55 protein-coding genes and 1 tRNA gene (2 of these 56 running past the window's edge) are annotated in these 56,528 nt (G+C 74.6%); 40 read left to right on the top strand and 16 right to left on the bottom strand.

Annotated features, from left to right (window positions below; genetic code table 11):
* The 5 genes from M8316_RS05840 to M8316_RS05820 form a co-directional block, all read left to right on the top strand.
* Positions 1 to 257, top strand: the 3' portion of a protein-coding gene (locus M8316_RS05840; RefSeq protein ID WP_250052847.1) for a hypothetical protein. It extends 67 nt beyond the left edge of the window; the window shows 257 of its 324 coding nt (coding positions 68-324); its start codon lies beyond the left edge, outside the window; its stop codon occupies positions 255 to 257.
* A gap of 183 nt (positions 258 to 440) precedes the next feature.
* Positions 441 to 752 (top strand): WhiB family transcriptional regulator, encoded by a 312-nt coding sequence (locus M8316_RS05835; protein ID WP_272494740.1) that lies wholly within the window; start codon positions 441 to 443, stop codon positions 750 to 752.
* Between the two features lie 121 nt (positions 753 to 873).
* The gene (locus M8316_RS05830; protein WP_250052845.1) at positions 874 to 1,032 is read left to right on the top strand and encodes a hypothetical protein; all 159 of its coding nucleotides are present in this window, start codon (positions 874 to 876) and stop codon (positions 1,030 to 1,032) included.
* 46 nt (positions 1,033 to 1,078) lie between these two features.
* On the top strand, positions 1,079 to 1,399 hold the full coding sequence (locus tag M8316_RS05825) for a putative WhiB-interacting protein (protein ID WP_250052843.1): 321 nt from the start codon (positions 1,079 to 1,081) through the stop codon (positions 1,397 to 1,399).
* Positions 1,400 to 1,580: 181 nt separating this feature from the next.
* The gene (locus tag M8316_RS05820) at positions 1,581 to 1,784 is read left to right on the top strand and encodes a hypothetical protein (RefSeq protein ID WP_250052842.1); all 204 of its coding nucleotides are present in this window, start codon (positions 1,581 to 1,583) and stop codon (positions 1,782 to 1,784) included.
* Positions 1,785 to 1,810: 26 nt separating this feature from the next.
* On the opposite strand, the gene M8316_RS05815 is transcribed toward M8316_RS05820, so the two are convergent.
* Together M8316_RS05815 and M8316_RS05810 are read right to left on the bottom strand one after the other, a co-directional pair.
* The gene (locus tag M8316_RS05815; RefSeq protein WP_250052840.1) at positions 1,811 to 2,692 is read right to left on the bottom strand and encodes a hypothetical protein; all 882 of its coding nucleotides are present in this window, start codon (positions 2,690 to 2,692) and stop codon (positions 1,811 to 1,813) included.
* A 200-nt stretch (positions 2,693 to 2,892) separates the two neighbouring features.
* A complete protein-coding gene (locus M8316_RS05810) occupies positions 2,893 to 3,051 on the bottom strand; it encodes a DUF5679 domain-containing protein (RefSeq protein WP_168929624.1) in 159 nt (52 codons plus the stop codon).
* A gap of 238 nt (positions 3,052 to 3,289) precedes the next feature.
* On the opposite strand from M8316_RS05810, the gene M8316_RS05805 reads away from it, so the two are divergent.
* From M8316_RS05805 to M8316_RS05795, 3 genes are all read left to right on the top strand, one after another.
* Positions 3,290 to 4,111, top strand: a complete 822-nt coding sequence (locus tag M8316_RS05805; protein WP_250052838.1) for an enoyl-CoA hydratase/isomerase family protein — start codon at positions 3,290 to 3,292, stop codon at positions 4,109 to 4,111.
* Positions 4,112 to 4,260: 149 nt separating this feature from the next.
* Complete coding sequence (locus M8316_RS05800) at positions 4,261 to 5,322, top strand: PHP domain-containing protein (protein WP_250052836.1); 1,062 nt, start codon at positions 4,261 to 4,263, stop codon at positions 5,320 to 5,322.
* A 99-nt stretch (positions 5,323 to 5,421) separates the two neighbouring features.
* A complete protein-coding gene (locus tag M8316_RS05795; protein WP_250052833.1) occupies positions 5,422 to 5,976 on the top strand; it encodes a M48 metallopeptidase family protein in 555 nt (184 codons plus the stop codon).
* 4 nt (positions 5,977 to 5,980) lie between these two features.
* Here the strand turns inward: M8316_RS05795 and M8316_RS05790 are convergent, their stop codons facing one another.
* Both M8316_RS05790 and M8316_RS05785 read right to left on the bottom strand, forming a co-directional pair.
* Positions 5,981 to 6,541 carry an NUDIX hydrolase gene (locus tag M8316_RS05790; protein ID WP_250052831.1) on the bottom strand — a complete coding sequence of 187 codons (561 nt, stop codon included), beginning with the start codon at positions 6,539 to 6,541 and terminating at the stop codon, positions 5,981 to 5,983.
* Positions 6,538 to 7,974: a zinc-dependent metalloprotease gene (locus M8316_RS05785; RefSeq protein ID WP_250052830.1), complete on the bottom strand. Its 1,437-nt coding sequence runs from the start codon at positions 7,972 to 7,974 to the stop codon at positions 6,538 to 6,540. The genes M8316_RS05790 and M8316_RS05785 overlap by 4 nt, the downstream gene beginning before the upstream one ends.
* A gap of 135 nt (positions 7,975 to 8,109) precedes the next feature.
* Here M8316_RS05785 and M8316_RS05780 point away from each other — a divergent pair, with 135 nt between their 5' ends.
* From M8316_RS05780 to M8316_RS05755, 6 genes are all read left to right on the top strand, one after another.
* Positions 8,110 to 8,559, top strand: coding sequence for a molybdenum cofactor biosynthesis protein MoaE (locus tag M8316_RS05780; protein ID WP_308195967.1), 450 nt, complete (start codon positions 8,110 to 8,112; stop codon positions 8,557 to 8,559).
* 61 nt (positions 8,560 to 8,620) lie between these two features.
* Positions 8,621 to 8,854: a hypothetical protein gene (locus tag M8316_RS05775; RefSeq protein WP_250052829.1), complete on the top strand. Its 234-nt coding sequence runs from the start codon at positions 8,621 to 8,623 to the stop codon at positions 8,852 to 8,854.
* An 84-nt stretch (positions 8,855 to 8,938) separates the two neighbouring features.
* A complete protein-coding gene (locus M8316_RS05770; RefSeq protein WP_250052828.1) occupies positions 8,939 to 10,012 on the top strand; it encodes a YlbL family protein in 1,074 nt (357 codons plus the stop codon).
* A 27-nt stretch (positions 10,013 to 10,039) separates the two neighbouring features.
* The gene (locus M8316_RS05765) at positions 10,040 to 10,657 is read left to right on the top strand and encodes a PPA1309 family protein (RefSeq protein ID WP_250052827.1); all 618 of its coding nucleotides are present in this window, start codon (positions 10,040 to 10,042) and stop codon (positions 10,655 to 10,657) included.
* 147 nt (positions 10,658 to 10,804) lie between these two features.
* Entirely contained in the window at positions 10,805 to 13,942 is a 3,138-nt protein-coding gene (locus M8316_RS05760; RefSeq protein WP_250052826.1) for a UPF0182 family membrane protein, read from the top strand.
* Between the two features lie 103 nt (positions 13,943 to 14,045).
* Positions 14,046 to 14,122 (top strand) — tRNA-Met (locus tag M8316_RS05755).
* 69 nt (positions 14,123 to 14,191) lie between these two features.
* Here the strand turns inward: M8316_RS05755 and M8316_RS05750 are convergent.
* From M8316_RS05750 to M8316_RS05740, 3 genes are all read right to left on the bottom strand, one after another.
* On the bottom strand, positions 14,192 to 15,520 hold the full coding sequence (locus tag M8316_RS05750) for a DUF6884 domain-containing protein (protein WP_250052825.1): 1,329 nt from the start codon (positions 15,518 to 15,520) through the stop codon (positions 14,192 to 14,194).
* Between the two features lie 65 nt (positions 15,521 to 15,585).
* A complete protein-coding gene (locus M8316_RS05745; protein ID WP_250052824.1) occupies positions 15,586 to 15,843 on the bottom strand; it encodes a thioredoxin family protein in 258 nt (85 codons plus the stop codon).
* A 32-nt stretch (positions 15,844 to 15,875) separates the two neighbouring features.
* Positions 15,876 to 16,919: a permease gene (locus M8316_RS05740; protein ID WP_250052822.1), complete on the bottom strand. Its 1,044-nt coding sequence runs from the start codon at positions 16,917 to 16,919 to the stop codon at positions 15,876 to 15,878.
* 164 nt (positions 16,920 to 17,083) lie between these two features.
* Here M8316_RS05740 and M8316_RS05735 point away from each other — a divergent pair, with 164 nt between their 5' ends.
* On the top strand, positions 17,084 to 17,716 hold the full coding sequence (locus M8316_RS05735; protein ID WP_250052820.1) for a Type 1 glutamine amidotransferase-like domain-containing protein: 633 nt from the start codon (positions 17,084 to 17,086) through the stop codon (positions 17,714 to 17,716).
* A gap of 11 nt (positions 17,717 to 17,727) precedes the next feature.
* Here M8316_RS05735 and M8316_RS05730 read toward each other — a convergent pair whose 3' ends face one another.
* The gene (locus M8316_RS05730; RefSeq protein ID WP_250052818.1) at positions 17,728 to 18,132 is read right to left on the bottom strand and encodes a hypothetical protein; all 405 of its coding nucleotides are present in this window, start codon (positions 18,130 to 18,132) and stop codon (positions 17,728 to 17,730) included.
* 60 nt (positions 18,133 to 18,192) lie between these two features.
* Between M8316_RS05730 and M8316_RS05725 the strand changes: the two genes are divergently transcribed.
* Genes M8316_RS05725 through M8316_RS05715 form a run of 3 tightly spaced genes read left to right on the top strand, consistent with a single transcriptional unit; the run spans position 18,193 to position 21,689 of the window.
* Positions 18,193 to 19,548, top strand: coding sequence for a MurL-like N-terminal domain-containing (locus M8316_RS05725; protein WP_250052816.1), 1,356 nt, complete (start codon positions 18,193 to 18,195; stop codon positions 19,546 to 19,548).
* The gene (gene murD, locus M8316_RS05720) at positions 19,538 to 20,878 is read left to right on the top strand and encodes a UDP-N-acetylmuramoyl-L-alanine--D-glutamate ligase (protein WP_250052814.1); all 1,341 of its coding nucleotides are present in this window, start codon (positions 19,538 to 19,540) and stop codon (positions 20,876 to 20,878) included. Before M8316_RS05725 ends, murD begins: the two co-directional genes overlap by 11 nt.
* Positions 20,879 to 20,885: 7 nt before the next feature.
* Positions 20,886 to 21,689 carry an aminotransferase class IV gene (locus tag M8316_RS05715; protein ID WP_250052812.1) on the top strand — a complete coding sequence of 268 codons (804 nt, stop codon included), beginning with the start codon at positions 20,886 to 20,888 and terminating at the stop codon, positions 21,687 to 21,689.
* Between the two features lie 335 nt (positions 21,690 to 22,024).
* Here the strand turns inward: M8316_RS05715 and M8316_RS05710 are convergent, their stop codons facing one another.
* Genes M8316_RS05710 through M8316_RS05695 form a run of 4 tightly spaced genes read right to left on the bottom strand, consistent with a single transcriptional unit; the run spans position 22,025 to position 26,789 of the window.
* Positions 22,025 to 23,608, bottom strand: a complete 1,584-nt coding sequence (locus M8316_RS05710; protein ID WP_250052811.1) for a hypothetical protein — start codon at positions 23,606 to 23,608, stop codon at positions 22,025 to 22,027.
* Between the two features lie 9 nt (positions 23,609 to 23,617).
* On the bottom strand, positions 23,618 to 24,481 hold the full coding sequence (locus M8316_RS05705) for a PIG-L deacetylase family protein (protein ID WP_250052809.1): 864 nt from the start codon (positions 24,479 to 24,481) through the stop codon (positions 23,618 to 23,620).
* Positions 24,478 to 25,689 carry a glycosyltransferase family 4 protein gene (locus M8316_RS05700; RefSeq protein ID WP_250052807.1) on the bottom strand — a complete coding sequence of 404 codons (1,212 nt, stop codon included), beginning with the start codon at positions 25,687 to 25,689 and terminating at the stop codon, positions 24,478 to 24,480. The genes M8316_RS05705 and M8316_RS05700 overlap by 4 nt, the downstream gene beginning before the upstream one ends.
* The gene (locus M8316_RS05695) at positions 25,686 to 26,789 is read right to left on the bottom strand and encodes a lysylphosphatidylglycerol synthase domain-containing protein (protein ID WP_250052805.1); all 1,104 of its coding nucleotides are present in this window, start codon (positions 26,787 to 26,789) and stop codon (positions 25,686 to 25,688) included. Before M8316_RS05695 ends, M8316_RS05700 begins: the two co-directional genes overlap by 4 nt.
* A gap of 142 nt (positions 26,790 to 26,931) precedes the next feature.
* Here M8316_RS05695 and M8316_RS05690 point away from each other — a divergent pair, with 142 nt between their 5' ends.
* The 19 genes from M8316_RS05690 (at position 26,932) to M8316_RS05600 (ending at position 50,801) form a co-directional block, all read left to right on the top strand.
* Positions 26,932 to 27,408, top strand: a complete 477-nt coding sequence (locus tag M8316_RS05690) for a DUF2231 domain-containing protein (protein ID WP_250052802.1) — start codon at positions 26,932 to 26,934, stop codon at positions 27,406 to 27,408.
* 38 nt (positions 27,409 to 27,446) lie between these two features.
* Complete coding sequence (locus M8316_RS05685; RefSeq protein WP_250052800.1) at positions 27,447 to 28,127, top strand: response regulator transcription factor; 681 nt, start codon at positions 27,447 to 27,449, stop codon at positions 28,125 to 28,127.
* Positions 28,127 to 29,533, top strand: coding sequence for a sensor histidine kinase (locus M8316_RS05680; protein ID WP_250052798.1), 1,407 nt, complete (start codon positions 28,127 to 28,129; stop codon positions 29,531 to 29,533). Before M8316_RS05685 ends, M8316_RS05680 begins: the two co-directional genes overlap by 1 nt.
* Before the next feature lie 62 nt (positions 29,534 to 29,595).
* Positions 29,596 to 31,926, top strand: a complete 2,331-nt coding sequence (locus M8316_RS05675) for a polyprenol monophosphomannose synthase (RefSeq protein ID WP_250052796.1) — start codon at positions 29,596 to 29,598, stop codon at positions 31,924 to 31,926.
* A 97-nt stretch (positions 31,927 to 32,023) separates the two neighbouring features.
* Positions 32,024 to 32,383 (top strand): DUF5994 family protein, encoded by a 360-nt coding sequence (locus M8316_RS05670; RefSeq protein ID WP_308195966.1) that lies wholly within the window; start codon positions 32,024 to 32,026, stop codon positions 32,381 to 32,383.
* Between the two features lie 75 nt (positions 32,384 to 32,458).
* Positions 32,459 to 36,403, top strand: a complete 3,945-nt coding sequence (locus M8316_RS05665) for a Pls/PosA family non-ribosomal peptide synthetase (RefSeq protein ID WP_250052793.1) — start codon at positions 32,459 to 32,461, stop codon at positions 36,401 to 36,403.
* Between the two features lie 13 nt (positions 36,404 to 36,416).
* Positions 36,417 to 37,784 carry a M1 family metallopeptidase gene (locus M8316_RS05660; protein ID WP_250052791.1) on the top strand — a complete coding sequence of 456 codons (1,368 nt, stop codon included), beginning with the start codon at positions 36,417 to 36,419 and terminating at the stop codon, positions 37,782 to 37,784.
* A 34-nt stretch (positions 37,785 to 37,818) separates the two neighbouring features.
* Positions 37,819 to 38,319 carry a 4'-phosphopantetheinyl transferase family protein gene (locus M8316_RS05655; RefSeq protein WP_250052789.1) on the top strand — a complete coding sequence of 167 codons (501 nt, stop codon included), beginning with the start codon at positions 37,819 to 37,821 and terminating at the stop codon, positions 38,317 to 38,319.
* Between the two features lie 143 nt (positions 38,320 to 38,462).
* Positions 38,463 to 39,761, top strand: coding sequence for an NtaA/DmoA family FMN-dependent monooxygenase (locus tag M8316_RS05650; RefSeq protein WP_250052786.1), 1,299 nt, complete (start codon positions 38,463 to 38,465; stop codon positions 39,759 to 39,761).
* A gap of 225 nt (positions 39,762 to 39,986) precedes the next feature.
* Positions 39,987 to 41,270 (top strand): MFS transporter, encoded by a 1,284-nt coding sequence (locus M8316_RS05645; RefSeq protein ID WP_250052784.1) that lies wholly within the window; start codon positions 39,987 to 39,989, stop codon positions 41,268 to 41,270.
* Between the two features lie 10 nt (positions 41,271 to 41,280).
* Positions 41,281 to 42,009, top strand: coding sequence for a GyrI-like domain-containing protein (locus tag M8316_RS05640; protein WP_250052782.1), 729 nt, complete (start codon positions 41,281 to 41,283; stop codon positions 42,007 to 42,009).
* Positions 42,006 to 43,256: an MFS transporter gene (locus tag M8316_RS05635; protein ID WP_250052780.1), complete on the top strand. Its 1,251-nt coding sequence runs from the start codon at positions 42,006 to 42,008 to the stop codon at positions 43,254 to 43,256. Before M8316_RS05640 ends, M8316_RS05635 begins: the two co-directional genes overlap by 4 nt.
* A gap of 111 nt (positions 43,257 to 43,367) precedes the next feature.
* The gene (locus M8316_RS05630) at positions 43,368 to 45,068 is read left to right on the top strand and encodes a carbon starvation CstA family protein (protein ID WP_250052778.1); all 1,701 of its coding nucleotides are present in this window, start codon (positions 43,368 to 43,370) and stop codon (positions 45,066 to 45,068) included.
* Positions 45,065 to 45,343, top strand: coding sequence for a cory-CC-star protein (locus M8316_RS05625; protein ID WP_250052777.1), 279 nt, complete (start codon positions 45,065 to 45,067; stop codon positions 45,341 to 45,343). Before M8316_RS05630 ends, M8316_RS05625 begins: the two co-directional genes overlap by 4 nt.
* Entirely contained in the window at positions 45,343 to 46,398 is a 1,056-nt protein-coding gene (locus M8316_RS05620) for an ArsA family ATPase (protein ID WP_250052775.1), read from the top strand. The genes M8316_RS05625 and M8316_RS05620 overlap by 1 nt, the downstream gene beginning before the upstream one ends.
* A 119-nt stretch (positions 46,399 to 46,517) precedes the next feature.
* Positions 46,518 to 47,849 carry an Nramp family divalent metal transporter gene (locus M8316_RS05615; protein ID WP_250052773.1) on the top strand — a complete coding sequence of 444 codons (1,332 nt, stop codon included), beginning with the start codon at positions 46,518 to 46,520 and terminating at the stop codon, positions 47,847 to 47,849.
* 68 nt (positions 47,850 to 47,917) lie between these two features.
* Entirely contained in the window at positions 47,918 to 48,892 is a 975-nt protein-coding gene (locus tag M8316_RS05610) for a metal ABC transporter solute-binding protein, Zn/Mn family (RefSeq protein ID WP_250052771.1), read from the top strand.
* A gap of 161 nt (positions 48,893 to 49,053) precedes the next feature.
* Positions 49,054 to 49,944, top strand: coding sequence for a metal ABC transporter ATP-binding protein (locus M8316_RS05605; RefSeq protein ID WP_250052768.1), 891 nt, complete (start codon positions 49,054 to 49,056; stop codon positions 49,942 to 49,944).
* A gap of 2 nt (positions 49,945 to 49,946) precedes the next feature.
* A complete protein-coding gene (locus M8316_RS05600) occupies positions 49,947 to 50,801 on the top strand; it encodes a metal ABC transporter permease (protein WP_250052866.1) in 855 nt (284 codons plus the stop codon).
* Between the two features lie 144 nt (positions 50,802 to 50,945).
* Here M8316_RS05600 and M8316_RS21000 read toward each other — a convergent pair whose 3' ends face one another.
* From M8316_RS21000 to M8316_RS05580, 4 genes are all read right to left on the bottom strand, one after another.
* Entirely contained in the window at positions 50,946 to 51,719 is a 774-nt protein-coding gene (locus tag M8316_RS21000) for a CPBP family intramembrane glutamic endopeptidase (RefSeq protein ID WP_250052766.1), read from the bottom strand.
* A 37-nt stretch (positions 51,720 to 51,756) separates the two neighbouring features.
* Positions 51,757 to 52,548: a CPBP family intramembrane glutamic endopeptidase gene (locus M8316_RS05590; protein WP_250052764.1), complete on the bottom strand. Its 792-nt coding sequence runs from the start codon at positions 52,546 to 52,548 to the stop codon at positions 51,757 to 51,759.
* Positions 52,549 to 52,783: 235 nt separating this feature from the next.
* Positions 52,784 to 53,209: a Fur family transcriptional regulator gene (locus M8316_RS05585; protein ID WP_250052762.1), complete on the bottom strand. Its 426-nt coding sequence runs from the start codon at positions 53,207 to 53,209 to the stop codon at positions 52,784 to 52,786.
* Positions 53,210 to 53,250: 41 nt separating this feature from the next.
* Positions 53,251 to 54,372, bottom strand: a complete 1,122-nt coding sequence (locus M8316_RS05580) for an NAD(P)-binding domain-containing protein (RefSeq protein ID WP_250052760.1) — start codon at positions 54,370 to 54,372, stop codon at positions 53,251 to 53,253.
* A gap of 50 nt (positions 54,373 to 54,422) precedes the next feature.
* Between M8316_RS05580 and M8316_RS05575 the strand changes: the two genes are divergently transcribed.
* The 3 genes from M8316_RS05575 to M8316_RS05565 form a co-directional block, all read left to right on the top strand.
* Positions 54,423 to 55,004, top strand: coding sequence for a hypothetical protein (locus M8316_RS05575; RefSeq protein ID WP_250052758.1), 582 nt, complete (start codon positions 54,423 to 54,425; stop codon positions 55,002 to 55,004).
* A gap of 68 nt (positions 55,005 to 55,072) precedes the next feature.
* Entirely contained in the window at positions 55,073 to 55,813 is a 741-nt protein-coding gene (locus M8316_RS05570; protein ID WP_250052756.1) for an ABC transporter ATP-binding protein, read from the top strand.
* A gap of 29 nt (positions 55,814 to 55,842) precedes the next feature.
* A protein-coding gene (locus M8316_RS05565) for a multicopper oxidase family protein (protein WP_250052754.1) crosses the window boundary here: on the top strand, positions 55,843 to 56,528 show its 5' portion. 823 nt of this gene lie beyond the right edge of the window; only the first 686 of its 1,509 coding nucleotides appear in the window; its start codon is at positions 55,843 to 55,845; its stop codon lies beyond the right edge, outside the window.

The following is a 56,528-nucleotide window of genomic DNA, read 5'->3' as shown; positions in this document are numbered from 1 at the left end:
CGTCCGCCTCCCTGTGCGGCACCTCCCCGTTCGCGGGCTGGGCCGGCTGGGCCGGTTCCGAGGCCGTCCTCGGCACCGGTGCGTCCGCTGCCGTCCGTGATCGTGCCCAGGGCACCCGTGCGTCCGTCGACGCCCGAGGTCTGTCCTACCGGGGCATGACCGAGACGACCGTCGTGGACGCGCAGCAGCGCACCGTCGCCGTGAAGCCGATCTTTGCCCACACCCCGGGTACCGCCCCCTGGAGACCGCCCGCCTGAGACCTCGTCTCAGCAGCAGCCTCCAGGCCGCGGAACCCGACAGGGTCCGCGGCCTTCGTGTTTCCCGGGCCCCTGAGTACCGACCGATCCGGTGCGCAGGAGCAGCGGGAGACGCACCGGCCGTCGGGTCCGCCCTCGAAGCAGACGAACCCACCAGGTCACCGAGAGGAGGTGAGACGAGACATGACCGCCTACGTTCTGGACCCGCTGACCGAGCTGACCCTCGGGCAGCTCCACGACGTGGGGACCGCAGCGGACGAGGCGATGCCGTGCCGGGTCGAGAACCCCGAGCTCTGGTTCGCCGAGTCGCCCGCCGATGTCGAGGCTGCGAAGGCCCTCTGCCTGAGCTGCCCGGTGCGCGACCTCTGCCTCGACGGCGCCCTCGAGCGCCGCGAGCCGTGGGGCGTGTGGGGAGGCCAGCTGTTCCTGGCCGGTGTCGTGGTCCCGCGCAAGCGGCCCCGCGGCCGTCCCCGCAAGAACGAGAACGCCGCCTGAGCCTTCTCCTTCGCCCCCGTCCCACCCCCCCAACACCCGCCCATCCATCCCGGCCCACACCCGGCCCACACCCGACCCACCCCCGATCAGCACTGATCGGAAGACCTCACCAGGAGACACCGTGAACGCCGACTTCCTCGCCAGCCAGCAGATCGCCGCACGCGTGGACGACGCGGCCCGCCGCCGTCGCGACCACGACCTCAGCCGCGCGCAGCGCTTCGCCCGCCGGGCGTCCCGCGCCGCCGCCGCTGCCCGCGCCGACCTGTCCCGGGCTCTCTGAGCACCCGCGCAGAGCACACGACCGAGACCGCGAAGGAGCACGTGACGTGATCACCGTGACCGAGCAGCGCGAGCGCGCCGCCGAGACCACCGCCCTCACCCGTCCCGTCCGGGGCGACCACGCCGGCGACGCCGGCCCCCACCCGAGCCCGACCACGGGCCCGGGCACCCAGCACCAGCACCACCAGACCGGGAGCACCGACATGCACCTCATGCCAGAGGAACTGGCACGGGCCCAGAGAACCGCCCGTCTCGACGCTGCGCACGAGCAGCGGCGGGGGTACCACCTCGCCCGCGCGCAGCGCCTGTCCCGCCGCGCCGAGGCCGCCGCCCTCCGGGCACGCCTCGCGCTCGCGCGGGCGCTCTGATGAGCACCAGCACCACGCACAGCAGCAAGCACAGCACCAGCACGCACGACAGCACCAGCAGCACCACCACGGCCCGGCCGGGCCTCGCCCCGGCCGGGCCGGCCTGCGTCCGGACGCGACCTGCCTCACGATCGCGCCCGAGGAGTGGGCGGGGGACCATCGGGTCCCTACCCTGATCGACATGACCGCACGGACGACGGACGACGCCGCGGGAGCGGCCGGTGCCGTCACCTGCGACTTCTGCGGCACGGTCGAGACCGACCAGGCCCGCGCCCTGACCTGGTCGTTGTCCGTCGAGCGCGGGCAGCGCCGCACCTACTGCCCGGCGTGCAGCCGCGAGCACCTGCGCGCGATCGAGAGCAAGCTCGACTCCCGCTGGTGGTGAGCCCCGGGCGCTGACGCCCGCAGGGCTCACGCGCCCTCCCACGTGCACGGGCACTCGGGATGTCGCGTCCAGCGTCGCGACGCCGGCACCGGCCCCAGGTCGAGGGTGGCCGACCAGGTGGAGCAGGCCGCCCCGTCCACCCAGGCGACGAGGTCGTGCACGGCCCACGCGGTGCCGAGACCCAGCAGCACGGGGTCGGCCTCCGGCTCGGCGCCGGTCTGTGCGAGCAGGAGGGCGTGCTGGGGGTCCTCGTCGAGCCGGTGCTGGTCCACGCAGCGCAGGCACGCGGAACGGCCGGGCTCCACGAACGGCCCCACGCGCACCCGCCCGGCCAGCGCGGTGAGCAGCAGGTGGGGGCGGCGATCGGCCACGAGGGGGTCCAGGGCGTCGCGCTCGGGCTCGCCGGCCCCGACGACGAGGAGGACGTCGGCGTCCTGGTCGGCGACCAGCCGGGTGCCCGCGGCCTCCAGGAGCCGGCGGGCCTCGGTGGTGGCCGCGGCCAGCGTCGCCGGGCCGTGCGGCGCGCTGACCGCGACCCCGGTGCGCGTGCGCCGTGCTCGGCGACCGGGTGCGGAGCCGGCGTCCTGGTCGGTCAGCGTGCCGGGGACGGCCTCGCCGACGGGACCCACCAGCCCGGCCTCGACGAGGCAGCGCAGCGCGGCCGACTGCCGCGAGGTGGCGAGCCCGTCGGGGCGCAGGCCGCCACGCAGCACCTCGAGCAGGGCCCGGACCTCGGGGTGGTCGGGCACGACCGCCGCGGGCGAGGGCCACAGCCCGACCTGGAGGTGGTCGCGGTCGCGGCGCCGCAGGTCGGCGCCGGGAGAAAGGCGCAGGCGGACCGGGCTCGCCGAGGGGGCATCGGGTCGCCGAGAGGACGACGGGGGCGGGGTGCGTGTCGGTGGGGTCATGCACCGGGTCCTACCCGGTCCGCGGGGTCCCGCCGTGCCTGTCCACAGGCCCGCCGCGCAGCGAGGAGGGGGAGGGGGCGGGCTGAAAAGCAGGAACGGCGGCAGCCCCGCGGGATGCGGGAGCCGCCGCCGTGCGTCCGGACCTCAGGCAGCCGTCCGTGCGGACGGCCCCCGGCCGGATCGACGCGAGGTCTGAGTGCTCAGGCCTTGCCGAGGATGCGGTTGAGGTTGGTGCTGCACACCGGGCACTGGGCCTTGGCCATGCGGGTGCCCTTGTCGTTCACCTTGACCTCGCCGGTCGCCTCGCGCTTCTCCTTGCACTTGACGCAGTAGAACTCGCCGCTCCAGGTCTCAGCCATGACGGCCTCCTTGATGTCTGTGGGGGTGGTGCTCGGTCTCTGCGGAGCCCGCCGGGGCGGCCTCCGAGGCCCGCCAGAGCGCGGCGGACTGCGCCGACACTACGACACACGGCCACGCAGGGCGCAGCGGCACACCGTCCGCGTGGCGAACGTTCCCGTGCGGGCCCGCCGCGCGGGACCGGACGCACGGCCCCCGGGGTGCCCTCTCGCCGGACCGCGGGCGGGCTACCGTGCCCGCATGGCGACCCCGCTGCCGCACACCCCGGACCTGCCGCTCACGCACCTGCGTCTCGAGCGCCACGACGACGGCGTGGCCGTGCTGACGCTCGACCAGCCCGAGCGGCGCAACGCCATGTCGACCGAGATGACCGCCTCCTGGCAGGCCGCGCTCGCCCACCTCGAGGGGGACCACGGACTGCGCGCCGTGCTCGTCACCGGCGCCGGGTCCGCGTTCTGCTCCGGCGGGGACACCACCTGGCTGGCCTCCGAGCCCGACGCCTCCGTCGACGACCTGCGGACCCGGATGATGGGCTTCTACCGCGCCTGGCTGGGAGTCCGACGCCTCGAGGTGCCGGTCGTGGCGGCGATCAACGGCCCCGCCATCGGCGCCGGCCTCGCCCTCGCCCTGGCCTGCGACGTCCGCGTCGCCGCCCCCGGGGCACGGATGGGCGTGCCCTTCACCGCGCTGGGGCTGCACCCGGGCATGGGCACCACCCACCTGCTGCCCGACGTCGTGGGCCACGCCGCGGCCCGCGACCTGCTGCTCACCGGCCGCCTGGTCGCCGACGACGAGGCCCTGCGGCTGGGGCTGGTCACCCAGGTGCTGGACGACGGCGACTTCGCCGCGTCCGCCCTCGCGCTGGTGCGCGGCATCGCCGCCACCGCGCCGGTGGCCGCGCGGCTCACCAAGCTGGCCCTGGCCCGGGGCGGGCACTCGGACCTGGAGGCGGCCCTGCAGTGGGAGGGCCTGGCCCAGCCGGTCACGCTGGCCACGGCGGACCTGGCCGAGGGGCTGGCCGCCGCCCGGGAGCGCCGCCGCCCTCGGTTCACCGGCCGGTGAGACGGGCTGGTGAGACGGGCTGTGGAGAACCATGTGGAAAGGTGTGGACGAAGCGGTGGGGAACTTCTCGACGAGCGTCAGTGCAGGCACTCTGAACTGCAGGTTCAATGTTCCACCGGATGTGCACCTCGCGACGGCGGAGGCTGTGGATGAGTGAGGTGCCACGCGCCGGCGACCCGTGGGAGGGCGGGCCGGTCGCAGCCCTGCGCCGGGTCGCGTTCCTGCTCGAGCGAGCCCGGGAGGACACCTACAAGGTCAAGGCCTTCCGCAAGGCGGCGGCCACGCTGCTCCCGCTGCCGCCCGAGCAGGTCGCCGAGGCGGCCCGCGCCGGCACCCTGACGGACCTGCCCGGGGTCGGCCGCAGCTCGGCCGAGGTCGTCGCGGCCGCCGTCGACGGCGTGGTCTCGGAGCGGCTGGCACGCGTCGAGGCCGAGCACGGCGGCCCGCTGACCCAGGGCGGGCACGACCTGCGGGCGCTGCTGCGGGGCGACCTGCACTCGCACTCGGACTGGTCCGACGGCGGCTCGCCGATCGAGGAGATGGCCTTCACCGCCCTGGAGCTGGGGCACGACTACCAGGTGCTGACCGACCACAGCCCGCGGCTGAAGGTCGCCCGCGGCCTCTCGGCGGAGCGGCTGGCGCGCCAGCTGGACGTCGTGACGGCCGTCAACGAGCACCTCGCCGCCGGAGGGGGCACCTTCGCGCTGCTCTCGGGCATCGAGGTCGACATCCTCGACGACGGCTCGCTCGACCAGACCGAGGAGCTGCTCGGCCGGCTCGACGTGCGCGTGGCCAGCGTCCACTCCAAGCTCGCCATGGACGCCGAGCCGATGACGCGGCGCATGGTGGCGGCCGTGCGGAACCCGCTGACCAACGTGCTCGGCCACTGCACCGGCCGGCTCACCGGCGGGTCCCGGGGGACGCGCGGGGAGTCGCGCTTCGACGCGCGCGCCGTGTTCGAGGCCTGCGCGGAGACCGGGACGGCGGTGGAGATCAACGCCCGGCCCGAACGACGGGACCCACCGACGCGGCTGCTGGAGCTCGCCCGCGACCTCGGCTGCCTGTTCAGCATCGACTCCGACGCCCACGCGCCGGGCCAGCTCGACCTGCTCGTGCACGGCTGCGAGCGCGCCGAGGCCGCCGGCATCGACCCCGACCGGATCGTCAACACGTGGCCGCGGGAGCGCCTGCTCGCCTGGGCGAACGGTTAACCTGGACACATGCCCCCCACCCGCGAGGCACGTCGGTCGCGGGTGCGTGCTGCCCACGACCGCCCGTCACGGCCCCGCCCCGGTGGAACGGAGGAGCCCGTGGAGTCCACCACGATCGCGGCCGTGGACGCCGTCGAGGTCGAGGTGCGGCGCTCCGCGCGTCGACGCCAGACCGTCTCGGCCTACCGGGAGGGCGAGCGCGTCGTCGTCCTCGTGCCCGACGCCCTCTCGGACGAGGAGGAGCACGCCTGGGTCGAGACGATGGTGGCCCGCGTCGAGGCGGACGAGCGCAGCCGCCGTGACGACGAGGAGCTGCTCGAGCGGGCCCGGGTCCTCTCCGACACCTACCTGGGAGGCCTGGCCGCGCCGGTCTCGGTGCGCTGGGTCTCGAACCAGACCAGCCGCTGGGGCTCCTGCACGCCCGGTGACCGCACCATCCGGCTCTCCGAACGGCTCCAGGCGATGCCCTCGTGGGTGGTCGACTACGTGATCGTGCACGAGCTGGCGCACCTGCTGGAGCCCGGCCACGACGACAACTTCTGGGGCTGGGTCAACGGCTACCCGCACACCGAGCGGGCGAAGGGCTACCTGCTCGGCTGGTCGGACGCCGGCGCCGTGGCCGAGCCTCCCGGACAGGAGTCCGAGGTCGACTGAGGGCTCAGGCGCGCAGCCGGGCGCGCGCCAGGTCGACGAGCTCCACCATGTCCGGCTGCGGGTCGGGCAGCTCGTCCGCCGGCCACCAGCGCACGTCCAACGACTCGTCGCTGACCACCGCGTCGGCCTCGCCGCGGACGACGGCCAGGAACCGCACGTCCAGGTGGTGCACCGGGCGCTCACCGGGTGCCGTCGGCGTGCCGCAGAACGGCACCGCGTGCTCGGAGAGCTGGACGGGCACCGGGTCGAGCTCGAGCTCGCCCAGCCCCGACTCCTCGGTGGCCTCGCGCAGGGCCGCGGCGGCCAGGGTGGTGTCGCCCGGCTCGCAGTGCCCGCCGAGCTGGAACCACTGCCGCGCCTTGGCGTGCAGCGTCAGCAGCACGTGGCCGCCACCGGGGGAGAGCACCAGCGTGCTGGCGGTCAGGTGGTCGGGACGGCAGGACCGGTCGCAGGCGTCTGGGTGCGTGCGCAGGTGCGCGACGTAGCGCTCGCGCAGCCGCTCCTGCTCGGTGCTGGGCGCCGACCACGCCTCCAGCCGGGCCAGGGCGTCGTCGTGCAGGCTCATGCGGGGGTCGGGCCGCCCTCGTCGGGCTCGTCGCCCTGGTCGGTGGAGCCCTCGTCCACCACGTCCTCCGGGGCGGTGCCGGAGAGGCCGCCCTGGAGCAGGGCGGAGAGCTCGGCGTCGAACTCCTCGTCGCTGAGCGCGTCCGGCTGGGAGGCGTCCGCGCGGAAGGTCAGCGGGTCGTCGAGGTCCTGCGCGGTGGGCAGCAGGTCGGGGTGGGTCCAGACGCCGTCGCGACCCTCGGTGCCCTGTCGCGTGCGCAGAGAGCCCCACAGCGTGGAGGCGTCGCGCAGGCGGCGCGGGCGCATCTCGAGGCCGACGAGCGTCGCGAACGTCTCCTCGGCGGGGCCGCCGCTGGCGCGGCGACGACGCATGGTCTCGCGCAGCTTGCCGGCCGTGGGCATGCGGCCCTCGGTGGCCTGGCCGACGACCTCGTCGACCCAGCCCTCGATCAGCGCGAGCACGGTCTCGAGGCGGGCCAGGGCGGCCTCCTGCACGGGGGAGCGGGGCGGCTCGAACATGCCCTCCTCCATCAGACGCTGGAAGGAGGCGGGGTCGCTGGGGTCGACGCCGCGCAGCTGCTCCTCCATCCGCTGCTGGATGGCCTGGGTGTTGATCGAGATGCCGCGGGCGTAGTCGGTGACGGTGCCCAGCACGTGCTCGCGCAGCCACGGCACGTTGGCGAAGAGGCGCTCGTGCGCGGCCTCGCGCAGCGCGACGTAGAGGAGGACGTCGTCGTAGGAGACGTCCAGGCCCTCGGCCAGCTTCTCCACGTTGGCCACGACGATGGCGGCCTTGCCGGTCTCGGTGAGCGGGATGCCGATGTCGGAGGCACTCAGCACCTCACCGGCCAGCGTGCCGATGCCCGAGCCGGTCTGCTGGGCGAGCATGCCGCCCATCGCCTTGCTCATCATGCCGACGAAGGGGCCGGCCATGGCCTTGGCCTCCTCGGGCAGGGCGTCGCCCATCGACCCGACGGACGACTCCGCCACCGGGGTGACCAGGGTCTTCCACGTGTCGGCGGTCGCGACCACCCACTCGGCGCGGCTCCACGCCGCCGTCCCGGTGACGGCCGACGGCAGGTCGGTGGCCGAGTCGAGCCAGTGGTCGGCGAGCCGGAGGCTGTCGGCCACGGCGTCGCGCTGCTTGCCCGACGGGGACGGGTCGGGGGACTGGGCGACGGTCTTGCGGGCCACGTCCTGGGCGAGCTCCCAGTTCAGGGGGCCGTCGTAGGGCTGCATCATCTGCTGGAACTGGCCCATGAGGGCGTTCATGTCGAAGCCGCCGGCCCCGCCCGCGCCCGCCAACGGGCCGCCCGCGCCGAAGAGCTGCGACATGTCGAAGCCGCCGGCGCCGCCCTGGCCACCGAACAGGTGCTCGAACGGCGTCCCCTTGAAGGGGTTGTTGTTCTCGTCGTCGCCGGGGGTCTCGCTCATGGGTCCACGGTACCCAGGTGCCGGGCGCGGACCCCCGTCTGTTCGCGGCCCGCGAACCCGGGAACCTTCCGGGCACGAGCGCCGTGCCGGGCGGGCCGGGGGCGTCCCCGTCGGGCGGCGCACTAGCCTGGACCGGTGAGCGAGCAGCCCGGAAGCCCCGGCAGGCCCGTCGTCCGACTCGTCGACGTCCGCGACACGCCGCTGGACGTCACCGAGGTGATGGACGCCTGCGACGACGAGCACGCGGGCGGGCTGACCCTCTTCGTCGGCCGCGTGCGCGACCACGACGGCGGCAGGGGCGTCGACGGCCTCGACTACACCGGCCACCCGAGCGCACTGGCGCGGCTGGAGGACGTCTGCGCCGAGGTGGCGGGCCGTCACGGCGTGAGCGCCCTGGCCGCCGTGCACCGCGTGGGCACGCTGGCGATCGGTGACGTGGCGGTCGTGGTCGCCGCGGCCGCGGCGCACCGCGACGTCGCCTTCGCCGCCTCGCGCGACCTCATCGACACGCTCAAGCAGCAGGTGCCCATCTGGAAGCACCAGCGGTTCAGCGACGGCGGGGAGGAGTGGGTCGGCACACCCTGACCCGGGCAGCGGCCTGGCGCGCCGCCGCCGGGGTGGCCCGCCGGCGTCCTACCGTGAGCGGGTGGAGGTCCTGCTCTGGCTCGTGCCCGCGGCCGTCGTCACCGTGCTCGCCATGGGGTGGGTCGCGTGGCTGGGCCGCACCCGTCGCGAGCCCGACCGCGAGGTGCTGCTGGCCCGCCTGGAGAAGGGCCTGGGCCGCAGCACGCCGCTGCGCTACGCCGCGCCGCGCCCCGAGGCCGACCGCGGCACCGGTCTCGCCGTGCGCCGCTCGCGGCTGCCGCGACCGCCCGCCTGACCCGGTGGCCCGCACGCCGCAGCCCGGCCCCCGGGCGCAGGGCCGCGCCCCGTCCGTCTTGGGCGGCATGGGACGATCTGCCGCATGACGCAGCGCACCCTGGCCGCGGTGCTCGCGGTGCCCGTGGTGATCGCGCTGCTCGTGGCGGTGGCCTTCACCGGCCTGCCGTACGCGACCTACGCGCCCGGCCCGACCATCGACGTCCTCGGGATCTCCGGCGACGCGGTCGGCGGCAGCGGCGACGGCGAGATCATCAGCGTCGACGGGGCCAAGGCCTACTACGACGACTCCGGCCAGCTGCGGATGACGACGGTGTCGGTCTCGGCCACCGACCGGCAGATGCCGCTGCCCGAGCTGCTGTGGGCGTGGTTCGACCCCTCCGAGGCGGTCTACCCCTACGACTACGTGCACCCCGACGACACCACCGCCGAGGAGGAGGAGCAGAAGGGCGCCATCCAGATGGTGACCTCGCAGGACGTCGCGGTCGCCGTGGCCGAGGAGGCCCTCGGCTACGACGTCAGCCCGGTGCTCATGGTGGCGCTCGTGCAGGACGGCAGCCCCGCCGACGGGGTGCTGAAGGTGCGCGACCTGGTGCTGCGGATCAACGGCGAGAAGGTCACCGGCACCCAGATGCTCGTGCGCACCATCCGCCGCAGCGGGGGAGACCCCGTCACCCTCGTCCTCCAGCGCAACGGCAAGCGCCGCACGGTGACGATCACCCCGGAGAAGGGGGACGACGGCGTCTACCGCGTCGGGTTCACCCCCGGCACCGGCTACGAGTTCCCCGTGCAGGTCTCGATCGACATCGACTCCTCCATCGGCGGGCCCAGCGCCGGCCTCATGTTCTCCCTCGCCGTCTACGACACCCTCACCGAGGAGTCGGTGACCGGCGGGCACGTCATCGCCGGCACCGGCACGATGAGCGAGGACGGCGCCGTCGGGCCGATCGGCGGCATCCAGCAGAAGATCGCCGGGGCCGAGCGCGACGGCGCCGAGGTGTTCCTCGTCCCGGCCGACAACTGCGCCGAGGCCCTCGAGGTGGACGACGGCAGCCCCACCCTCCTGCGGGCGGACGACTTCGACTCCGCGCTCGCCGCGGTCCAGGACTGGGTCGCCGACCCGGACGACCCCGACCTGCCCACCTGCTCGAACCAGTGAGACGACGAACCGCGAGAGCGAGCCGCCATGCCTGACGAGAACCCCACCGACCCGACCGGGCCCACCGGCCTGCCCGAGGACCCGTTCCCGGAGACCGTCGACGCCGCCAAGCTGGACCTGGACGCCGACCCGGCGCTGGCCACCGCCGTGCTGGAGATCGAGAAGCACGTGGCCGAGGCCGGCTGGGACCAGCCCGCGCGTCTCTTCGGCCTCGTCGACACCGCGGCGCTCGTGGCCCAGGAGCCGGAGCTGGCCGCCCTGATGGGCCTGGACCAGCCGTCCGAGGACGGCTCCCTGACGCCGGTGGAGCAGGACTCGCTGAACCCGAACGTGCCGCTGGAGCAGGTGCTCCCCGGCATCTCGTGGCCCGGCTCGGTGGCCGGCTGCGCGGCCGTCGTGGAGCGGATCGTGCTGCCGCCGGAGGTGCACGAGGACATCCCCGAGGACGACGACGAGGCGACCGAGTTCGCCGCGAACCACCCGCTGCGCCAGGAGATGCGCCTGGTTGCGGGGACGACCCGGACCGGTTCCACGTACTGTGCGATGCGCTTCCGCAGCCACGACGAGGAGTCCCTCGTGGTGGGCGGCACGGACCTCGTGCCCTCGCTGCTGGAGCTGCTGTCCGCGACCCTGGTCGAGGACTGATCGGCGGCACTCCCGGGGCCTCCCGGTCGTTGGAGCACCTGAGAGACCCCGCAGAGGCCCCTGAGCAGCACCCCTGAGCAAGCACCTGCACCACCAGCAGCACCCTGGATGCCCGGCCCCCGCGCCCGGTGACGAGACGAGGAGAGCGTGAGCGACACCTTCGAGCAGCCCAGCACCCCCGAGCAGCAGCCCGAACGTGCCTCGGCACGCACGCGCGCGCTGATCGCGACCGCCGTCGTCCTGGTGGTGTTCTTCTTCGGGCTCACCAGCTTCGCCGGCGTCTACACCGACCGGGCGTGGTACTCGGCCGGTGGCTTCGTGAGCGTGTGGAACACGCTGCTGGGCACCCGCGTCGTCCTGTTCGTGGTCTTCGGCCTGGTCATGGGCCTGGTGGCCGCCGTGAACATGGTGATCGCCTACCGGTTCCGGCCCCTGTTCGTGGGCATGCCGGACGCCGGGGGCGTGCGCCGCTACCGGGACGCGGTGACGCCGATCCGCCGCTGGGTGCTCCTGGCGACCGCCGGCGTCCTGTTCGTCTTCGGCGGCACCTCGGCCTCGGCGAGCTGGCGCGACTACCTGCTGTGGCGCAACGGTGGCGACTTCGGGCAGACCGACGCCTACTTCGACCGGGACATCGGGTTCTTCATCTTCGACCTGCCCTGGTACCACTACCTGACCGACTTCGTGATGGCGACGCTGGTCGTGGCCGCGCTGGTGACGGCGCTGACGCACTACCTCTACGGCGGCATCTCGCTCCAGACACCGGGGGACAGGCTCTCCGGCCCGGCCCAGGCGCAGCTCTCGCTGCTGGTGGGCCTGCTGGTGCTGGCGAAGGCCGTCGACTACTGGCTGGACCGCTTCGACCTGGCCAGCCAGTCCGGCTCGCTGATCACCGGCATCACCTACACCGACGACAACGCGGTGCTGCCGGCCAAGAACATCCTGCTCGGCATCGCCGTGATCTGCGCGGTCCTGTTCTTCGTCAACGTCTGGCGCCGCACGTGGATGCTGCCGAGCGTGGGCGTGGCGCTGCTGGCGCTCTCCGCCGTCATCCTGGGCCTGATCTGGCCGGGCGTGGTGCAGCAGTTCCAGGTCCGCCCGTCCGAGCCGGTGCGCGAGAACGAGTACATCGCCAAGAACATCGACGCCACGCGGGACGCCTACGACCTGACGAACGTCGAGATCACCGACTTCAGCCCGGAGAACACCCTCGGCGTCTCGCTGGCCTCCCTGGACGGGGAGACCAAGTCGATCCCGCTGGTCGACCCGCAGCTGGTCTCCGACGCGTTCGAGCAGGACCAGCAGGTCCGCGACTACTACACGACCGCCGACGTGCTCGACGTCGACCGCTACGACGTCGACGGCACCGACCGGGCCCTCGTGCTGGGCGTGCGCGAGCTCAACTCCGCGGGCATCCCCGAGCAGAACTGGGCCAACCTGCACACGGTCTACACCCACGGCAACGGCGTCATCGCCGCCTACGCCAACCAGCGCGACCGGGTCGACGGGGCCGAGCTGGAGGTCGACGACAGCTCGTCCTCCACGTCCGGAAGCGACACCACCGCGGGCCTGGAGTGGGCGCAGGGCACCGCCGCCAACGAGAACGACCTCCAGGACGTGACCGGCGGCTACGAGGACCGGATCTACTACGGCGAGGACTCCAGCGAGTACTCGATCGTCGGCAAGGCCAGCGAGGACGCCGCCGACATCGAACTCGACCTGCAGGGCGACAGCACCGGCACCACGACCTTCACCGGCGCCGGTGACGGCGACGTGGGCAACGCCTTCCAGGAGCTGATGTACGCGATCCGGTTCGGCGACCCGAACTTCCTGCTCTCGGGCCGGGTGAACAGCAACTCCAAGGTGCTCTACGACCGGACCCCGCTCGAGCGGGTGCAGAAGGTCGCCCCGTGGCTGACGCTGGACTCCGACCCGTACCCGGCGGTCGTGGACGGCAAGATCGTCTGGATCGTCGACGGCTACACCACCTCCGACGCCTACCCGGGCGCGGAGAAGGAGTCGTACTCGGAGATGATCGACGACTCCCGCGCGGAGGACACCGGTCTCCAGACCATCCCCACCGACCAGGTGAACTACATGCGAGACGCGGTCAAGGCGACCGTGGACGCCTACTCGGGCGAGGTGACCCTCTACCAGTGGGACACCGAGGACCCGATGCTCTCCGCGTGGATGAGCGCCTTCCCGGGGACCGTGGAGTCGCGCGACGACATCCCTGAGGAGCTCCTCGAGCACCTGCGCTACCCCGAGGACCTGTTCAAGGTGCAGCGCTACCAGCTCGCCCGGTACCACGTGACCGACGCCGACGACTGGTACCAGGGCAACGACCGCTGGGAGGTCCCGGCCGACCCGACCACCTCGGGCACGTCCTACCAGCCGCCGTACCGGCTCTTCGTCGGTGAGGACTACGTGGGCCCGTCCGCGGACGAGGACACCACGGACGACTCCGGCACCGACTCCGGCACCGACTCCGGCTCGGGCACCGACTCCGGCTCCGGGTCGAGCACGGACGCGGCGTCGGGCCAGACCTGGTCGCTGACGTCGGTGTTCGTGCCGATCGGCCGCGCGGTGCTGGCCTCGTACATGTCGGTGGACTCCGACGCGACGAGCGACAGCTACGGCACCATCCGGGTGCTCCAGCTGCCGACCGAGCAGACGCCGGGCCCCGAGCAGGTGGCCAACACGTTCTCCTCCGACGAGGACATCGCCGACGCCCTGGCCCAGTTCAACCGGACCGACGGCGTCGTCGAGCGCGGCAACCTGCTGACGGTGCCGCTGGACGACGGGTTCCTCTACGTCCAGCCGGTCTACATCCGCCGGCAGGCCTCCGAGGCGTCGTACCCGGTGCTGCGGTTCGTCACGACCGCCTACGGCAACAACATCGGGATCGGGTCCACGCTGCGGGAGTCGCTGCGTGACCTGCTCTCGAACGTGGGTGGCACGCCGACCGACTCCGGCGGCGACACCGGGTCGGACTCCGGCTCGGGCTCCGGCTCGGGCTCGAACGACACCCCGCTCTCCGGCACCACGCAGCAGCAGATCAACCAGCTGCTCCAGCGGGCCGAGAACGCGTTCGACGCGGCCGACCAGGCCTACACGGACGGTGACCTGGGCGAGTACCAGACCCAGGTCGAGCGGGCGCAGGACGCGATCAGCCAGGCGCTCTCGCTGGCCTCGGACGCCGGCTCCGGCTCGGACGCCTCGGCGTCCCCGTCCGCGGACGCCTCCGACTCCGCGTCCTCGGACAGCACCGGCTCCGACGGCTGACCGTCGCACCCGACCGCGGCCCCTGCCTCCTTGGGCGGGGGCCGCGGCTCGACGTGGCCCGATTTGGCTCAGCCCCCGGTCTCTGAGAGTGTGGAGACACCGACGCGGGGTGGAGCAGCTCGGTAGCTCGCTGGGCTCATAACCCAGAGGTCACAGGTTCAAATCCTGTCCCCGCTACCAATCAGAAGGCCCGCCAGGCACCAGCCTGGCGGGCCTTCTGCTTTGCTGCTGGCGCACCCGGTCCGAGGGCTAGCGGAGCCCGGGGTCGACCGCGGTGCGCAGCTGTGTGAGCCGGATGCGTGCCGCTGACTCGCCGACGTGCTCCAGGTTCAGCGGTGGGTCGAGCCGCAGGACCACCTGCCGTTCCAGGTCGCCGAGCGTGTCCGCGTCCTGCACGCGCACCGGGTGCACCCGGAGGTGGTCGTTCATCCACGCCGAGAGGGCGTCGCGTGGCACCTCACCACCGCTGGCTCGGTCGAGGATCGCTCCCACCGTGCGTCGCAGCGTGGAGCTGCTGCGGCGGCCTCCCAGGTGCTGACTGCCGATCCTTTGCCAGAGCGTGCTGCCGCTGGGCGTGCCGGACGGCCAGCGGGTCGCACCCGTCTGACCGACGTAGACCAGCCCCGCTTCGACTCGGGTACCGAGACCCTCGGAGAGATCCGCTGCGCCGGCCTCGTCCACGAACCATGCGTAGAGACCTGGCCCCGCCAGTGCATTGCGATCCGTGACACCCAGGTCGCGCGGGCTCATTGCGAGCGCTGCATCGGCCAGTGCTACGACGAAGACGGTGACATCGCCGGTGAAGGCCCCGTGTGAGGCGCCGGCACCGGACTCCGAGGCACGCTGGTCGTACCAGCCCTGCCACCGGGCGCTGGTCAGGCCCCGGAGTGGACGTTCGATCACTGCGCCGCGCTGATGCAGGGGAGCGGTCAGCGGTTGGACGTACGCCTCGCCCGCGTGAATCTCCACGCTCGTCCCACGCAGTGGCCCCGCCAGCAGCTCCAAGCGGGCCGCGACCCAGGCCCCCCAGGCGGCGCGATACGCGGCAGGGGTGTCGGGCAGGTACCGCTCGTAGGGCGCCAGCCACTCCTGCGGTCCGACCAGTCCGTGCTCGGCGGACAGGATGAACCAGGGCACGTCAGCGGCCTCGGCGTAGGCCCGAGCCTTGCGGAAGCGGGGTGAGACGTAGAGGTCACGGGCGGCCGACGGCGACTCGGCCTTGGTCTTCGCGCAGGAGACGAGGATCAACCGCCTCCGGTCCGTCGATCCAGCGGTTGCTGCTCCGCTCGCCGTGCCTCGAGACGTCCGCACCGCAGCGGGCCGAGCCGTCGAGACCGGCTGCGGCGTCGCGCCTGATCGTCGGAAGGTCACCACGCGGCCCGGGTCCCTGGAGGCGAGCTCGAAGCCGGCGGCCCTCCAGGCCCGGGTGTGCGGACGGTCCCCGCTCCAGAAGGCCGGATGATCGATCGAGGACCGGGGCATGCCTCCCACGACGTCCTCGAGCTCACGCCAGCTCACGACCACCGTGTCGGGCTTGCCCCGCAGCCAGGCCGTGAGCGCTGACCAGTCCGCACTCATGCGCGCAACCTAGCGGCGCGCTGGCGCGGCCTCCAGGGACGACCGGACGGGCCGCGATCGGACGATCACCCCGCCACCACAGCACCGAGGAGCTCCTTGACCTCGGCGACGGACGGCACCCGGCCGGAGAGCACGACCCGGCCGTCCACCTCCAGGCCGGGGGTGGCGAGGACGCCGTGGGCGGCGATGGCCGCGTAGTCGGTGACGTGGGTGATCTCGGCGTCCAGGCCGAGCTCGTCGAGGGCGCGACGGGTGGCCTTCTCCAGGGCGCGGCAGTTGCGGCAGCCGGGCCCGAGGACGGCGATCTGCAGCGGGGCTCGCATGGCGGTCTCCTTCCGGTGGACGGGCGTCGGGCTCAGGTGAGCACGGCGTTGAACAGGTAGCCGACGGCGACGATCGCGGAGGCGACGACGCCGACGAACACGGCCAGCAGGGGCGGCTTGAGCACGCGGCGGAGCAGGATCAGCTCGGGCAGCGACAGGGCGACCACCGACATCATGAAGGCCAGGAGCGTCCCCATCGGCAGGCCCTTGTCGTAGAGCGCCCCCACCAGGGGCAGGACGCCGGCGGCGTTGGAGTACAGCGGCACGCCGAGCAGCACGGCGACGACCACGCCGAACGCCGCCCCCTCTCCGGCGTAGTGGGTGAAGAGGTCCTCGGGGGCCCAGCCGTGGATGAGCGCGCCGATGCCGATGCCGATCAGCAGGTAGGGCCAGATACGGCGCAGCACCGACCGCGCCTCGTCCGCGGCGGCGCGCACCCGGTCCTCGAAGCGGGGCCGTGCCCCGGTGGGCCCGTCGACCACCGGGGTCTCCAGCACGAACGGCTCGACCCACCGGTCCAGGTGCAGCCGCCCGAGCACCCAGCCGGCGACGATCGCGACGCTCAGCCCGGCGGCGACGTAGAGCACGGTCACCTGCCAGCCGAACAGCCCGAGCAGCAGCCCGATGGCCACCTCGTTGACCAGCGGGCTGGCGATGAGGAAGCTCATCGTCACGCCGAGTGGCACACCGGCGGCCACGAACCCGATGAAGGCCGGCACCGCGCTGCACGAGCAGAACGGCGTGACGACCCCCAGGCCGGCAGCGAGCACGTTGCCGGCACCCTCGCGGCGACCGCCGAGCAGGGCGCGGGTGCGCTCGACGCTCATGTAGGAGCGCAGCAGCGTGACGCCGAAGACGATCACGCCCAGCAGGAGCGCGATCTTCACGGTGTCGTAGAGGAAGAACCGCAGCGACGCCGTCCACCGGGCGTCCGGGTCGAGCCCGACCAGGTCCACGAGCAGCAGGTCCCAGACCCGCCCGTTGACCCAGTAGGCGGCCGTCCACGCGAGGGCGCCGACCGCCAGCAGCCCCGCGCGAGCACGGGACGAGGCGGGCAGCTGCTGCAGCACGCTCATGGCGACACCCACTCCGACGGCGCCGCCCGACGGGTCGTCGGGCCCGGGCCGCCACCCCCAGTCTCCTCCGCGGCGCAGGGGAGCGGTGGGGCCGGACGTCACCCGGGGCGGTGCCGGACGCCGGCCGGACACGGGCGTCGGTGCCACCTCGTACGGTCGCCGACATGCCTCTGCTGCTGCTCTCCCTCGGGTCCGGCGCCGTCACGGACTTCGTGGCCTGCCACACCGCCCTGCCCGCGGCCGGCACGCGCCTCGGCTACCTCGCCGACGCCGCGCGGCCCCACGCCGACGCGCCCTTCGTCATCGCCGAGCGGGAGAAGATCGCCGGCCTCGGCTTCCAGGTCGCGGTGCTGCCACCCGCCGACAGCGTCGACGCCGGCGTGTTCGCCGACGCGCTCGACGAAGTCGACGCCGTCTACGTCGCGGGCGGCAACGTCTTCGTCCTGCTGGCCGCCCTCCGGGCGCGCGGTGCGGACGAGGTCCTCGTCGAGAAGGTCCGGGCCGGGCTGCCCTACGTCGGGTGCAGCGCGGGCTCGGTGGTGGCCGGCCCGAGCATCGAGCCGCTCACGCCGATGGACGACCCGGCCTACGCGCCCGGCCTGGCGGGCACCGACGGGCTCGGGCTCGTCGACACCGTCGTCGTCCCGCACGCGGACGGCCTGCTGCCGCCGTACCCGCTGGAGCTGATCGCGCAGATCAAGCGCACCTACGACGACGCCTACCCGCTCACGTTCCTCACCGACGCCCGCGGGCTGCTCGTCGAGGACGGCACCCCGCGCGTCGTCGCCTCACCGTGAGAGGCGGTCCCTCAGACCCACTCGCCCGCGTCGTAGGCCTGGCCGACGCTGCGACCGTCCTCCAGCGTGTACAGCCGCCAGGCGTTGCCGATCATCCGGTGCTCACGCAGGTGCTCGCCGGGCGTGCTGCCATCCTGGAGCACCCCGCCCTCGTCCATCACGACCAGCCCGACGTCAGCCGGTCCGATCAGCACCGTGCCGGCGGGCACCTCGGCCCAGTCGCGGCGCGGCGCGGCGGGCACCGGGTCGGCGACGACCACCGGCGTCGGCTCGGTCTCCTCGGGCGGGGAGAGGACCGGGCGCAGCACGACCACCCCGTCCGCGATCTCGACGGCGTAGGTGCCCGGCGGCACCGAGGCGGGCAGGGCGCAGCCGCCGCTCTCGTCGACGGTGACCAGGGGCATCGCGGTGCTCATGGCACGACGGTAGTGCCGTCGACGCGGCCGGGCCGCCCCGTCCTCCGTAGACTCCGCCACGTGGTCACGGCAGCAGAAGAGGCACAGCGGACGACGGCGGGGCTGGAGTGCCTCGAGCCGACGCTGAACGGCGCCCGCATCGAGCTCGACTACGTCGGCACGGGCCACGACGGCACCCTCACCCGCTTCACCGAGACCGTCGAGTTGCCCGGCAGCCTCGAGCACGTCGACGACGCGGTCGTGCGCCCCGTCCTGCGGCTGCTCTCGCTCGCCGCGTCGCTCAGCTACTTCAAGGCGTTCGCGCCCGGCACCATCAGCGTGCCCGGCGGCCTGACCACCGTCGAGCGCACCTTCCTGCGTGAGGTCACCCGCCACGGCCTGGGCGAGTTCGCCTACGTCAACGACCTCCCGGCCGTCTTCGAGACGCCGATCGACGCCCCGGCGGCCGCACCGGTCGCGCAGCCCTGGGTGGACGAAGCGACCCCGCGGAAGGTCCTGGTGCCGGTCGGCGGGGGCAAGGACTCGGTGGTCTCCATCGAGGCGCTGCGCGAGGCCGGCTACGAGGTCGGCCTGTTCTCGGTCAACAGCTACGCCCCCATCGAGGCCACGGCCCGGGTGGCGCAGCTGCCGCTGCACACCGCCCGCCGCAGGCTCGACCCCGAGCTGTTCCGGCTCAACGCCGAGGGCGCGCCCAACGGGCACGTGCCGGTGACGGCGGTCAACAGCCTCGTCGGGCTCCTCACGGCGCTCGCGCTCGGCTTCGACACGGTCGCGTTCAGCAACGAGGCCAGCGCCTCGTTCGGCAACATCGACTGGCACGGCGTCGAGGTCAACCACCAGTGGTCCAAGGGGCTGGAGTTCGAGCGGCTGCTGCGCGGCTCCCTGCCCGCCGGCGCACCCCGCTACGTCTCGCTGCTGCGCCCGGTCACCGAGCTGCGCATCGCGCGCCGGTTCGCCACCCGCACCGCGTACCACCAGGTCTTCACCAGCTGCAACCGCGCCTTCAAGCTCACCGAGGCCGACCGCACCTCCTGGTGCGGTGAGTGCCCGAAGTGCCGCTTCGTGTTCCTCTGCCTGAGCCCCTTCATGCCGCGCGCCGACCTCGAGGCGGTCTTCGGCGGGCGCGACCTGTTCGCCGAGGCGCTGGACCACGCCGACCGCTACGCCGGCTTCCTGGAGCTGCTCGGCAAGGAGGGCCTGGTCAAGCCGCTGGAGTGCGTCGGCGAGCCCGACGAGTGCCGCGTCGCGCTCTCGCTGGTCACCGAGAAGCCCGACTGGGCGGGCCACCCGTTCCTGGCCGAGCCCGAGGTCGTCGCGCTGCACGCGGCGCCGGGCGACGCCGAGGCCGTCCTCGCCTTCCGCGAGGGCGAGCACGCGCTCACGCCCGACCTCGAGGACGTCGCCCGTGCGGTATGAGGACCTGGCCGGCCGTGCCGTCGTCGTGTGGGGCACCGGGCGCGAGGGCCGCGCCGCCCACGCCGAGCTGACCGGCCGCGGCGTCGACGTCGTCGGCTACGCCGTCACCGGGGGCGAGGCCCCGGCCGACCTGGCCGACCTCACCGCCACCGGCGAGGCGGGCCTCGCGCGGCTGCTGGCCGCGGACGTGGTGGTGAAGTCGCCGGGCGTCCCGCACACCTCGCCCGAGTACGTGGCGCTGAGGCAGGCCGGCGTCGCGGTCACCTCGCTCACCGACCTGTGGCTCTCGGCCGACCCCGAACGGGTCGTCGGCGTCACCGGCACCAAGGGCAAGAGCACAACCTCGGCCATCGTGCGGCACCTCCTGGAGGCCGCCGGCCGCACCGCCTCCCTGGTCGGCAACGGCGGCACGCCCGTCACGGCCGACGACGCGAGCGCCAGCGAGATCGCCGTCACCGAGGTCTCCAGCTACCAGGCCGCCGAGCTGTCGTCCTCGCCCCGCGTCGCCGTGGTGACCTGCCTCTACCCCGAGCACCTGCCCTGGCACGGCGGGTTCGAGGCCTACGCCGCCGACAAGCTCAACCTCCTCGCCCACGGCACCGAGCTCGTCGTCCTGCCGCACGCCCACGACGACCTTGCCGAACGGGTGCGCGCGGCCGTCGGGGAGGACACCGTGCTGGTCACCCCGGCGGACGCCGGCATCACGGTCACGGACGAGGCGGTGCAGTGGAGCGGCGTCGGCACCGTGGCCGCGGCCGACCTCCAGGTCCACGGCCGGCACAACCTCGTCAACGTCGCTCTCGCCCTCACCGCGGTGGCGCTCGGCTTCGACCTGCCCGAGGAGCAGCGTCCGGCCGTCCTCGCCGCCACGACCACGTTCGCCGCGCTGGCGCACCGCCTGGAGACCATCGCGTCCGCCGACGGCCGCCGCTGGGTGGACGACAGCCTCGCCACCGCCCCCGAGGCGGTCGTCGCCGCGCTCGGCACCTTCGCCGGTCAGCGCGTCGCGCTGGTGCTCGGCGGCGCCGACCGTGGCCTCGACATGAGCCCGCTGCGCACCCACCTCGCCGGCCCGGCCGGCGACGACGTGCGGGTGCTCGCGATCGGCCCGGCCGGCACCCGCTGGGTGGAGGAGGGCGGCCCCGCCGTGCGCCACACCCACCTCGCCGGCACCTGGGCCGGCGCCGTCGCGGCCCTGCACGACCCCACCGGCCCGGCGGGGCCGACCAGCACCGACGTCGTCCTGCTCTCGCCCGGCGCGCCCAGCTTCGACGAGTTCGCCAGCTACGAGGAGCGCTCAGCGGCCTTCCGCGTCGCCGCGCAGGGCTGAGCCGGCGGTGATCACGCTCGACGGTGCGCCGGTCGACGCCGTGCCCGCCGACCTGGCGCTCTACCCCTACGGCGTCTTCACCACCCTCGTCGTGGACGACGGCACGGTGCTCGGCTGGGAGGACCACCTCGCCCGCCTCCACCGCGACGCCGCCCGGCTCTGGGGCCACGTGCTCGACCGAGACCACGTGACGGGGCTCGTGCGGGCCCACCTCGGGCGGCTGGGGGGAGCGGAGGCACGGGTCACCGTGCGCGTCACCCTGTACCCGGCCGCCTTCAGCCTGGCCGCGCCCGAGACGGCCCGGGGCTGCCGCGTGCTCGTCAGCACACGGCCGGCCGGGCCGCCGTCGTCCACCCGGGAGGACGGGATCGCCGTGGCCACGCGGGCGCACCGGCGAGCGCTGCCGGAGGTGAAGTCCACCGACCTCGTCGGCACCCTGCTGCTGCGGCGCGAGGTCCGGCTCGCCGGGCACGACGACGTGCTGCTCGTCGACGGCGAGCAGGTGCTGGAGGGCGCCACCTGGTCGGTGCTGGTGTGGCGCGGCGGCGAGGTCGCGACGCCGGACGGGCCGGTGCTGCCGAGCACCACGGTGCAGCACCTGCGGCCGGCGGTGGAGGCCCTGGGCCGCGCGCTCGTGGCGCGGCCCGTGACGTCGGCCGAGCTCGCCGAGGCGGACCTGGTGCTGGCCGTCAACGCGACCCAGCCGCACCGCCCCGTCACGGCTGTGGACGGCGCCGGGCTGCGGGTCGAGGAGGGCCTGCTCTCCGCCGTCGCCCAGGCGTACGCGGGCCTGCGCCGACAGCCCGTCTGAGGCGGTGTCCGACCCGAGCCGGCGGGAGCCCCGCGGTGCCCCCATGTGGCACCCGGTGCTCGACCGCCCGGCCGGGCCTCGTCCGTGACGGTGGACGGACCGACCCGCCCGGCACGTCGCCGCGCTCCGCCCGGAGCCCGAGCGCGGCGACGTCGTCCCGTGCCGTGCGTGGGCAGCAGCAGCCCGCCAAGGCGGCTGCACGGTGGCAGCCCCGCTGCTGCCCCCGCAGAGGCGTGGTCGGTGTCCGTCCGGTGTCCCCTCCCAGGGAGCCGGCCCGTGGGCCTGCCCGGACGCTGCCGAACCTAGGCCGCGGCGCGGCCTCGTGGCCTGAGGTTTCAGGTCTCGCGGGCCGTGGAACACCCGTCGTGCACGCGGGCGCCGCGGGCCAGCCACCACCGGGCTGCCCCGGCGCGGGTGCCGCCGGTCAGGGCCAGCTCGCCCAGCGCCGCGCGGGACGGGGCGTCGCCGGCCAGTCCCCAGGCACCGACGAGGGCGTCGGCCAGTGCGGGGTCGAGGTCGTCGAGGTCGTCGGCCCGCGCCCACGGCGCGCTCGGCGAGGTGCCGGTCTGGGCCCGGAGCCGCACCGCCACGCCCTGCAGGCGCGGGTCGGGGTGGTCGAGCCACGCCGAGAGGTCCGGGACGTCGGCCCCGAGCCGCGCCCCGGCGAGCCGCCGGGTCGTCCGCCGCTGGAGGACGGGGTCGGGCTCGGCCTGGGCCTGGGCCAGGAGCGCGGCGGCCGCGGGGCCGGCGATCTCCGGGTGCACGCCGAGCAGCATGTAGCTGGTGACGGCCCGTTCCTCGTGGGCGGCGGTGCTCACGTCGTAGAGCAGCCGGGAGAGCACGGGCTGCTCCTCCAGCCCGAGGCCCTCGGTGATCCGGTGCGCGGCCCGGTCGCACTGCGCCGCCCGGGTCTCGCGCAGGGCCTCACCCGGCTCGAAGTCGGTCGGGGGAGACGGGGCCAGTCGGCGGCGGACCGAGGGGCGGGCCTCGTCCACGAGCACGGGCGGGAGCGAGCGCAGGGCGTGCGAGAGCCACTCGTGGGCGGTCGAGCCCGGCTCGGCCTGGTCGAAGGCGGCGAGCAGCGGTGCGAGGACGTGGCCCCAGACCCGCTCGGGGTCGCCGATGATCGCCATGTTGCACAGCGACAGCACGGCGCTCTCGACCACCCGGCCACGCGGGTCGTGCAGGAGCGTGCCGCACCAGGACAGGCCGGCGTCGTCGACGTGCTCGCCCACGGCACTCATCAGGTCGGCGAGGACCTGCACGTCCGGGTCGGCCACGAGCCGGCGGGCGACCTCGACCACGAGGTGTCCGTAGGGCCCGCACCGCATCAGCGACAGCGCCTCGTAGCGCGTCGGGTACCCGGGGCCCACCGCGCGGCCCATCTCGTCGGCGAGGTGGTCGAGCAGGTCCAGGGCGATCGACTCGGGCAGGCCCAGGGACTCCGGCCTGGCCAGGGCGGCCGCCCAGTCCAGCCAGGCGCCGGCCCCGGCCAGGGGCGCGGCGCGGCCACCGTCCGAGCGGCGCAGGGCGTCGAGCAGGCCCTCGGTCAGCGCGGAGACGTGCTCCACGGTCGACGGCCCCAAGGTGGGGCGGCGGTCGGACTGGCTCTCGCGCGGGAAGGTGCGGCAGGTGGCGCCGATCGCCCCGCGCAGCGACCCGCCGGCGAGGCCGAAGCGCTCCTCGTAGGCGCGCAGCAGGGTGCCGTCGCGCAGCTGGCCGGTCTCCAGACGGTGCAGGGTGCTGGCGGAGACGCCCAGGTCGCCCCCCACGACCCGCAGCTGCGGTGCGCCGTGCAGGAGCCGGGCCATCCGTGCCGTCCACCCCACCCGGGCCCGCACGTCGATCGCGCGCCCGGCCAACGGGGTCTCGTCCCGCAGCACCAGGTGCCGCGAGGCGGACCGCCGCTGCGTGCTCACGGGCTGACGCTAGCGCTGCACGGGCCGGTCCGAATCCCCAACAAGGAAGTCTTTACGGCCCCGACACGAGGCGGACTCGACCGGTTGCCAGGGGTCGCCCCAGGGGTGGTCGGGCACGCTGACCCCGCCCGGCACCCACTCGGCGAACCACTCGCGACCCAGCACGCGGCGCTGCAGCGGGCCGGGCAGGCCCAGCAGCAGCGCCGCCGTCCGGGGGCCGCCCGTGCGCTGGCTCCCGTGCGCCTCGAGGGCGCTCAGCTTGGCGGGCAGCTGGTCGCGGACGTCGAGGCGGTGGGTGATCCGCGACCGCGGCGTGAAGGCGTCGGTCAGGTCCGGCACGCGCGGCACCGGGAGCACCCGCCCCGCGGCCCGCAGCAGACGTGCGACGGGCAGGACCCGCTCGCGCTCCACCGTGGCCTCCAGCAGTCGAGGCGCGTCCGCCCCCAGCAGCGCGACCGCGGTGCGTGCCACCCGGTTGACCTGCACGTGGTCGGGGTGGCCGTAGCCGCCGGCGGCGTCGTAGGAGGTCAGCAGGTCGGCACTCTCCTCGCGCAGGACGGCGGCCACCTGCTCGGCCACCCGGGCAACCGGGAGCGTCGCGAACCCGCCGGCCGTCGGGGTGCCGGAGCCGCTGTCGCGGTGCCCGAGCCGGACGATGCGCGCGACCCCGAGGGCGGCTGCGGACCGGTCCAGCTCGGCCAGTCGCAGTCGGCCCAGACCGTGGGCGAGCCCGGCGTCGGCCAGCCCGGCCTCCCCGTCGGTGGCCACCACCAGCACGACCCGGTGCCCGGCGGCCGCCGCGCCGGCCAGGGTGCCGCCGGTCCACAGCGCCTCGTCGTCGGGGTGGGCGTGCAACGACACCAGCGTGCTCACCGCCCCACCTCCAGCAGCAGGGGAGCCGCCGGCAGGGGCACCCCGACCAGGGCAGCGGCCCGTGCGTACAGGACGTCGGCGCCCTGCCGCGCCCGCTGCCAGTCGAAGGCCGGCGGCGTGGTGGCGTCGTGGTGCACCATCCGTGCGCGCAGCGCGGGGTCGGTGCACAACCGGGTCACCTGGGCGGCCATGTCGATGTCGTCGGAGGCGAGCAGGCCCTCCAGGCCCGGTCGGAGGAACTCGGTGACGCCCGAGGCTGCCGGGGCGACGACGGGCACCCCGGAGGAGCGTGCCTCGAGCGGGGCGATGCCGAAGGACTCGCGGTGGGCGGGGGCCAGGAAGACGTCGGCGTCGGCCAGCAACGCGCGCACGGCCGGCCGGTCGAGCGAGCCGGGCAGGGACACCCAGTCCATCCCGTGCCTGCGCAGCCGCGCCTCCACACCCCGGCGCTGGGGCCCGTCGCCGGCGATCGTGGCGCGCAGGGGCACCACGGCGGGCACCTGCTCCCGGACGCGGTGCAGCACCTCGACCAGCGGCACGGCCCGCTTGACCCGCGTCAGCCGCATGACGGCGACGAGGTGCAGGGCACGGTCGGGGTCGGCCTCGGGGAAGGACGTGCGGGCCAGGGCCGCGGCCGCCAGCGACGTCCAGGCGTCGGGGTCGACGGCGTTCGGCAGCACGTGCACCTCGCGCGGTGCCGCGAGCGGCGCGACGGCGTCGGCGGCGACCCGGCTCACCGCGCTCCACACGGTGTCGGTCTCGTGCAGGCGCAGCCCGTGCCGCACCAGCCAGGGCAGGGGCCCGAGGTCGGCCCACAGCGAGTGGACGGTCACCAGGGCGGGCACCCGCTCCTCGTGCGCGGCCCGGATGGCGGCGGCCGCGAGCGGTGAGAGCACCGAGGCGTGCACGTGGACGACGTCGGGGCGGTCGTGCCGCAGCCGGTGCCGCAGGTGGTCGACCAGGCCGGCGAGCCCCGCGAAGGAGAGGCCGGTCTCGCCGGCGGCGAGCCGGGTGACCTCGACGCCGTCCTGCGGACTCGTGGCGGTGTCGCCCGCGGGGGCCAGGGTGACGACGCGGACCCGGTGCCCCGCGGCGACCTGGTGCGCGGCCAGGGCCGCGACGTGCGTCTCGATGCCGCCCACCTTCGGGGCGTAGCTGTCGGCGACGTGCCAGAGGCTCCGGCCGGTCGGGCCGTTCCAGGCGGTCATCGGGAGCTCCCCTCGCCCGCGGCCAGCGCGAGCCCGTCGCGGGCCGGCGCGGCCGAGCGGCGGCCGGTGGTCCACCACCACCCGGCCAGCCACGCGCCGCCCACCGGGATCTCCAGCGCGAACGTCAGCAGCCGGTAGAGCAGGACGCCGGCGACCACCCCGACGGGGGCCCCGCCCGCGGCGACGAGCACCGTGGTCAGCCCCAGCTCCACGGGGCCCAGGCCACCCGGGGTGAGGGCCGCCAGGGTGAGCACCCGCTCGACGGCGAAGCCGGCCGCCAGACCGACCAGCGGGACGCCGGCACCGGCGACGTGCAGGCACAGGGCCAGGAGCAGGGCCAGCAGCGCGGTGTAGCCGAGCATCCCGACGCTGAGCCCGGCCCAGCGCCGGCGTGCGGTCGCGGCGGCGGTGCGACGCGTGCGCAGGACGGCCGCGCCGACACGGGGCCCGGACCGACGCAGGAGCAGCCGCTCGGCGGCGTCCAGGACCGTCGCGAGCCGGCGGGTGAGCGCGTCGGAGGCGAGCAGCGCGCCGACGACCATGACGAGACTGCCCGCCACCCCGCCGACCAGCCCGAGGCCGGGCAGCGCCAGCCCCGCCTGCAGCACGTACAGGGCGGCGACGGCGGCGACCAGCAGCTTGGCGAGGACGTCCCAGACGTTCGTGACGACCGTGTAGGCCGCCACGTCGTGACCGGAGAAGCCCCAACGGCGGGCCACCATCGAGTTCGCCGCGACCCCCGCCGCGCCACCCAGCGGCAGCACGTTCGCGACGAAGCTGCCGGTCAGGCTGAGCGTCGCCGCCCGGCGGTGGGTGAGACCCGGCATCGCAGCGGTCAGGGTGACCGTGTGCGCTGCAAGGCCTGCCGCCCACAGGAGGCCGAGGGCGACCAACCAGAGGGCCGGCACGCCCGTGACCACGCCCAGCACCGACGCCCAGGGCACACCGGCCAGTCGCGGGACGAGCAGGGCGACGGCAGCGACGCCGAGTGCTGCCGGCAGGCCGCGACGCAGCAGGGCCCGGCCGGCGGGTGGCCGGTCGGCGGGAGGCACCTGGGCGGGCTGCCGGCCGGTGGGGAGGCGAGCGGCGGGGTGGGTCATGCCTCGACGCTCCTGCCGAGCCCCTGCACGGCACCTGACCACCGACGGTCAGGTCGCGTGCAGGTGCGGCACCGCACCGTGGGGCTGACCGACCCACCGCAGCCGCACGACCCGCGGCAGCCGACCCACGCCAGGAGCGCCCGTGCTCGACCTCGTCAACGGACTGCCCGTCCACCCGCTCGTGGTGCACGCGGTCGTCGTGCTGCTGCCCCTCGCCGTCCTCGGCGCCGTCGCGGTGGCGGTGCGCCCGGCCTGGGCGCACCGTGTCGGCTGGCTGGTGGTGGCCGTGGCCGCGGTCGCCACCGTGCTGGTGCCGGTGGCGACCTCCAGCGGCGAGGCGCTCGAGCACCGCGTCGGAGATCCCGGCGAGCACGCCGAGCTGGGCGACCAGCTGATCTGGTTCGCGCTCCCGCTGCTCGTGCTCACGATCGCCGTGGTCCTGCTCGGACGCCGGCGCGCGACCGGGGTCGCCACGCCCGGGCCGGGCTGGCTGCCGACGGCGGTGGCCGTGCTCACCGTGCTGGTCGCGCTCGCCACGGCCGTGCAGGTCTACCGTGTCGGGGAGTCCGGCGCGAGGGCGGTGTGGGGCGACGAGGTCGCGTCCGCGTCGACCCGCTGAGACACCTCGGCCCGGTGCCGGGGAGGAGAGGAGGACCGGTGGCCACCATCGGTGTCTGCGAGGACGACCCCGCCATCCGCAAGGTGCTCGTCCGCGGCCTGCGCGAGGCGGGTCACGAGACCGTCGTCGCCCACGACGGACGCGAGGCACTGACGCTGCTCGGCGCGGACTGCCCGCTGGAGGCGCTGGTGATGGACATCGGCCTGCCCGACGCGGACGGTCGCGACGTCGTCACGGCGCTCAAGGCGGCCGGGCAGCACGCCCCCGTGCTGTTCCTCACCGCGCTGGGCGGCACCCACGACCTGCTCTCCGGCTTCGCCGCCGGTGCCGACGACTACCTCGTCAAGCCGTTCGGCCTGGCCGAGCTGCTGGCGCGGCTGGACGTGCTGGTGCGACGAGGCACGGGTGGACGCGCCGTGGTCGGCGGCCTCACCCTCGACGCCGTCGCGCACGCCGTGCGCACCGAGGCCGGCCAGGTGCTGCTGAGCCCCACCGAGTTCCGGATGCTGGCGGCGATCCTGTCCCGGCCCGGCGAGGTCGTGCGGCGTCGGACGGTCGTCGCCGCGGCCTGGCCGGACGGCGCCGAGGTCAGTGAGAACACGATCGACTCCTTCCTCCGCAAGATCCGGGCGAAGCTGGAGTCCGTCGGGTCGCCCGTGCGGATCGAGACGGTGCGCGGGGTCGGCTTCACCGCCCGCGAGCAGGGGGCCGTCGCCTGATGGGGCCGTCCCCGGCCCGGCTGCTGCCGGGGCGCCTGCGTCGTCCGGGCCTGCGTCGTCCGGGCCTGCGTCGTCTGGGCCTGCGTGGCCAGGTGGTCGCCCTGGCGGCCTCGGTCGCCGTGCTGGTCGGGGTCGTGCTGGTGCTCGTCCTCCAGCTCGTGCTGGACCTGTCGACCAGCAGCACCGTCGACCGCGTGCTCACCGACCGCTCCGCCGCCGTGATCGCCTCCGTGCAGGCCACGTCGCCGGCCGAGGCGGGACTCGTGGTGCCCGAGGCACTGCTGGACCCGGGCGTCGTCGTCTACGACGAGGACGGCACGCGGGTGGCCGGCTCGGTGCCGCCGTCGCTGAAGAAGGTCTTCGCCGAGCTCTCCGAGGAGACCGCCACCCGGCAGGTCGACCTGGGTGACCACTACAGCGTGCTGGCCACGCCCTTCGACACCGACGCGGGCCAGGCCGTGCTCGTGGTCTCCGAGCCGAGGGCGCCGTACGAGTCGGAGGAGGGCGTCGCGTTCGTCGTCTCGGCGACGGCGGCCGTCGTCCTGGTGCTGCTGGCCGCGGGGGTGGCGGCCTGGGCGAGCGGCCGGGCCCTGGCCCCGGTGGCCGACATGGCGCGCACCGCGGAGAAGTGGAGCGAGCACGAGCTGCACCGCCGCTTCGACCTGGGCGCGCCGACCAACGAGATCCGGGCGCTCGGGCACACCCTCGACGCCCTGCTGGAGCGGGTCGCCCAGGCGATCCTGGCCGAGCAACGGCTCACCGCCGAGCTCGCGCACGAGCTCCGCACGCCGCTGACCAGCCTCCAGGTCACCGCCGAGCTGGCCGCGGCCCGCGACGACCTCGACGAGCAGCTGCGCGAGGACCTCGACGACATCCTGCTGGCCGCGCGCACGATGGGGGCCACCATCACCGTGCTCCTCGACGTCGCACGTGCCCAGGCGTCCGGCCTCGACGCCGTCGTGCCTGCACGGCAGGTGCTCGAGGAGGCGGTGCGCCGCTACGTCCTCACCGCCGCCACGACCCTGGACCTGCCCGACGGCCTCGTGCTCGACGTGCCGCACGAGCTGGCGGTCCGGGCGCTGGCACCGGTGCTGGCCAACGCGGACCGGCACGGCTCGCAGGTCGTGGTGACGGCGACGGTCGAGCCCGGCCGCGTGCACCTCGACGTCGCGGACGACGGCACCGGCGTCGACGCGGACGTGGCGGCCGACCTGTTCACGCCGGGGCGCTCCGGCAGCGGCGGAGCCGGCCTGGGCCTGCCGCTGGCGCGCCGCGTCGCCCGCTCGGCCGGCGGCGACGTGCTGCTCCGCCCGGGCCCGGACGGCACGGGGGAGCGCGGGGGATCGCCCACCGGTGCGGTGTTCCGCGTCACGCTGCCCGGCCGCGCGAGCGTGCGCGAGCCCTGAACCGACCGCCGCTCACCCGGGCGGTCAGGTGACGTGCAGGCTCGGCGAGGCAGGTTCGAGGGGTGACGACGACCAGCACGGAAGCACGCAGACCGGCCACGGGCGGGACGCGCACGACCCGCGCCGTCGCCGTCGTCCCCACCTACCAGGAGGCCGCGACCGTCGACACCGTGCTCGACCGGCTGCTCGGCCTCGACCTGCCCGACGGCACCAGCCTGGACGTGCTCGTCGTCGACGACTCCAGCCCCGACGGCACCGGCGACCGAGTGCTGGCCCGGGCGGCCGTCGACGACCGCGTCCGGCTGCTCTCCCGCACCGGCCGCGAGGGTCTGGGCGCGGCCTACCGGGCCGGGTTCGCGGCGGCGCTGGAGGCCGGCTACGACGCCGTCGTCCAGCTCGACGCCGACGGCTCGCACCCGGCCGCGGCCGTGCCCGCGATGCTCGCCCGCCTGGCCGCGGGTGAGGCGGACGTCGTCATCGGCTCCCGCTACGTCGCCGGCGGCGGGACCGAGGGCTGGCCGTGGCAGCGTCGTGCGCTGTCGGGGGCCGCCAACCTCTACGCGCGCGGCGTGCTGCGCCTGCGCACGCACGACGCCACGGCCGGCTTCCGCGCCTGGACGGCCGACGCCGTCCGCCGCACCGGCGTGCTGACCAGCCGCGCCGACGGCTACGGCTTCCAGGTCGAGAACACCTGGCACGCCGAACGGGCCGGCCTGCGGGTGCTCGAGCACCCGATCACCTTCGTCGACCGCACCGAGGGCGACTCCAAGATGAGCACTCGCACGGCGCTCGAGGCCGTCCGGCTGATCGCCGGTTGGGGCGCGGCGTCCGTGCCCGTGCCGGTGTGGGTGGGCGTGCTCGCGGTGCTCACGGCCCTGGCCCGCCTGCCGTTCCTGACCACCGCCCTCACCTCCGACGAGGGCGGGTTCCTCATGGTCGCGGCCCAGTGGTCGCCGGGCTCCTCGCTCTACGGCGACTACTGGGTCGACCGGCCTCCGCTGATCGTCGCGATCTTCGGGCTCGCCCACCTGCTCGGCACGGCCGGCGGCCTGCTGGGGGAGACGATCGCCCTCCGACTGCTCGGCCTCGTCTGGGCCGCAGCCGCCGTCGTCCTCGCCGGCGCGCTGGGGGCAGCGCTGGCGCGGCGGTCTCGAGGCTCGGCCGTGGCCGGCCTCGCACCTCGACCACCGGAGACGGGCGAGGAGCCTCGAGACCGCCGCGCCGGCACGGCCCGGCTGCTGCCCCTGCTCCTGGCCACGCTGACGGCCGCGCTCGTGACCAGCCCCCTGTTCGGTGCCGACCAGGTCGACGGCGAGCTGCTCGCCCTGCCGTTCCTCCTGGCGGGCCTGCTGGCCGTCGTCCGCACCTGGAGCGCCCGGTCGCGGACGACGTCGGTCGGCTGGTGGGCGCTGGCGGGCGTCTGCGCCGTCGCCGCGCCGGCGGTGAAGCAGAACATGCTGGGCGTCGCCCTGGCCGCCGCGGTCTCCCTCCTCGTCCTGGCCTCCCGCGGCCACCGGCGTGCGGCGCTGCGCGGGCTGCTGGCCTGCGGCGCGGCCCTCCTGGTGACCCTCGGGGCGCTGCTGGCCGTCGCGGCCTGGCGCGGCACCGACCCCGCCGGCCTGTGGGAGGCCGTGGTCACGTTCCGGCTGCAGGCGTCCGCCGTCATCTCCTCCTCGGCCTCGTCGGCCACCCCGGCCCGCGCGCGGGCGCTGCTGCTGGCAGCGGTCGCCAGCGGAGCGGTGCTGCTGCCGCTGCTGGCCGTGGCGGCGAGCGCGACGTCCCGGGTGCGCCCCGTTCGGGGAGGCGTGCCGCTGGGCCTGCTCGCGCTGGTGGTGACGGGCTGGGAGACGCTCGGCGTGCTGCTCGGCGGCAGCTACTGGCACCACTACCTGGTCGGGACGATCCCGGGGCTGCTGCTGTGCGCGGCCGTGGTCGTCGAGCAGCGGCCGCAGGTCCAGGAGTCGGGATGGGCACGGCGCGCCCTCGTGGGCGTGGTCGCCTACGCCGCCGTGGTGACCATGGTGGCGCTGCCGATCGCGACGGTGATGACGCACCGACCCACCTCGGAGACGGCCGTGACCGCTTACCTCGCGGCGCACGCCCGCCCGGGGGACACCGGTGTCACCGCCTTCGGCGACCCGCAGCTGCTGCACGGCGTCGGGCTCACCAGTCCGTACGAGGAGCTGTGGAGCCTGCCGGCGCGGGTGCGCGACCCCGGGCTGACCGAGCTGACCGCCGTCCTGCGCGACGACAGCCCGACCTGGGTCGTGACCACCGGGACCGACATCGCGACCTGGGGCGTGGACGCCACCACTGCCGACAGGGTCCTGGCCTCCCGCTACCGGCTGGTCGACACCGAGGGCGACTGGTCCGTGTACCGGCTCGACGGCTGACCTCCGCTCAGGTGCACCGACGTAGGCTCGCAGCACGACTGCAGGCGTCCGGTTCATCCTTGATCCTGGTCCGGCAGCAACCACGAGGTGGTGGCGAGTGACCTCGCAGCCCGATCCCGTCCGTCTGGTCCTGCACGAGGGGACGCCCTCACGAGCGACGGGAGTGTGGTGGCCCTCCGGTCGCTCGCTGGCCGAGGCGCTCCCGGACCTGTTCGACCAGTGGCCCGAGGACGGCAGTCGCATCGTCCGCGTGCTCTTCTCACCCCCTGACTGGGACGACCGGCCGCGGTCGGTACCCATCCGCGGCGGACGCGTGAAGACGGGGTGCTTCCCCATGGACGACACGCGCACGCTCGTGGTCACCACTCTCGAGGGCCGGCGCTACCACCTGCGCGTGGTGCCGCCCGACGCCTCGCCCGCCGAGGCAGCAGCCAGCATGACCACCTCGGCGGTCTGAGCGACGGGTCGGACACGCCGGGTCGCCTCGCCGGCACCCGTTGTTCACCCGGTTGCGCCAGGATCCTCCGCGTCCGTGACGCTCGCGGACGCGGAGAGGGGACAGGTGACCGAGGAGCAGGCCGCGCACAGGAGCACGGGCGGGACGACGGGCGACCCACTGCGCGCCGGCGACCGCGCCCCCGCGACCCGGACCCTGATCGACGTCCTGCACGCCACCACGGCGGGTGCCCCCGACGCCGTCGCGCTCCACGCCGGCACCGAGCAGCTCACCTACGCCGAGATGATGGAGGCCGCGACCACGCTGGCCGAGGAGCTGGCCGGGCTCGGCATCGGACCCGGCGACAAGGTCGGCGTCCGCGTGCCGAGTGGCACCACCGACCTCTACCTCGCGATCGTCGGCACCCTGCTCGCCGGAGCCGCCTACGTGCCGGTCGACGTCGACGACCCCGACGAGCGCGCCCGCCTGGTGTTCGGCGAGGCCAGGGTCGCGGGGATCATCGGTGCCGACCTGCAGGTCGAGGTCCGCGACGCCGCCGGCCGCGAGCCGCGCGAGCGTGTCGACCCCATGCCCGAGGACGACGCCTGGGTCATCTTCACCTCCGGCTCCACCGGCACCCCCAAGGGCGTCGCCGTCCGGCACCGCAACGCCGCCGCCTTCGTGGACGCCGAGGCGCACCTGTTCCTCCAGGACGCACCGCTCGGCCCCGACGACCGGGTGATGGCCGGCCTCTCGGTCGCCTTCGACGCCTCCTGCGAGGAGATGTGGCTGGCCTGGCGCTACGGCGGCACCCTCGTGCCCGCACCCCGCGCGCTGGTGAAGTCGGGCATGGACGTCGGCCCCTGGCTGGTCGCCAACGACATCACCGTCGTCTCCACCGTGCCCACGCTCGTCAGCCTGTGGCCCGACGAGGCGTTGGAGAAGGTCCGCCTGCTCATCACCGGCGGCGAGGCGTTCCCCGCTCAGCTCGCCGGGCGGCTCGTGCGCCCCGGACGCGAGGTGTGGAACACCTACGGCCCCACCGAGGCGACCGTCGTCGCGTGCGGCGCGCTGGTGGAGGCCGAGGGCCCGATCCGCATCGGCCTGCCCCTGGACGGCTGGGACCTCGCCGTCGTCGACAAGGACGGCCACGAGGTCGCCGAGGGGGAGACGGGCGAGCTGATCATCGGCGGCGTCGGCCTCGCCCGCTACCTCGACCCGGCCAAGGACGCCGAGAAGTACGCCCCGATGCCGAGCCTCGGCTGGGACCGGGCCTACCGCTCGGGCGACCTGGTGGTGAAGGACTCCACCGGTCTGCTGTTCGGCGGCCGCGCCGACGACCAGGTCAAGCTCGGCGGACGCCGGATCGAGCTGGGCGAGATCGACGCCGCGCTGCTCGCCCAGACCGGCGTGCTCGGCGCTGCCGCGGCCGTGCGTCGCTCCAAGGCCGGCAACCAGCTGCTGGTGGGCTACGTCGTCGTGGACGAGCGGTTCGACGCCGCGTCCGCCCTCGAGCGCCTGCGCGCCGCGCTGCCCGCCGCCCTCGTGCCCCGCCTGGCCCAGGTCGACGACCTGCCCACCCGCACCTCCGGCAAGGTCGACCGCGACGCGTTGCCGTGGCCGCTCGAGCGCCGGGCGGGGGCGTCCGAGGGCGCCGCGGGCGACCTGGAGGGGACCGCCGCTCGTGTGGCCGAGGTCTTCGCCGACGTGCTCGGTGCCGGGCCGGAACGCGGCACCGACGACTTCTTCGACCTCGGAGGAGGCTCGCTGGCCGCGGCCCAGGTGATCGGCCTGCTGCGCCGCGAGCACCCCGAGATCACGGTCGGCGACCTCTACGACCACCCGACGGTCGCCGGCCTGGCCGGATACCTGGACTCCCTGGCCAGCCCCGCCAACCTGGCCGACCGCGACGTGCCGCCGATCCCGCGCAAGACCCAGGCCGGGCAGGTGGCGGCCCTCGTCGGCCTCCGCGCGCTGGCCGCCCCGCGCTACCTCACCTGGACGCTGCTCGCCGCCGCGGCCGGCCACATGCTGGGCGTGACGGCGCTGCCGCTCGCGCCGTGGTGGCTGCTGGTCGTCGGCACGCTGGTCTTCCTGACCCCGCCCGGCCGGATGCTCCTCGGCGCCGGCCTGGCCCGGCTCCTGCTGCGGGGCGTCGCGCCCGGCCGCTACCCGCGCGGCGGCCAGGTGCACCTGCGGCTGTGGGTCGCCGAGCGCGCCGTCGACCAGGTCGGCGCCACCGCGCTCACCGGCGCCCCCTTCATGACCTGGTACGCCCGGCTGCTGGGCGCCCGGGTCGGCAAGGACGTCGACCTGCACTCCCTGCCTCCCGTGACCGGCTTCCTCACCCTCGGCAAGGGCGCCTCCATCGAGCCGGAGGTCGACCTGACCGGCGCGTGGATCGACGGCGACGTCCTGCACCTCGGCGACGTGCGCGTGGGCAAGCGGGCCCGGGTCGGCACCCGCTCCAGCCTCCTGCCGGGGGCGGACGTCGGGGAGGAGGCCGAGATCGCGCCCGGCTCCGCCGTGTTCGGTCGCGTGCCGGTCGGGGAGTACTGGTCCGGGGCTCCCGCGGTGAAGATGCGCAAGCGTGCCCGCGGCCCGTGGGACAACCGACCGTCCTCCAGCCGCGCCTGGGTCGCCGCGTACGGCGCGGCCGGCCTGCTCATCGGGCTGCTGCCCGCCGCGGCCGTGGCGGTCGCGGGGCTCGTCGTGCTGCCGCTCTCCGGTGCCCGCGACGCCGCCACCACCGGCGCGGCGCTCAGCGCGCTGCTGGCGTGGCTGGTGCCGGGCGCGCTGCTCGGCGTCGTCCTGCTCGCCCTCGGGGTGCTGGTGCTGGTCCGGGCGTGTGGCGCCGGCCTGGCCGCCGGCGTCCACCCGGTGCGCAGCAGTGCGGCGCTGCGGGTGTGGGCGACCGTCCGCGTCCTCGACGAGGCCCGCACCTGGCTCTTCCCGCTGTACTCCAGCCAGCTCACGCCGGCGTGGCTGCGCCTGCTCGGCGCCCGCGTCGGCGAGGACGTGGAGGCCTCCACGGTGCTGATGGTGCCCGCGATGACCTCCGTGGGCGACGGGGCGTTCCTGGCCGACGACACCCTCATCGGCGGCTACGAGCTGGGCGGTGGCTGGCTGCGCGTGGAGCGGGTGAAGGTCGGCAAGCGCGGCTTCGTCGGCAACTCCGGCATGGCCGCGCCCGGCCGCAAGGTGCCCAAGCACAGCCTGGTCGCCGTGCTCTCGGCGGCGCCGCAGCGCAAGGCAGCGAGGAAGGGGGAGTCCTGGGTCGGCAGCCCGCCGGCGCCGCTGCGCCGGGCCGCCGAGGAGGCGGACGACTCCCGCACCTACGCGCCCGCGCGGTCTCTGAAGGTCGCCCGCGGCTGCTGGGAGGCCGCCCGCGTCGTCCCGGTGCTGCTCGGGGTCGGCCTGCACGCGGGCGTGGCCGCGGCGGCGCTGCTGGCGTGGGGGGCAGGCGGACCCCTGGTGGGACCCCTGCTGGCTCTCCTGACGACCGTCGGCGCCCTGCTCGCGGCGGGCATGCTCGCCGCTGCCGCGGCGACGGCCGCGAAGTGGCTGCTCGTGGGCCGCCACCGCGTCGGGACGCACCCGCTGTGGAGCTCCTTCGTGTGGCGCAACGAGCTGGCCGACACGTTCGTGGAGTCCGTGGCGGCGCCGTGGTTCGCGCGGCTGGCCACGGGCAGCCCGCTCCTCACGCTGTGGTTCCGCTCCCTGGGCACCACCGTCGGCCGCGGCGTGTGGTGCGAGACCTACTGGCTGCCCGAGACCGACCTGGTCACGCTCGGTGACGGGGCGGTCGTCAACGCCGGCACCGTGGTGCAGACGCACCTCTTCCACGACCGCGTGCTCGCGTGCGACACCGTGACCCTCGCGGCCGGCGCCACGCTGGGCCCGAACTCCGTCATCCTGCCCGCGGCCGCGATCGGGCGACACGCTACGGTCGGCCCCGTGTCGCTGGTGATGAGGGGCGAGAGCCTGCCTGACAAGACGGTGTGGATCGGCAATCCCATCGGCCCCTGGGTCGTGTCATGAGGGTCGTGTCGTGATGGGTCTGCCCACCGCCGACGACTACCTGCCCGGCCACGGTGACCGCTCCTTCTCGGTGCGCCACTACGACCTGGAGCTGACCTACGCGGTCGAGACGAACCGGCTCGAGGGCCGAGCGACGCTCGAGGTCGAGGTCCTGGAGAGCACCGACCGGCTCGTCCTCGACCTGGCCCACCTGTCCCCGCAGAAGGTGCGGGTGGCGCCGGGCCGGCCGAGCGAGAGGGGCCCCCGCAGGAGGACGGCGCCGGCGACCAAGGTGGGGCTGAAGAAGTTCTCCACCCGGTCGCACCGCCTCGTCCTGGCGCTGGACGACGAGGCCGAGCCCGGCACCCGGCTCACCGTCACCGTCGGCTACTCCGGTCATCCCAAGCCCCTGGTCACGCGGCACCTCGGTGACGCGGGCTGGGAGGAGCTGACCGACGGCGTCATCGTGGCCGCGCAGCCGCACGGCTCGCCCACGTGGTTCCCGTGCAACGACCGCCCCGACGACAAGGCCACCTACCGGCTCGCGCTCACCGTGACGGCGGGGTACCGCGTCGAGGCGAACGGTGAGCTGGCCAAGCACACGCGTCGCGGCTCTTCGGAGACCTGGGTGTGGGAGCAGAAGCAGCCCATGGCCACCTACCTCGCCACCGTGCAGGTCGGCCGCTACCGGGACTGGAGGCTCCCCGGCAAGCCCGCCTCCGGGGTGCCCGTCAAGGTCGTCGCGGGAGACCTGGACCGCGCCGCCTTCGGGGACGCCTTCGGCCGCCAGCACGAGATGGTGGACGTCTTCGAGGAGCACTTCGGGCCGTACCCGTTCGACTCCTACCGGGTCGTGGTCACCGACGACGACCTGGAGATCCCGCTGGAGTCCCAGACGCTCTCCACGTTCGGTCGCAACCTCGTCCGCGGTGACTGGGACGCCACCCGGCTGATCGCCCACGAGCTGGCGCACCAGTGGTTCGGCAACGCCGTGACGCTGCGGGACTGGAAGGACATCTGGCTGCACGAGGGTTTTGCCTGCTACTCGGAGTGGGTGTGGTCGGAGGCCTCCGGCGGCCCCACCGCCGCCCAGCAGGCCGCCCGCTACTACGGCGGCCTGGAGGAGAAGCCCGAGGACCTGCTGCTCGTCGACCCCGGCCCGGACCTGATGTTCGACGACCGGGTCTACAAGCGCGGCGCGCTGACCCTGCACGCCCTGCGGGTGGAGGTCGGCGACAAGCGGTTCTTCGCGATGCTCCGCGCCTGGGTCAAGGACTTCGCCGGTGCCTCGGTGACCACCGAGGACTTCCTCGCCCACGCGAGCAAGGAGACGGGCGTCAACGCCTCCGTCCTGCTACGGCCCTGGCTGCACGAGACGGACCTCCCGCCCTTCCCCCAGTAGCTGGAGACCGGTGATCGAGGTGCGAGGAGCGTCAGTGACGAGCCTCGAGATCCCCGCACCCGACGGCGGCCCGCGCCCGATCACTGTCGAGGTCCGCGCCCTGACGCTGCCCGGGACCCCGCGCGCCGGGATGCGGACGGCGGCGGGGGAGGCCTGGCCGGGTCTGCTTCGGCTGTGCCCGCACTGCGGGTCAGGCGCTCACGGCCGCCCGCGGCACCCCGACGGCCGGCTCTGCTCCCTGACCTACGCGCCCGGCCTCGCGCTGCTGGCCACGGCCGAGGACGGCCGAGCGGTGGGCATCGACGTCGAGCCGGACGACGCCTCGGCGCCGGACCTGCCCGGGATCGGCTCGTTGGCCGACTGGGTGCGGCTCGAGGCCGTCCTTAAGGCGACCGGCGAGGGCCTGCGACGCGACCCTGCCGCGGTGCCGGCGTCGCTCGGGTGGGCCGCCGACGTCCCCCTGCCCGGGTACGTGGCCAGGGTCGTCCTCTTGGACGCGGTGCCCCGGGTGCGGCTCGTGCCGGCGGCGGATTAGCCGCTCGCGCCGCCCGTGAGGCCGGTGTCGAGCCGCGCAAAGCGCCGCTCACCGCAGCCGACCTCGCCCGCAACGTGCGGCGGCGAGGGTGCGGGCACCGGGCCGGACGGTCCCGGCGTCCCCACCTCGCAAGGAGCACATCCATGTTTCACCTCGGCTGGTTCCTCGACGGCTTCCGTGTGCCGTCGTGGAACCGGGAGTGGTCCGGCACCTCCGACACCGCCTGGCTCGACGGCGGCTTCTACGTCGACCTCGCCCGCACGCTCGAGCGCGGCCGATTCGACTACCTGATGATCGAGGACAGCAACTACGTCCCCGACGTCTACGGCGGCTCGATGGACGTCTACCTCAAGTGGGGCCAGCGCGCGCCCAAGCACGACCCGACGGTGCTCGCGACCCTGGTGGGCGCGGCGACGCAGCACCTCGGCGTCATCGCCACGGTGGCGACCTCGGAGGTCGAGCCGTTCCGGCTCGCGCGGCTGATGCAGACCCTCGACCACACCACGCACGGCCGGATCGGCTGGAACGTCGTCACCGGCTCCAACGACCGGGCGGCGCAGAACTTCGGCCACGACGGCCAGGCCCGCCACGACGACCGCTACGACATGGCCGACGACTTCATCGCCGCGGTTCGGGCGCTGTGGGACTCCTGGGGCGAGGACGCCGTCGTGATGGACCGCGAGTCCGGGGTCTACGTCGACGCCTCGCAGCTCAGCGTGCCCGAGCACGACGGCCCGCACTACCGCACGCGGGGGCCGCTCAACACGATCCCGGGGCCGCAGGGCCACCCGGTGCTGGTGCAGGCCGGCGTCTCCCCGCGCGGGCAGCGGTTCTCGGCCAAGCACGCCGACACGATCATCGCCACCGGCTCGAGCATCGCCGACATGAAGCGCCTGCGCGAGAGCATCCGGGCGCACGCGGCCGACCAGGGGCGCGACCCCGACGACATCAAGGTGATGTTCCTGGTCGAGCCGATCCTGGGGGAGTCCGACACCATCGCCCGGGAGAAGGCGCGCCTGGCCGTCGAGGAGCGGGACCGGTTCATCGACTTCGGCCTCTCCAGCCTCGCCAGCGTCACGACCACCGACTTCTCGCAGTTCGACCTCGACGAGCCACTGCCCGAGGACCTCACCACCAACGGCCACCAGGGCCAGCTCCACGACATGGTGAGCTCGCGCCGTCCGCTGCGTGAGCTGGCCGTCGGCGCGTGGGCGGGTGCGGACGAGGCGGAGCTGGTCGGCACGCCCGAGCACGTCGCCGAGAAGATGGCCTGGATGATGCAGGAGATCGGCGGGGACGGGTTCCTGCTGACCTCGCTGACCCCGACGCGGCACTACCTCGACGAGGTCGTCGACGGCCTGGTGCCCGCCCTCCAGCGGCGGGGCGTGGTGCGCAGCGAGTACGCGCAGCCGACGTTGCGGGGGACGCTGCGGGAGTTCTGAACCGCTCGGGTCCCGGGCCGGGGCGGCGTCGGGGTGAACTCTCGTTTGCGCTGCTCGTCCAGGGTGTCCTCGCCCCTCTGACCTGCGCCGAGGCCTGGCTGGGCGCTGATCGCGCCGCGCCGCGCGCACCCGGCCCGCCCCGCCTCCGCGCCCGTCCGGCGTCGGCGGCGGGGCGGACGTCGCCGGCGGACCGAGCCCGAAACACGACTCGTGCAGGCTGTGCCGGTGCCCGTCGTCCTCGCCTGCTTCGTGACCCTGCTGCTGTCCAACATGGCCAGCCCCGTCTACCCGCTGTGGCAGGCGGAGATGGGCTTCGACGAGGGCGTCATCAACCTGCTCTTCGCCGTGTACCCCGTCGGCGTCCTCGCGGCGCTGCTGACCGTGCGGGCGCTGGGCCGCCGGGTCGACGCCGAGCGTCTGCTGCCCCTGGCCTGCACCCTGGGACTCCTCTCCTCAGCGGGGTTCCTGGTGGCGTCCGGGCCGTGGCTGCTGGGCGTGGCCCGGCTGGTCTGCGGCCTCTCGGTCGGGCTGGTGCTCTCCTGCGGTGCCTCGGCGATGACCGGGCGGCTCGAGGCGCGGGGCGTCCCCCGGGCGCCACGGGTCGCGGGACTGATCCTGTCGGCCGGGTTCGCCTGCGGGTCGATCGTGGCGGGCCTGCTGGCCGACCACGCGCCGGCCCCGACGCGGCTGGTGTTCGCCGTCGAGGCGGTCGGCCTGGTCGCGGTGCTCGCCCTGCTGCTGGGGGAGCGGGCGTGGGTCGGACGCCGCCTCGTCGCAGCCCCGGCCCCCTCCCATGGGTCCACCGGGCCCGCTGACGTGGAGGAGGAGCCCGCGCCCGCCGGGCCGCCGATGGTGCCCGAGCACCTGCGCCGCACCGCGCTGCTCATGGGCGTCGCGGTGATGATCTCGTGCGGCGTGGCCGCTGCGGTGTTCCAGTCGATCGGCTCGGCCTACCTGCGCGACCTGCTCGGCGACGACAGTGCGACCGTCGCCGGCCTGCTCGTGTTCATCGTCTTCGCCGGGGCCTTCACCGGCCAGCTGGTGCTGGCGGGGGCACCGACCATGGCGCAGGCGTGGACGGCGCTGGGCTGCGGCTTCGGCGGCGCGGTCCTGCTGCTGGTGGGAGTGTTGACCGACCAGGTCGTGCCCCTGTTCGTCGCGGCGGTCGGTGCCGGTGCGGCCCAGGGCCTGAGCCAGTCGGTCGCGCTGACGACCGCGCGGCGCACCTGCGACCTCACGCGGCTCACCGGCGTCCTGGCCGTCTTCAACATCCTGGGCTACGGCACCGCGGGCCTGACGATCGCGCTCAGCTCGCCGCTGGTCACCGAGGCCGGGGCGGCCGCGGGCATCCTGGTGATCGCCTCGGGGGTCGCCGTCGCGACGGCGCTGGCCTCCGGCGTGCTGCTGCGCTGGCGCGGTGCGCTCTCGGAGGCCGTGGTCCTCCCGGCTCCCGTCACGGGCGGGAACGTGGGCGCGGCGGGCGTGACGGGCGGCGCCGCCGTGCGCTGAGATCGGTGCCGTGCAGACCGACGCCGTGAAGGTCGATCCGAAGAGCGTCCGCGCCGACCTCTACCGCCCTCGCGCCGGTCGCTGGGCGGAGGTGGACGTGCCGCCGCTGCGCTACCTCGCGGTCGACGGCCACGGCGACCCCAACACCGCCCCTGCGTACGCGGTGGCCGTCGGGGCGCTCCACACGCTGGCCTACGCGACCAAGTTCGCGCTGCGCGAGGCGACCGGGCTCGACGCGGTCGTCGCGCCGCTCGAAGGCCTGTGGACCAGCGCCGACCCCACGGCCTTCACCGGACGCCGCAAGGACGAGTGGGACTGGACGATGCTGATCGCCCTGCCCGACCCGACGTTGATCGGACCGGCGCTGATCGGACAGGCACGTGTCGGCGCGGGGGTCACCACCGACGACGTGGACGCCGCCCTCGACCGTGCTCGCACGACGGCCGCGACCCGCAAGCCCGACGTGCCCACCGGCGACGTCCGGGTGCTCACCCTGGACGAGGGACGCTGCCTCCAGACCCTGCACGTCGGGCCCTACGACGAGGAGGGACCGACGCTGGCACTGCTCCACGACGAGGTGATGCCCGAGGCCGGGCTGACCTGGAACGGCCCGCACCACGAGGTCTACCTGGGTGACCCGCGGCGCACGGCGCCCGCGCGGCTGCGCACGGTGCTCCGGCAGCCCGTCCGCGCGGCGACTGGTCAGGCGGAGCATCCCTCCCCGAGGATCGGCTCGTGACGACTGATCTCGGAGCGCAGGCCGACGAGGAGCTGCGCGCGCAGGTGCAGCGCCGGACGCTGCGCGTGGTCGTGGCCGGGCAGGTGCTCGGCGGCGCCGGGCTCGCGGCCGGCGTCACCGTGGGCGCGCTGCTGGCGCAGGAGATGCTCGGCAGCGAGAACCTGGCCGGCATCCCGACGGCACTGTTCACGCTGGGCAGCGCCGGCGCGGCCTACGGCGTGGGCCGGGTCAGCCAGCGCGCCGGGCGGCGCGTGGGCCTCGGGCTCGGCTTCGGCCTCGGCAGCCTCGGCGCCACCGGGGTGGTGGCGGCCGCGGCCACCGGGTGGGTCCCGCTGCTGCTGGTCGCGCTGGTGGTCTACGGCTCGGGCACCGCCACCAACCTCCAGGCCCGGTACGCGGGCACGGACCTCGCGACGCCGACGTCCCGGGGGCGCGCGATCAGCGTCGCCCTCGTGGCCACCACCGTCGGCGCCGTCGCGGGGCCGAACCTCGTCGAGCCGCTGGGGCGGCTGGCCGTGGCGCTCGGTCTGCCGTCGCTGGCCGGGCCGTTCCTGCTCGGTGGCGTCGCGTACGCGGCGGCGGGCCTCGTCCTGGTCACGCTGCTGCGCCCGGACCCGCTCCTGCTGGCCCGCAGCCTCGAGGTGGCCACTTCCGGGGCGGACGCCGTGCCGGTGGACGACGCCGAGCGGCCCGGTCGCGGGGCCTGGGTGGGCGCCACGATCATGGTCGTGACCCAGATGGCGATGGTCGCGGTGATGACGATGACCCCGGTGCACATGCGCGCCCACCACCACGACCTCGGGCAGGTCGGGCTCGTCATCGGGCTGCACATCGCCGCCATGTACCTGCCGTCGCTGGTGACGGGGAGCCTGGTCGACCGGGTGGGCCGCACGCCCGTGGCCGCGGGCGCCGGGCTGGTGCTGCTCGCCGCCGGGCTCGTCGCCGCGCTCGCGCCGGGCGACTCGCTCGCCCTCCTCGTCCTGGCCCTGGTGCTGCTGGGGCTCGGCTGGAACCTCGGCCTCATCTCCGGCACCGCCCTCGTCGTCGACGCCACCACCCCCGCCAACCGGGGGCGGACGCAGGGCAGCATCGACGTGCTCGTGGCGCTGTCCGGGGCCGGGGGAGGACTGGCCTCCGGCGTGGTGATGGGAGCCGCCGGCTACGCCGTGCTGGCCCTGGCGGCCGGGCTGCTCTCGCTGGCGCTGGTGCCCGTCCTGTGGCTGGCGGGTGGACGAGCCCGCGGCTGAGGACGCACCCAGGGGCGGTGACCGGGGTCACAGGACGGCGGCTAGGGTGAGGACGCGGTTGACGGACGTCGGCCGCTGCTCGTCCACCCGGAGTCTGCTCGGAGGCCCCTGATGTCGTCGTTGTGGTTGTTGATCGTGGGGCTCGCCATGCTGGCGGGCGGCTACCTGCTCTACTCGCGCTTCCTCGCGGGGCGCGTCTACCGGCTCGACCCGGAGTTCACCACCCCGGCGCACGAGCTGCGCGACGGCGTGGACTTCGTGCCGACCAACAAGTACGTGCTGTGGGGCCACCACTTCACGTCGGTCGCCGGCGCGGCGCCCATCGTCGGCCCGGCGGTCGCGGTCATCTGGGGCTGGCTGCCGGCGTTCCTCTGGGTCACGCTCGGCACCGTCTTCTTCGCCGGCATGCACGACCTGGGCGCCCTGTGGGCCTCGGTCCGCAACCGCGGCCGCTCCATGGGCATGCTCTCGGGCCGCTACATCGGCGCGCGGGGCCGCAACCTTTTCCTGGTCGTGATCTACCTGCTGCTGCTCATGGTCGTCGCGGCGTTCGCCGTGGTGATCAAGAACCTGCTGCTCTCCACACCGTCCGCGGTGATCCCCGCGTGGGGCGCGATCGTGGTGGCCCTCGTGGTCGGCCAGATGATCTACCGCTGGGGCGTGAGCCTGCTGCTCACCACCGTGCTCGGCGTGGCCGCCCTGTACGGCCTCATCCTGCTCGGCGACGCCTACCCGATCACGCTGCCGGACCCGGTCCTCGGCATGTCGCCGGCCACCTTCTGGATCCTCACGCTGTTCGTCTACGCCGGCATCGCCTCGCTGCTGCCGGTGTGGGTGCTGCTCCAGCCGCGCGACTACATCAACGGCGTGCAGCTGTTCGTCGGCCTGGCGATCCTCTACGGCGCCACCCTGCTCAGCGCCCCCGACGTCGTGGCGCCGGCCGTGAACGACCAGGTGCCCGCCGGCACGCCGGGCCTGCTGCCGCTGCTGTTCGTCACCATCGCCTGCGGCGCCATCTCCGGCTTCCACGGCATGGTCTCCTCCGGCACCAGCTCCAAGCAGCTGGACGGCGAGACCGACGCCCGGTTCGTCGGCTACTTCGGCGCGGTGGGCGAGGGCCTGCTCGCGCTCGGCGCGATCATCGCGGCCACGGCCGGCTACGCCACGCTCGCGGACTGGCAGGCCGTCTACACCGCGTTCAACGAGGGCGGGGTGGCCGCGTTCGTGCAGGGCGGCGGCAGCATCATCAACGCCGGCCTCGGCATCCCTGCCTCGCTCTCGGCCACGATCCTGGCCACCATGGCCGTCCTCTTCGCGGCCACGACGATGGACACCGGCGTCCGCCTCCAGCGGTTCGTGGTGCAGGAGATCGGCGAGGTGCTCGGCCTGCGCGTGGGCAAGTACCTGGCCACCGGCATCGTGCTCGTCATCGCCGTCGGCCTCACCTTCAGCGCCGGCGCGGGCGGGGACGGCGGCATGCGGATCTGGCCGCTGTTCGGCACCACCAACCAGCTGCTGGCCTCGCTGACGCTGGCGATCGTCGCGGTCATGCTGATGCGCAAGGGCCGCAACCCGCTGCCCGCCCTCGTGCCGCTCGCCTTCGTCTTCGTGATGGCGTTCTGGGCCGCGATCCTCCAGCTGGGCACGCTCCGGGACTCCGGGGACTGGCTGCTGCTGGGCATCGACGTGGTGATCATCCTCGCGGCGGTCTGGGTCGGCCTCGAGGCCGTGCTGGCGATGCGGGACGCCCGCCGTCGTCCGGTCGAGACGGACGAGGACGACCGCCGCGCCCTGGAGGACGTCGGCTCGTGACCGGCCCGGCCGCCCGCCTGCGCGAGCGCTGGGCCGCCGTCCGGGCCGGGCTGGAGGAGTTCTACGCGGGGCCGTACCGCACCACGATGCGCCGCGCGCGCCGCGAGGAGGACGACCTGTTCCTCCTCGTGGTGCTCGCGGAGGCCCTCGGCGTGCCCGACCCGGCCGCCTACTACTCCGCCGAGGTGCTGCCAGCGACCCTGCCGGAGCTCCACGCCTGGCACCGGCGGATGGGCATGGAGGCCTCACCGCTCGACCACGTGGGGTGCTGCTGATGGCCGGGGCACGCCGGCCCGCCGCGTCCTCCCCGGCCGTGCTGCTCGTCGTGGGCAAGGGCGGTGTCGGCAAGACCTCGCTGGCCTGCGCGTCCGCGCTCGCCCGGGCCCGCGCCGGAGCCCGCGTGCTGCTGGTCTCCACCGACCCCGCCCACAACCTCGGCCACGCCTGGGGCGCGGAGCTCGGTGACGAGCCCCGCCGGGTGGCCGACTGTGGCGCCGGGCACGTGGACGCGGTGGAGATCGACCCGGCCGCCACCGTCGACGCGCACCTCGCGGCCGTGCGCGGCAGGCTGCGTCGCCTGCTGCCCGAGCGGATGCACGGGCCGGCCGACCGGCACCTCGAGCAGGCCAGGCACGCACCGGGCACCCACGAGGCCGCGGTGCTCGAGCGGCTCGCCGACGTCGTCACCAGCGGGCTGCGCACCCACGACGCCGTGGTGGTCGACACCGCCCCCACCGGGCACACCCTGCGGCTCATGGCGCTGCCGGAGCGGCTGACCACCTGGACCGAGTCGCTGCTGGCCAACCGGGACCGCTCCGAGCGGTTCGGTGCCGCGCTGCGCGGCCTGGGCGGGGGCGACCGCGCCACCGACCCCACGGCCGACCGCGACGCCGAGCTGCGGAGGGTGCTGCTGCGCCGCCGTGACCGGCTGGCGGGGCTGCGCGACGTCCTCGTCGACCCCGCGCGCTGCGGGGCCCGCCTCGTCCTCACCGCGGAGCGGCTGCCGGTGGCCGAGACGCTCGCGCTGCACGCGGAGCTGGGGGAGCTGGGCATCGCGGTGGACTCGGTGGTGGTCAATCGCCGCTCGCCGGACGACGGCGCGGTGCTGCGCGCCCGCCGCCAGGCCGAGGAGCGGTGGCTCGGCGAGCTCCTTGCCGGTCTGGGGCCCGCGGCCGCGTCGGTGCACGAGGTGCCTCTGCTGCCCGACGACCTGGTCGGCGAGAGCGGCCTCGGTCTCCTCGCCGACCTGCTCCCCGACCTGCTCCCCGACCCGCTCCCCGACGCGGGCGCGACCGGCCGGGCTCCCGCACGTCCGGGGAGCGACCACTGAACGACGACTGTCGGACATCCTCGACTACGGTGACCGGGACCACCCTCCCGCCCGTTCCACACAGCCTGCCCCCGCGTCCCCGGCGCGCCACCCCCCCCAGCTACAGGAGTGACCCACCCGTGAGCAGCACCCCCGTCGGCACGCCCTCCGGCTCGCCGGCCGACCAGCCCTCCGGCCACGCGCACGGCGAGGGCGGGCCGGCGCCCCGGTGGCGGCTGATCGGCCCCGGCCTGGTCGTCGCCGCGACCGGTGTCGGCGCCGCCGACCTCGTGGCCACGCTGGTCGCAGGCAGTCGGTACGGGTACGCCCTGCTCTGGACGGCCGTCGTCGGCGTCCTCCTCAAGATCGTGCTCGTCGAGGGTGCCGGGCGGTACAGCCTGCTGACCGGGCGGACGATCTTCCAGGGCTGGTCGAGCCTCGGTCGCTGGACCCACTGGTACTTCGGGCCGTACATCGTGGTCTGGGGCTTCGTCTACGGCGCGGCGGCCATGGCCGGCACGGGCCTGCCCCTGCACGCCCTGTTCCCGGCCGTGTCGGTGACCTGGTGGGGCATCGCCTCCGGCCTCGTCGGCGCCGCGCTGGTGCTGCTCGGGCGCTACGGGCTGTTCGAGAAGGTCTGCTCCGCGCTCGTCCTCTTCATGTTCGTCACCATGGTCGGCGCCGCGGTGCTGGCCGTGCCGAACGTCCCCGACATGGTCACCGGCCTGGTGCCGACGATCCCCGACGGCTCGCTCGTCTACGTGCTCGGCCTGGCCGGGGGAGTGGGCGGCACCATCACCCTGGCCGCCTACGGCTACTGGCTGCGCGAGAAGGGCTGGGCCACGCCCCGCTACCTGCGCGTGATGCGGGTCGACAACGTCACCGCCTACGTCGTGACGGGCATCTTCGTCATCGCCACGCTGGTCGTCGGCGCCGAGCTGCTGTACTCGGCCGGCATCGCGGTCTCCTCCGGCGACCAAGGCCTGCTCGACCTCGGCGACGTCATCAAGGAGCGCTACGGGACGGCGGCGGGCACGGTGTTCCTGGTCGGGTTCTGGTCCGCGGCCATGTCGTCGCTGATCGGCGTCTGGAACGGCGTCAGTCTGATGTTCGCCGACTTCGTGGGCCACGTCCGGGCCGAGCGCGCCGAGCGTGCCGGGGAGGCCGGCGTCGACCCGGACGCCCCGGCCTACCGCCTCGGCGGACGCTGGTACCGCCTCTACGTGCTCTGGCTGACCGTGCCCCCGATGGCCATGCTGTTCCTGGGCAAGCCGGTCTACCTGATCCTGGCCTACGGCGTGCTCGGCGCGGTCTTCATGCCGTTCCTGGCGGTCACGCTGCTGTGGCTGCTCAACACCCACCGCGTGCCGGCCGGTGCTCGCAACGGCTGGCTCTCGAACGCCGGGCTCGCGATCTGCGCGGCGCTGTTCGGCGTCCTGGCCCTCAACCAGCTGGCGGACCTGCTGCTGTAGCCGGGTGTGGCGCAGGTCGCGTCACCCCGGATTCGCTACTGAGAATCATTCTGATTATCGTCGTCAGCATGAAGACCTCCTCCTGGCGCCTCCTCGCCCTGCTCCCCGCCGGTGCGCTCGCCCTGACCTCGGTCGCCGCCTGCGGCAGCGAGAACAGCGACGCCGCTGATGACGGCACGATCTCGATCGTGGCCTCCACCAACGTCTACGGGAGCATCGCCTCGGCGATCGGCGGTGACGACGTCGAGGTCACCAGCATCATCGACTCCGCCAGCCAGGACCCCCACGAGTACGAGGCCACGACCTCCGACCTCGCCACGCTCTCCGGGGCCGACATCGTGATCGAGAACGGCGGCGGCTACGACTCCTTCGTCGACACCATGCTCGACTCGGTCGACACCGACCCGACCGTGCTCACCGCCGTCGACATCTCCGGCCTGCTCGACGAGGACTCCGACCACTCCGACGAGGAGCACGCGGACGAGGAGTCCGAGGACGGGCACGACCACGTCGAGGGCTTCAACGAGCACGTCTGGTACGACTTCCACACCGTCGAGGCCGTCGCCGAGGAGATCAACGAGCACCTCGCCGAGGTCGACCCCGACAACGCCTCCACCTACGAGGCCAACTACGAGGAGGTCGCCGCCCAGGTGGAGGACCTCTCCACCCAGGTCTCCGACCTGGCCTCCAGCACCGAGGGCCGTGGCGTCGCGATCACCGAGCCCGTCCCGCTCTACCTGCTCACCGAGGCCGGCCTGACCAACGAGACCCCGGACGAGTTCAGCGAGGCCGTCGAGGAGGGCACCGACGTGCCCCCGCGGGTGCTCGCCGAGACCCTCGCCCTGTTCGACGGTGACACCGACATCGCCGTGCTGGCCTACAACACCCAGGCCGCCGACGACACGACCGAGCAGGTCCAGCAGGCCGCCGAGGCCGCCGGCGTCCCGGTCGTCGACTTCAGCGAGACCCTGCCCGACGGCGTCGACGACTACGTGACCTGGATGCAGGACAACGTGGACGACCTCACCGCGGCGCTGGGCTGAGCCGCCCGGCCGGACGTGGCTGACCGCACGCCCGCCGTCCGGGCCCTCGGGTCGGACGTCGGGCGTGCACCGCGTTCCTGGCAGCATCACCCCCGGAAAGACCCCCCGGGACAGACCCCCGGGGAGGAATCCACCCCGCAGAGACGGAGTTACCCACCGACGTGACGGCAACGCACCCCACCCCCCACGCGCACCGCGGCGACCCCGTGCTCAGCCTGCGCGACGCAGAGCTGACCCTCGGTGGGCGCACCCTGTGGTCCGGCCTCGACCTCGACGTCCACCCCGGCGAGTTCATCACCGTGCTGGGCGCCAACGGTGCCGGCAAGTCCTCGCTGCTCAAGGCCGTCCTCGGGCTCGTGGGGCTCAGCGGTGGGGAGGCACGCTTCCAGGGCGAGCCGGTGCGCCGCGGTGACCGCCGCATGGCCTACGTGCCGCAGCAGCGGGTCTTCCCGGCCGGCACCCCGATGCGGGGCCGGGACCTGGTGGCGCTCGGCATCGACGGGCACCGCTTCGGCCCGCGCCTGTTCGGCCGCGGTGCGGTGCGGCAGCGGGTCGAGCAGGTGGTCGAGGACGTCCACGCCGTCGAGTACGCCCACCGGCCGGTGGGCGAGCTCTCGGGCGGGGAGCAGCAGCGGCTGCGGATCGCGCAGGCACTGGTCTCCGACCCCGAGCTGCTGCTGTGCGACGAGCCGCTCTCCAGCCTCGACCTGCACCACCAGCAGGAGGTCAGCCTGCTGGTCGACCGGCGGCGTCGCGAGCACGGCACGCCCGTCCTCTTCGTCACCCACGACATCAACCCGGTGCTGCCGCTGACCGACCGGGTCCTCTACTTCGCCGGTGGCTCCCACCGGCTCGGCCACCCCGACGAGGTCATGCGCTCCGACACCCTCAGCGAGCTCTACGGCACGCGCGTCGACGTCGCCCAGATCGGCGACCGGATCGTCGTCCTGGGTGCCCCCGACGAGCACCCCGGCGCCCGCACCACGCCCTCCTCGCCCTCGAGCGCCTCCGCCCCGATCACCGGAGCGCCCACGTCGGGAGGCACCGCGTGACCGTGCTCGCCGACGACGCCTGGTGGCACCAGGTCGTCGACTTCTCCGACTACGGGCTCCTGCTGGGCCTCGTGCAGTACTCGATCATCGCCGCCGGCGTGCTCGGCGTCGTGGGCGGCGTCCTCGGCGTGCTGGTGATGCAGCGCGACATGGCCTTCGCCGTGCACGGCGTCAGCGAGCTCTCCTTCGCGGGCGCAGCGGCGGCCCTGCTGATCGGCACCAGCGTGGTCGCCGGTGCCGTCGTCGGCTCGCTCGTCGCGGGCCTGGCGATCGGCCTGCTGGGTGCCCGCGCGCGCGACCGCAACTCCGCCATCGGCGTGCTGATGCCGTTCGGGCTGGGCCTGGGCATCCTGTTCCTCGCTCTCTACGACGGGCGCGCGTCCAGCAAGTTCGGCCTGCTCACCGGCCAGATCGTCTCCGTCGACGGGCCGCAGCTGTACTACCTGATCGGCATCTGCGTGTTCGCCGCTGCGGTGCTGGTCGCGATCTGGCGCCCGCTGCTCTTCGACAGCCTCGACCCCGACGTCGCCGCGGCCCGCGGCGTGCCGCGCCGGATGATCTCCCTGGTCTTCATGGGGGCGCTCGGCCTCGTCGTGGCCGTCGCCGTCCAGATCGTCGGAGCCCTGCTCGTGCTCGCCCTGCTCGTCACCCCGGCCGCGGCCGCGCTGCGGGTCTCGTCGTCGCTGACGCTGGTGCCGTTCCTGGCGGCGCTGTTCGGCGTCACCGCCGCCGTCGGCGGCATCCTGCTGGCGCTGGGCGGCTCGCTGCCGATCAGCCCCTACATCACCACGATCTCGTTCGTGATCTACCTCGTGGCGCGGCTCGTCGGCGCGGTCCGCGACCGCGCCGCCGTCTGACCGCGTGTGTCCCTCGTGGCTGGGCGAGCTGCGCGGGCACCGCGCGGCGCATGCCGTACCCCGGTGACCGGACCGATGAGCAGCGGGACCTGCTGGAGCCTGTCTTGAACGGGCCAGAGGGCACGACCTGGCTGGGCATCACACCTAGGCGGCCGGCTCTGGAGTCGTCTCGTCGGCGCTCGTGGTGGAGCGGTGGACGAGGTAGGCGATGTAGATGGTGAGTCCGTAGACGACGACCTGGCCGATCAGGGTGAGTAGTCCCACGACGTCAGCGGCGCCACTGCGACCGAGGATCGGGTAGTCCCACAGGGCGTGCAACAGGATCGGCACGAGCAATCTCCCACTCAGCCGCATCGTGATGTAGAAAGCGCCACCGCCGAGGGTGGCCAGCGCGGTCTGGCCGAGGGTGGGGACCACGGCTGCGCCGTTGAGGATGTTGACCCCGTGGACCAGTCCGAACAGCACCGCCGATGCGACCATGACGACGAACTCGTTGCTCGTGGAGCCGCGCAGGGCGCGCAGGTTGATGCCGCGGAACGTGGTCTCCTCGGCGATGCCGACGAACAGCACACCGATGGCCAGCGCGAGCATGTACTCACCGCCGCGGGCACCCCAGTCGTTGGTGGCGATCTTCACGACCGCGAAGCCGACCATCAGGATGGGAACCACCCACGTCCAACGCGGCAGCGGTGGCTCGTCCTGGACGTAGATGCCGCCGTTCCACGCGGTGCCGGCCCACAGCGCGATCAGGGTGAAGACGGTGGCGGTGAGGCCCACCCGCAGGGTGAGGCCCTTCCAGACGTTGTCGGTCGTGTCGGCCATGGTGTCGAAGTCGACCCCCAGCAGGCGCGCCACCCCCCACTGGGTCAGGAAGAACAGCACAGTCACGACGACGGCGAGCTGCCAGCGTGGTCTCACGGCAGGTGGTCCTGGCCTGTTCGACCCTCACGCAACGCTAGGACCTGGGCGAGACGTCGGGGCCGGGCAGGTGGCGGGGGAAGACCTTGCGGATCGTCACCAGGGCGACGACGACGAGCGCGACGTCGGCGAGCAGGAAGGTGAACGTGCCGAGGTAGGTCGTGTCCCCGATCCGACCACTCACGGCACCGAAGTCCCAGAGACCGTGCACGAGGATCGGCACCAAGAGGCCACCGGACACCCGACGAGCCACGTAGAAGAAGTACCCCGCAGCAGCGGTCACCAGCACCTGCGGCAGTGCGCCGAGACCCTCGGAGAACAGATTGGTGGCGTGTGCCAGCCCGAACACGACGCTCGTCCACAGCGCCACCATCCCCTCGCTGCAGCCGGCCTCGCGGAAGGTGACCACCCCGATGCCCCGGAACATGCCCTCCTCGCTCACCCCGACCAGGAGCGCGCCGACCAGCAGCGCGAGGGTGAACCACAGGCCCTGGTCGGCCAGCCGCGAGTACGCCGCGCCTGCCACGACCGCCAGCAGCAGCACGGCGGGGAACACCCAGACCCACCGCGGCAGCCGCAACGACACCGGCTCCACGAAGGCGGGGCGCCACCAGCGCAGCACCCCCAGGGCGACCAGAACGATCGCCGAGCCGAGCCCCACCGTGACCCACAGCCCCCGCGTGATCGACTCCGTGGTGTCGAACTTGCCGTAGTCGGCACCCTCGGGCCTGGTCAGGTTCGGCAACGTCTGGATGACCACCAGGTAGGAGACCACCAGCACCAGGTACGCCCACACCGGCAGCCGACGCACAGTCCGTGCTTCAGCCATCAGGGACGCTCCGATCGAAGGCCCCGCGAAGTCTCGAGGCAGCCTCCGCGTGGCCACGAACGTAGGCCAGGAGTCTGCCACCGGCAAGACATCATCCACGCCGAGAGCCGCAACGCCGGGCACAGGCATGCCTTCGCCCCGCGCGCTCGTCGGCCGATCCGGTCACCGGGGTCACCACGAGGGACGCGCCCGGTGAGGCGGACGACCGAGGACCGACAGGGGAGGGCCGGAAGGCTCAGGCCTGGGCGGCGGTGCAGCCCCCGCAGAGCCCGAACAGCTCCACGACGTGGGTGACCTGGCTGAAGCCGTTCGCCTCGGCCGCCTGCTCCGCCCAGGTCTCCACGCCGGGGCCGTCCACCTCGACGGTGAGGCCGCAGCTGCGGCAGACGAGGTGGTGGTGGTGCCGCTCGCCGCACTTGCGGTAGAGCGTGCCGCCGTCGTCCGTGCGCAGGGTGTCGACCTCGCCGGACTCGGCGAGGGTCTGGAGGCCGCGGTAGACGGTGGCCAGGCCGATGCGGGAGCCACCCGCGCGCAGCTGGTCGTGCAGCTGCTGGGCGCTCACGAAGGACTCGGTGCCCTCGAGGTGCTCGCGCAGCGCGCGGCGCTGCGGGGTGTCGCGGCGGACGGCGTCGGTGCCCGTGCTGCTGGCCTGCGGAGACATGAGACTCATTCTACGCAGGAGCCCCAGCGCGGTCGCAGTCCTCAGGCCTCCTCGTCGAGGGCGGTGACCAGCGCGGTCGCCAGGTCGCGTGCGGGGCGCCCGACCCCCACCAGGGTGGCCGAGGCGGCGCCGCACCAGTCGCCGTAGCCGAGGAACCACAGGCGCGGGTCGTCGGCGGAGCGCACGGGGAACGGCGACCCCGGGGGCGCGGACGCGGCGGGGTGCCCGCCACGCCAGGTCAGGCCGAGGCCACGCAGGTGGTCGAGGGCCGGCCGGAACCCGGTGGCGAGCACCACGGCGTCGAACCGCTCGGTGCTGCCGTCGGGCCACTGCACCCCGTCCGGGGTGAACCGGGCCGGCATCGCGCGGGCGACCAGGCCGCCCTCGTCCCGCGCCCGGCGCACCGACGCGACGGCCACGACGTCGCCCAGCGAGCCGACCCCCGCGTGCTCCTCGCCCGCCGCGCGGGCAGCCACGGCCTGGCTGGCGACCTCGAACAACGTGCGCCCGTCGACGTCGTCGGGCAGGAACCGCGGCGGGCGGCGGGCGGCCCACCGGACGACGGCGGCGGTGCCGAGCAGGTCGGCGGCGATCTGGGCGGCCGAGTTGCCGCCCCCGACCACCAGCACGCGGGCGTCCTCGAGGGACTCCGCGTCGCGGTAGTCCCGGGTGTGCAGCACCTGGCCGCGGAAGGTGCCGAGCCCGGGCAGGGAGGCGATGAAGCGGCGGTCCCACGTGCCGGTCGCGTTGACCACGTGGCGGGCGTCGAGCACCCCGTCGTCCGTGCGCAGGACCAGGCCCCCTGCACGGCCGGCGGTGAGCGAGAAGACCCGCACCGGGCGGCGCACGTCCAGCCCGAACCGGCGCTCGTGGTCGGTGAGGTACTCCACCACGTGCGCGGCGTCGGGATACTCCTCCGACGTGCCCGGCATGAGGCGGCCCGGCAGGGAGCTGTGCTCGGCGGGGGAGAAGAGGTGCAGCGTCGGCCACATGTCCTGCCAGGCGCCGCCCGGGGCCGGGTGGGCGTCGAGGACCACCACGCGCAGCGGCGGCAGCCCCCGGGCCGTGCGGCCGCGCTCGATCCGGCGCAGGTGGTAGCCGAAGGCCAGCGCCGACTGGCCGCCACCGATCACGGCGACGTCGACGGAGGCAGGCAGGTCCACCCGTCCAACCTAGAGGGGCGGCGTCGGCGGTCGTTGCTAGCGTCCCCGGCATGTCTGTCACCGCCGAGGGTCGCTCGCTGCCTGCCCGGGCGGCCGTGCGCGCGCTCGCCCTCGCTGCCCTGCTCCCGCTGGCGGCGTGCACGAGCGGCGCGGACCCGGACGGGGACGCCGACGTCGTCGAGCGCGGGGCGGTGGCCGTCGCGGTCACGGTGGAGGACGGGCGGCTGCTGGTGCAGCGGCGCGACGAGGGGACGTGGTCCGACCCGAGTGACGTCGGGGCCGTGCCCACCGGCCACGCCTACACCTCGTCGGCCGTCGGCGTCGGCGGGGACACCGTCGCGGTCGTCCTGGAGACGGCGGCGACGAGCCTGCCGGAGGGCGACGACGCCGACGACCTCAGCAGCGGGCTGCTGGCGGTCTCGACGGGTCCCGACGCCGGCTGGGACACCCACGACGCCGACCCGCTCCACGAGGCGTTCGTGCTGGAGGACGGGTCGGCGGTCTTCACCGGGTACGGGTCCGACGACGGGGGCGACGGAGCCGAGGACCGGGTGCTGGTCTGGCGCGGAGGCACCTTCGACGTGGAGCCGTACGCCGAGGTCCAGGACGAGGTCGAGCAGCTGCTCGGTTGAGCCCGGTGGACCGGACCACGGCCTTTCGGCCCTGATCCTTCGGCCCCCTCGGGGCGTTCGCTGGGGGCATGACCCATCGTGACTCCGCGCGCGGCCCCGACGCGCCGGTCGACCCTGACGCGTCCCCCCGGCCGGCGCTCGACGAGCCGGTGCTCCGGGTGGCCGGGCTGACGCTGGCCGGCGACGAGGCGGCCCGGACCGGCGGCGAGGAGCTGCACGGGGTGGACCTCGAGGTGCACGCCGGCACCCTGCACGCGGCCGTGGGGGCACGCGGGGCCGGGACGAGGGCGCTGGTCGCCTGGCTGTCGGTCCAGGACGCGTCCACCGGCCCGGTGGCCCGGGTCGGCGTCGCCCACGACCCGGCGACGCTGCCCGGCCCCACCCCGCGCGACGCCCTGCGGCTCTCGGCCGGGCTGGTGCCGGACGGTGCGGACGAGGCCCTGCTGACCGGGCTCGTGGCGACGCTCGGGCTGGAGCCGCTGCTCGACCGGGACCCGGGGTCCCTGGCCGCCGGGGAGCGGCTGCGGGTGGGACTGGCCTCGGCGGCCGCCCGTCGCCCCGCGGTGCTGGTCGTGGACCACCCGGAGGCGGCACTGGACCCGACGTCCCTGGTCGACCTTGCGGACCGGCTGCACGGCCTCGTCCGCACGCTCGGGCTGACCGTCCTCGTGGGCACCGGGGACGCGGTGCTCGCCCGGGACGCCGACGCCGTCACCGTGCTCTCCCACGGCCGGGTCGTCGAGCGTCTCGGCCACCCCACGCCCCGGCAGGTGCGGGTGCTGGCCACCGAGCTGCTGCCGCGCGGCTGAGCCGTCCGGTCGGCGAGGAGGTGGTGGCGGTGACCCAGCCGATCGGCCGCCGGGCGCTGCTCGGCGGAGCGGGCGTGGTCGCGCTGGGTGCGGCCGGTGGCTGGTGGTGGGTGGCCCGGGAGTCGTCGGACCCCGCCGCGGTCACGGGCGCCGCACTCGTGGAGCCGCAGGTGCACACCTCGACCGGTGGGCTGCTGGACGTGCGCCTCGTCGCCTCGGAGGAGGTCCGTGCCCTGGCGGGCTCGGACGTGCGCTGCCTCGGGTACGGGGCGTCGGTGCCGGGGCCGACGCTGCGGGTGGCCCCGGGGGACACCCTGCGGGTGCTCCTCGTCAACGACCTCGACGAGCCGACCAACCTGCACGTGCACGGGCTGCAGGTCTCACCCACCGGCGCCTCCGACGACGTGTTCGTCAGCGTGGCGCCGGGGCAGCAGCACCAGTACGTCTACGAGATCGGTGAGGACCACCCGACCGGCACCTTCTGGTACCACGCGCACCACCACGGCTCAGTGGCCGACCAGGTCTGGCGAGGCCTGTTCGGGGCGCTGCTCGTGCTGGACCCGGCCGCCTCCGCGCGGACGGAGCGGGTGCTGGTGGTCTCCGACGTCACCCTGGCCGGTGGGGCGGTCGCCGGCGTCACCAGGCACGACCGGATGGCCGGGCGCGAGGGCGCGCTGGTGCTGGTCGACGGCCAGTCGGCCCCGGAGGTGGTCGG

Source organism: Nocardioides bruguierae, assembly GCF_023554635.1.
Lineage (GTDB): Bacteria > Actinomycetota > Actinomycetes > Propionibacteriales > Nocardioidaceae > Nocardioides > Nocardioides bruguierae.
Note: the sequence above shows the minus strand (reverse complement) of the source record. Positions and strands in the feature narration are given on the sequence as shown.

Bases quoted from the DNA above. Each gene is read 5' to 3' on its own strand.
- M8316_RS05835 (WP_272494740.1), top strand. From the start codon at position 441: ATGACCGCCTACGTTCTGGACCCGCTGACCGAGCTGACCCTCGGGCAG.
- M8316_RS05820 (WP_250052842.1), top strand. From the start codon at position 1,581: ATGACCGCACGGACGACGGACGACGCCGCGGGAGCGGCCGGTGCCGTC.
- M8316_RS05815 (WP_250052840.1), bottom strand. From the start codon at position 2,692: ATGACCCCACCGACACGCACCCCGCCCCCGTCGTCCTCTCGGCGACCC.
- M8316_RS05810 (WP_168929624.1), bottom strand. From the start codon at position 3,051: ATGGCTGAGACCTGGAGCGGCGAGTTCTACTGCGTCAAGTGCAAGGAG.
- M8316_RS05805 (WP_250052838.1), top strand. From the start codon at position 3,290: ATGGCGACCCCGCTGCCGCACACCCCGGACCTGCCGCTCACGCACCTG.
- M8316_RS05800 (WP_250052836.1), top strand. From the start codon at position 4,261: ATGAGTGAGGTGCCACGCGCCGGCGACCCGTGGGAGGGCGGGCCGGTC.
- M8316_RS05790 (WP_250052831.1), bottom strand. From the start codon at position 6,541: ATGAGCCTGCACGACGACGCCCTGGCCCGGCTGGAGGCGTGGTCGGCG.
- M8316_RS05785 (WP_250052830.1), bottom strand. From the start codon at position 7,974: ATGAGCGAGACCCCCGGCGACGACGAGAACAACAACCCCTTCAAGGGG.
- M8316_RS05770 (WP_250052828.1), top strand. From the start codon at position 8,939: ATGACGCAGCGCACCCTGGCCGCGGTGCTCGCGGTGCCCGTGGTGATC.
- M8316_RS05765 (WP_250052827.1), top strand. From the start codon at position 10,040: ATGCCTGACGAGAACCCCACCGACCCGACCGGGCCCACCGGCCTGCCC.
- M8316_RS05750 (WP_250052825.1), bottom strand. From the start codon at position 15,520: ATGAGTGCGGACTGGTCAGCGCTCACGGCCTGGCTGCGGGGCAAGCCC.
- M8316_RS05745 (WP_250052824.1), bottom strand. From the start codon at position 15,843: ATGCGAGCCCCGCTGCAGATCGCCGTCCTCGGGCCCGGCTGCCGCAAC.
- M8316_RS05740 (WP_250052822.1), bottom strand. From the start codon at position 16,919: ATGAGCGTGCTGCAGCAGCTGCCCGCCTCGTCCCGTGCTCGCGCGGGG.
- M8316_RS05735 (WP_250052820.1), top strand. From the start codon at position 17,084: ATGCCTCTGCTGCTGCTCTCCCTCGGGTCCGGCGCCGTCACGGACTTC.
- M8316_RS05730 (WP_250052818.1), bottom strand. From the start codon at position 18,132: ATGAGCACCGCGATGCCCCTGGTCACCGTCGACGAGAGCGGCGGCTGC.
- M8316_RS05700 (WP_250052807.1), bottom strand. From the start codon at position 25,689: ATGACCGCCTGGAACGGCCCGACCGGCCGGAGCCTCTGGCACGTCGCC.
- M8316_RS05695 (WP_250052805.1), bottom strand. From the start codon at position 26,789: ATGACCCACCCCGCCGCTCGCCTCCCCACCGGCCGGCAGCCCGCCCAG.
- M8316_RS05680 (WP_250052798.1), top strand. From the start codon at position 28,127: ATGGGGCCGTCCCCGGCCCGGCTGCTGCCGGGGCGCCTGCGTCGTCCG.
- M8316_RS05660 (WP_250052791.1), top strand. From the start codon at position 36,417: ATGGGTCTGCCCACCGCCGACGACTACCTGCCCGGCCACGGTGACCGC.
- M8316_RS05650 (WP_250052786.1), top strand. From the start codon at position 38,463: ATGTTTCACCTCGGCTGGTTCCTCGACGGCTTCCGTGTGCCGTCGTGG.
- M8316_RS05630 (WP_250052778.1), top strand. From the start codon at position 43,368: ATGTCGTCGTTGTGGTTGTTGATCGTGGGGCTCGCCATGCTGGCGGGC.
- M8316_RS05620 (WP_250052775.1), top strand. From the start codon at position 45,343: ATGGCCGGGGCACGCCGGCCCGCCGCGTCCTCCCCGGCCGTGCTGCTC.
- M8316_RS05610 (WP_250052771.1), top strand. From the start codon at position 47,918: ATGAAGACCTCCTCCTGGCGCCTCCTCGCCCTGCTCCCCGCCGGTGCG.
- M8316_RS05590 (WP_250052764.1), bottom strand. From the start codon at position 52,548: ATGGCTGAAGCACGGACTGTGCGTCGGCTGCCGGTGTGGGCGTACCTG.
- M8316_RS05585 (WP_250052762.1), bottom strand. From the start codon at position 53,209: ATGTCTCCGCAGGCCAGCAGCACGGGCACCGACGCCGTCCGCCGCGAC.
- M8316_RS05575 (WP_250052758.1), top strand. From the start codon at position 54,423: ATGTCTGTCACCGCCGAGGGTCGCTCGCTGCCTGCCCGGGCGGCCGTG.
- M8316_RS05570 (WP_250052756.1), top strand. From the start codon at position 55,073: ATGACCCATCGTGACTCCGCGCGCGGCCCCGACGCGCCGGTCGACCCT.